Origin of the sequence: Texcoconibacillus texcoconensis, from assembly GCF_014202575.1 — a bacterium.
In the GTDB taxonomy this organism is placed as follows: Bacteria; Bacillota; Bacilli; order Bacillales; family Salisediminibacteriaceae; genus Texcoconibacillus; species Texcoconibacillus texcoconensis.
This window is the reverse complement of record NZ_JACHHB010000005.1, coordinates 173,015-230,685: the sequence shown is the minus strand read 5'-3', so window position 1 is coordinate 230,685 and position 57,671 is coordinate 173,015. Positions and strand designations below refer to the sequence as shown.

Genomic DNA, 57,671 nt, shown 5'->3' with positions numbered 1-57,671 from the left:
GTTGCTGATCCAACTGCAGCTACGGACATCACATTTGACTTTCATGACTTTACCGATATAGTAGCTGGTGAAGAGCATAATTTTGCAATTGAAGCGAAGACAGGCTTTGTACCAGACGACCTTAGTGTACGATACGAAGCAACGCTTGAAGGTCCAGATGGAGAACCTGTTGAAGGAAAAGAAATTAATTATGAAACCGATGAGGGATGGGAGACGTTTACAACTGGAACCGATGGTGTCGCGCTCTTTGGCCCTTCTGATGGCTTTAATCCTGCTGATATTGGCCTAGATGATGGGCAAACGACGAACTTTAACACAACGTTCACCACAGCAGGTGATTATAAACTAACGCTTTCATTAGTCGATGCGGATACTGGAGAAACTGTCGGCAACTCTGCTGACCACGAGTTTACAGTCTCAGAAGCGACTGCACCGACAGAAACAGTGACATTTGATTTTAATGATCTAGATGATGTTGTAGCAGGAGAGGAGCATACTTTCTCACTTGAAGCAAAAGCTGAAAATGTACCACAAGATATCAACGTAAGATATCAAGCGAACCTTGTCGGCCCAGATGGGGATCCAGTGTCAGGACAAGAAATTATCTATGGTGAGGGTACGTTTACAACAAATGAAGACGGAGTTGCTTTCTTCGGACCAATTGATGGCTTTAAAACAGAGGACATTGGACTTGATGAGGGGCTTACAACTGAATTTACAACAACGTTTACTGAAGCAGGCGAGTATACGCTTACGCTTTCATTAGTCGATGTGGATACTGAAGATACTGTCGGAGATCAAATAGAAGAAACATTTACAGTAGCGACAGGTTAGAATAGATACAGCACCTACAACCAAACGTTATCTTCATCATTCCTCAGCTTGTCAATATAAACGTATGTCATCACCGTCATCTAAATGAGGGTGATGGCATATATCAATGGAATTCCTTTGCACTGTACAGAAAATTGAGGTTCGGGACCTACCGATATTACTACATCCTGAAAGCATAATCACGATAGCGAAAGTAATAATAAGAAAGTTTAAACGAAAAGCGCATGTTATGATTGTGCTGACAGTTGCAGTGGCGACATTATTGTTTAACTTATGAGCAACATATTATTCCATTAGGAACAACGCTTCGGAAGAATGAGTGAATCAACAACCGTTTTGATAGTGTATTTCGAAATCTATTATACCGCGACAATATTGTTTTGGAGCAGTTCAAAGCGAATAATCCAAAAAAGAACGTCTTTCTTCGTGAAGATGTTCTTTTTTGGATATGTTTTAGATGTAAACGGTCAGTATGTTATATTAACGTCGTTGACAACTCCTATTTAATAATCATCACTGCGCATTCGACTCTTTTAGCGACCTTATGACTAACACTGCCGAGTACCAATTCTTGAAGTCTGTTTCGCCCCCTGCTACCTACAATAACCATGTCAAAATTATTCTCATTTGCGTGTTTTACAATTGATGGACCTGGTTCCCCTCGCAAAAATTCTACCTTATAGTCAATATGAGCTTCTTTGAATTTCTCTTCCGTCGGTTTTATTTTTTCTTTTCTCTTTTCTTGAGCGCCCATTGTATTCCAGTTGTTCAGTACCTCAGTTTTTGAGTTGTCAACGACATAGACAATATGAATAGTGACTTCGGGCATATTTTTAGCCATTTCAACAGTTTTCTCTGCAGCTCGCAGTGCGTATTCAGAACCGTCAGTTGCTAATAAAAGCTTTTTGAACATCCCATTCCCTCCTTAGTGACTGCTTAATTTGTTACGTAATTTATCGACTAAAAGTGTACTTGCTTCATTAAGACCAAATATCTTAACTTCCGTTCCGCTTTCTTCAAACTTAGAAATGATTTTTTCCATCGCTTCTACCGCGGAGTCATCCCATATGTGAGCATTCGTAAAATCAAGTTCAACTTCTTGTAGTTCCTCTTTATAATCAAATGCCTGAAGGGAATCTGTAACAGAGGCGAAAAATAACTGTCCATTGATGAAGTAAGTTCTTTTATTCAAGTGATCATCCAGTTTACTGTCGATATCAATTTTTGAAATTTTGGAGACAAAGAACATTGCACTTAAAAGGATCCCTGCAAAAACACCGATGGAAAGGTCGTGGGTAAGTACAACGGTAACAACGGTAACAACCATCACAGCTGTGTCGGTAGCTGGGACAATTAAGAATGTCCGCAATGAATTCCAGTCAAATGTACTAATTGAAACCATGACCATAACCCCGGCTAAGACAGCCATAGGTATTTGAATAACGATGTGGCCTAAAAGAATGATCAATAACATCAGCACACTACCAGCAACAAGTGTAGATAAACGGCCTCTAGCACCTGATTTGACATTGATGACGGATTGACCAATCATCGCACATCCTGCCATCCCTCCAAAAAGTCCTGTAACAATATTTGCAATCCCTTGGCCTCTACTTTCTTTATTTTTATTGCTATCTGTATCGGTCATATCATCGACAATCGCAGCTGTAAGGAGAGATTCAAGGGTACCTACGACAGTTAAGGATAGCGCGTATGGGAAGATGATGGTTAATGTTTCATATGTTAAAGGTATTTGCGGGAAAAGAAAAACAGGTAAAGTTTGAGTCAATGACCCCATATCTCCAACTGTAAAAACATTTAGATCAGAAAACATTACGATTGCCGTCATGACTACAATGGCAACGAGGGTAGAAGGGATTGCTTGCGATAAGTATGGAAAAAGGTAAATGATTGCAAGTGTTGCTCCTGCAATAGCTAAGATAACCCACCCTTGTCCAAATAAATAGGGAATTTGAGCCTCAAATATTAATATGGCTAGAGCATTTACGAATCCGACCATCACGGAGCGCGGGATGAACTTCATATAACGCGCTAGCTTGAATATACCGAATACAATTTGTAGAACACCTGTCAGTATTGTTGCTGCTAACAAATATTCGAGTCCGTGGTTAGCAACGAGGTCAATCATAAGTAAAGCCATAGCTCCTGTTGCAGCGGAAATCATACCAGGCCTACCACCGACAAAAGCGATAACAACAGGAATAATAAAAGATGAATATAAACCAACCATCGGGTCGACGCCTGCGATAATCGAGAAGGCGATCGCTTCGGGAATAAGTGCTAGTGCAACAACAATCCCAGCTAATATATCTGCTTTTACGTTTCCCAACCATTCTTGTCTGATTTCCTGCATCATAACCACCTTCTGTTTATCAGTCTCCGTTATAAGGTTTGAAAAAAATAGATGATTATTTAAGGAAAAATATGGTGTCACCTTAGTGTGAAGGGGATAAAACAATAAACGACATAAAAAAAAACGAACAGTCATAAGAAACTGTTCGCTATTGTTGATTAAGATTATTGTTTGTGAGAAATCCTTTGTTTTTAGCAATCACTCGCTTGGCTTCATTATAAGAAAGTCCCGATTGTGCATTTAGACGTTTCACTTCCTCAATATCTGTCCCAGCGGCTGTTTTTTTCTTGTTATTCATCTTTGATTCCTTCCTTTATAAAAATGATCCATTCTTATTTATTTTGTACAAAAAAGGAGAGGATTATCGTTTGCTATGATGATTGTTGTTTTTCCCGAACCCAATGGCGGTGCTTGGATAGAGCATTGACGAACGCATTTGTAAAGCTAGACATGTTTGCAGCGTTTCGTATTGATATCACACCTTTTGAGACAATCGGTGTTGGTGAATTGTCTGTTCCAGAAACAGCGATCCCATGTAGTTGTGCATTGGCTAACACATCAACACCTTCGTTTGATGCACCGATGGTTTTGGCGTGTTTAAATGCCTCATGGATAAAGTGAAGGGCATCATCTTCAAGCAATAATTGTTGAACGTGTTTTCCACCGGGAATAAAAACTGCGTCATACATGACAGATTCACTTGTTGTGAATGTTTCATCTATGTGAATTTCTTTTCCTTCTTCGCTCTTTACTGTGCCTAAAGTGTCACTGATGAGCTCAGCGTGAACCCCATAACCTTTAAATCCTTTTATTACTTGTTTTAACTCATGAAAGTGAAATTTATCTTTGACTATGATTGCAACTTTTCTTGTCGATGCAGTTTTGATTGTATTTTCTTGGCTAACAGCCGGAGAACTTGTTGTGACTGCGGTTCCACCAGGTTTGGAAGGAGGTTTTGCCCCAATTCCTTTAGCAATTTCCTTTGCGAGACCTTCATCGACATTATTGAACATATCAACAACTTGCTGACGTATTTCTGGACGATCTACTTTACCAATTTCAAAATGAAAAGCTTCGATGATGTGACGTTTTTCTGCTTCTGACATACTGTTCCAAAATAAAGTCGCTTGACTGTAATGATCTTTAAAACTTTCACTACGAGCGCGAATTTTTACCCCTTCGACTTTTTCTGCATAGTGTACGTATCCGCCTTCTGACTTTGAAACAGGGTGGGGGCTGTTTCCTTGAATAGCATTTACCGAATAGCTTGTAATACCACGGTTGATCGTCATACGGTGGAAGCCGTCTCTTTGGTTATTGACATTAGGAGTTATAGGGCGATTAATGGGGATTTCGTGAAAGTTTGGACCGCCTAAGCGGATCAGTTGTGTATCTAAGTAGGAAAACAGACGCCCTTGAAGGAGCGGGTCATTAGTAAAATCAACACCAGGAACGACATTGCCGGTGTGGAAGGCTGATTGTTCTGTTTCAGCAAAGAAATTATCTACATTTCGATTTAAAGTCAATTTCCCGATGGTTTGCACTGGTACTACTTCTTCAGGCCAAAATTTTGTCGGATCAAGGATGTCAAAATCAAATTTAAATTCATCATCTTCTTCAATGACTTGGACCCCTAGTTCATATTCAGGGTAATCCCCCATTTCAATGGCGTTCCAAAGGTCGTTTCTATGAAAGTCAGGGTCTTTACCAGCAAGCTTTTGTGCTTCATCCCACACTAATGAATGAACGCCAAGAAGCGGTTTCCAATGAAACTTTACAAAACGAGCTTTTCCTTGACCATTGACGAATCTAAATGTGTTAACCCCAAACCCTTCCATCATTCGGAAACTCCGAGGAATACCTCGGTCAGAAAGGAGCCACATGATCATATGAGCTGTTTCTGTATTATTGACGACAAAATCCCAAAATGTATCATGAGCTGAAGAAGCTTGAGGAATTTCATTATGTGGTTCTGGTTTAATCGCGTGGACAACATCAGGAAACTTCATGGCATCTTGAATGAAGAAGATCGGGATATTATTGCCAACAATATCAAAGTTTCCGTCTTCAGTGTAAAATTTCGTCGCGAATCCGCGTACATCACGAACGGTATCTGCGGAACCTCGTGAACCAACAACTGTAGAAAAGCGAACAAATACCGGTGTTTTTACAGATGGATCTTGCAAAAACTTGGCACTAGTTAGTTCTGTCATTGGTTTATACACTTGAAAATAACCGTGTGCCCCAAAACCTCGAGCATGAACGACACGTTCTGGGATCCGTTCATGGTCAAAATGCGTCATTTTCTCACGAAAGTGAAAGTCCTCCATGATCGTTGGCCCACGCTTTCCAGCCTTTAAAGAATCATCATCATTGGAAACAGGAACTCCTTGATTGGTTCGCATTTCTTTATCGGTATGGTCGACAGTGAAACTTTCAAGTTGGTTCTTTTTGTCATTTTCTTTTCTTTGATCCCCACGGGAATCATGGTGGTGTTTGCGGTCATCATTTGTCATGTTGTTCATACCCTCTCTTTCATTGGTGATCATTTAAATGAAAACAGACATTTACACACATAAAATGTTTATGTATCAGAATATCTTTTATGTTTTGACGTATAAGCAAGGTGAAAAAAGGGAATAATAATTATTAAGCTTTAAAAAGGCCTTTGTCGTTAACGTGTGAGCACTTGACAAAACAATTACCTGTCAGTAAAATACAAAGAAATAATCAAGTAGATAAACACATCGAGTTGTCTCGACGCATCCACATCAAAGAAACGCCAAGAAGAGGAAGAGACATGAAGAAGGCCATTATGCGTAAGGAAAACGAAATGTAATCGGAAAAAGAATGTGCGGGTGTAGTTTAGTGGTAAAACCTCAGCCTTCCAAGCTGATGTCGTGGGTTCGATTCCCATCACCCGCTCCACTAAAATATAAAAGTTAAAGTAGTGTTCCGGATGGAAGAGGAAACGCTGCTTTTTTTTTAGCGCTAAAAAAGAAGGATGAACAACATGATAGATGCCCAATTGAAAAAAGACTTAATTGCATATAGTAAAACTATAGGTATCGATAAAATTGGCTTTGCCGCTGCTGATCCGTTTGTTACACTAAAGGACCGTCTCATTAAACAACAAGAACTAGGTTATCAATCAGGCTTTGAAGAACCAGACATTGAAAAGCGGACGAATCCTCCTTTGTTGTTACCAGAAGCAAAATCGATTGTCTCGATTGCACTTGCCTATCCTTCAAAACTAAAAAATGCGCCTAAATCTAAACGTGGTGATAGAAGAGGTATTTTTTGTCGTGCATCTTGGGGAGAAGATTATCACCATATCTTACGTCGTAAATTACATTTATTAGAGGAATTTATCAAAGGAAAAGTACCAGATGCTCGATGTGCTTCTATGGTTGATACAGGTGAACTTTCGGACCGTGCTGTAGCAGAAAGAGCAGGTATAGGATGGTCAGGAAAAAATTGTGCAGTGATAACACCCGAATGGGGCTCATATGTATATCTTGGTGAAATGATAACGACTATACCATTGGAAGCGGATCAACCTTTAGAGGATCAATGTGGAACCTGTAATAAATGTGTTGACGCTTGTCCGACCGGGGCTCTTGTGCAAGGTGGACAATTGGATTCTAGTAAATGCATTGCTTATTTAACGCAAACGAAAGGTTTTTTACCTGATCGGTATCGAGATAAAATAGGTAACCGATTGTATGGATGTGATACATGTCAAACGGTTTGTCCAGAGAACAAAGGAATCAACGCTGATCACCATCCTGAAATGGAACCAGATCCAGAAGTGGTAAAACCTAAACTAGAACCATTGTTAACAATTAGCAATAAACAATTTAAAGCGAAGTTCGGTTCGATTGCTGGTTCATGGAGAGGGAAAAAACCGATTCAGCGTAATGCTATTATCGCTTTGGCTCACTTTCGGGAAACGGAAGCATTACCAACATTGTATCAACTACTTGAACAAGATCCGAGACCTGTTATTCGCGGTACGGCTGCCTGGGCGATAGGGAAAATAGGTACTGATGATGCAGCTGAAAAATTAAAAGAAGCACAAATAACTGAAGAAGATGCAGACGTTTTAAATGAAATGGAAAAAGGTCTGATGTTCCTTGAAAATCAATCGACTTAACGGTTGTAGTGAGAAACTTTGTCCAGTATCATGAATTAAATAAACTGGACTGATGAAATGAGGAGATGTTATGACGAAACGACAATTCATTTCCTATGCTGAAATGGACAGTCCACTAGGTCCGTTAACACTTGTCCAATCAGAAAAAGGTATGATTTTGATTGAATTTGGGGCAGCTAAAGACGTTTATTTAACGATAAAGTCTAAACTAAAGAAACATTTACTATGTACACCTTTAAAAGAAGATGCTGATTCATTAAAACCAGTACAAAAACAATTGGATGAATACTTTCAAGGACAAAGGTATGAATTTGACGTGCCGCTAGACCTTTTGGGGACGCGTTTTCAAACTTTAGTATGGAAAACGTTACAATCGATCCCGTATGGGGAAACAAAATCATACAAACAAATTGCGCTAGAAATCGGTGCTCCGAAAGCGGTACGTGCAATCGGTGGAGCAAACAATCAAAACCCTGTACCTATAATTATTCCGTGTCATCGCGTCATCGGAACGAATGGATCGATGGTCGGTTACGGTGGAGGAATAGAGAAAAAAGAAACCCTTTTACAACTTGAAAGCTTCAATGCTCGTATGTCATCGTAATAAATCATGAACGAAAGAAGTTAGTCGAGAGAAAGCACTCTTCGGCTAACTTCTTTTTTAATGTTCAAAGTAAATGTGGAAAAATATTTTTTCCATAATCATCATTAAATATTCTTTCATGAAAGAATTGTCCTATTGCATATAGTAAATAGGCGAAAAACGTGCAATAGGAGGTCAAGGGATGGGGCAATGGGTGAGGACATTAAAAAACTATTTAGAGGGATGTTTTCAAAGTTATATTAGGGATGACCAACAATCAACCTTTTTTCAAAGCGAAGAGCGTGAAGCTTTAGAGAGGAAAAAGTTGCAGTTAGCAGAAAGAGACGCGGAAATTGTTAAAAACATCATTGGGGGCCAAGTATTCGGTGTAAAAACACATTCATACGGACAGACGATTGATTATGGATTATCACTGCAACATTTGATCAAACAAGGTGATTTTTTTTATATCGAAGAACATTTTTATGATCGTCGTGCGTTTTTTTACAGGGGAAAACTAGTCGATGAGAGGTGTCTATCTAGTGATGGTAATTATCAACAAACAGTAAATCGTAAAAAGCAGAGGCGTATGGAGCGAAGTAGAAACCGCTATGAATATAATCGTTTAGAGGCGGTAAAATATGCTGAGCGTTGGTGGAATGATTATAATCCCCAGTATCAACGGTTTGAAGATAATTGCACCAACTTTATTTCGCAATGCTTATATGCTGGTGGTGCCCCTATGACTGGCTATCCAGATCGAGCGAAGGGTTGGTGGTATAAAGGAAATCAATGGAGTTTTAGCTGGGCTGTAACCCATTCGTTTCGTTGGTATTTGAGTGGCTCAGAAAGTGGTTTACAAGCACATGAGGTAGAATCGCCGAAACAGTTACAACGGGGAGATGTGATTTTGTATGACTTTGATGGTAATGGACGATGGCAACATGCAACGATCGTTGTAGCCTTTGACCAGCAAGGGATGCCTCTTGTAAATGCACACACTGTAAACAGCCGCATGAGGTATTGGAAGTACGAAGACTCGACAGCTTGGACGCCAAATATCCAATATAAATTTTTTCATATCATAAGTGGTTGATCTATTTCTTGAGATATTTTATTTGCTCGCAAAAAGGTGGTATAATGATGTTTGCATTTTAGCAGGATATAGAGGTGAGAAGGTTGGGGTTACACGTTGTACTTTATCAACCAGAAATACCCGCCAATACAGGGAATATTGCACGGACATGTGCTGCGACGAATACATCGTTGCATTTGATACGTCCGCTTGGTTTTTCAACTGAGGATCGAATGTTAAAGCGGGCGGGATGTGATTATTGGCCAAAAGTAAACATCCAGTATTACGATGATATTGAGGAGTTGTTGACGCAATTTTCGGAAGCGGCGTTCTATTTTGTTGAAACGTTTGGTAATTCGAGCTTCTATCATGAGCTAGATTATAGTCAGTTGGATAAAGATTATTTTTTCATATTTGGAAGAGAAACAACAGGACTTCCAGAATCGTTAATTGAAAAGTATCCAGATCGTTGTGTGAAGATTCCGCAGACAGATAACGTACGATCATTGAATTTATCGAATACGGCAGCGATTTTGGTATACGAAGCGTTACGTCAACAACAATTCATGCCGATGCAATAAAATGAAAAAAATCGTGTCAAAATGGAAGGTCTGCTTGGGCAAACTTTATATCAGTTTGTCCTAAGCAGACCTTTCGTTATCATTTTTTCAATTTTAACGACGATGCGGCTTATCTTCATAACCAGCAGTGAAAATCGCAACGAGAAATGCTAAACAAACGCCAAGAATTAAAAGCAAATCCATAACAACGCCTCCCCTTTCTATCGTTACTACGATCATTTTGTTGGAAACTTGATTAACTATATTTTACCTAAACAAGACCTACGGTGCAATCTTTCAATGTGACAATATTTCCCGTATAATAAATGCGAGTTTGACAAAGTAAAGGAAGCTATATATGCAAAATACATATTTAACAAGTTATTTTCCACTAATGTCTATATGTCTATTTAGCTTATCGTTAGCTAAATATACGGAAGGTATAATCGTTCTTTGGCTCGAACAAGTAGGAATGTTCGCTCAGCTCGGTGATTGGTTTTCCGAACACCAATTTTTACTGATGCTTTTATTTATTCTTACGCTCATTTATTTTATGATCTTTAGTGCTTTGAAATTGATAGCGAATACGATCAATGAGCTTACAATGTTGTTTTTTTCTAAAGATCGCGATGGGACAGGTTTGTCAACAGTACGTTCAGGAGCATGGATTTTTCTCATTGGCAGTCTTGCATCTATTTTTGTCATGTTTTCTTTCCCCTTACTCATGGCGACGCTTTTGTTAAGTAGTTTCATATACTTTGTATTTTTTGTTTATAAGGTGAGTGATTCACTTTCCAGTGCTGGTTTAGTCGGAATGATTTTCTTTCAATTATTTTTTTGGTTTTTGTTTATTACAAGTGTTTTTTATGCATTATTCACTCTTTATGAAGGATTTTTAGCTAGTTTACCACTCCCTCCCTCGTAAGGGGTTCAACGATTTGTCGCCATGTTTGGGTATGTAATTGTTGGTTACTCGCTACTCGAAGCGAAGTTGGACGATCGCTTCCGACCCATAGACCAACTGTGTAACGATCCGTTGATCCGACAAACCAAAGGTCATGATAATTGTTTGAAGTCCCTGTTTTCCCGCCAAGGTATTCATCTGTAGAAAAAGCTGCATGTCGACCTGTTCCATTTTGGATGACACGTTGCATCATGTAACGAATTTCTTGAGCTGTTGATTGTGACCAAACGGTTGTTGGTTGTAAAGGGTGTTCATATAGGACATTTCCATCATGGTCTGTAATTCGCTCGATTGCATGTGCGGGTGAATATTGGCCATCGTTTGCAAATGATGTAAACGCATCTGTCAATTCTAAAGGAGATACGCCATGTTGCATCCCGCCTAATGCAGCAGGTAAATGAGCATCTTCTTCATTTACTTTTGCAAATGAGAACGGGGCGATTTTTGAAAAAGCTTCTTGTACGCCAACTTGCGACAGCATGCGTACAGCTGCAGTGTTGATTGATTGTTGAAATGCTACTGCTAACGGAACATCTCCATAGATCGCACCACCGTAATTACTCGGTTGATATCCATTATGGTTAAATGGTCGAGCGCTAATGATAGAATGACGGTTTACATTAAATCTTTCTAAGTATGGCGCAAAAGAAAGAATAGGTTTTATTGCTGATCCAGGTTGTCTGTATGCTTGAGACCCACGGTGAAAGTTTCGTGTTTCATAACCAATCCCCCCAGAGATTCCGCGAAGCGCATGGTCACGGTGCTCGATGACTACGCTAGAGCTTTGTATGTTTCCTTCTCCAATATGCGCCATCTCTGTCTCTTTCAAATGGGTTTGAATATCAGGGTCCAATCCTGTTTCAATGACAACGCCATGTTGTAGTAAAAGTTTTACTCTGTCTTTTTCCCCCTCTTCTTCAATATTAAGTAAAGCGATTAAATCTTCTGCATGTTCATGATCACCTTGTGAAAGGAGCAAATCTAATTCTTCAAGGACATAATCTGTATAGTCAGGATACTCATTTTGTTTTTCACGAGGGTTTAGCTCGATCGGCTCGTCTATGGCTTCTTCATATGTAGGTTCATCTATATAGCCTTCTTTTTTCATTCGCTGGAGAACCCAATGTTGACGTTCAATTGTTCTTTCTTTATGAAGAAAAGGATTGTAATTGCTAGGATTATTAGGGATTGAAGCAAGGAAAGCAGCTTCAGCAATCGTTAATTGTTCGGCTGTCTTAGTGAAATATAATTGACTAGCGGCTTCAATCCCATAGGCACCATTGTGAAAGTAAACAGCATTGATATAAGCTTCTAAAATTTCCTCTTTCGTATATTCTTGTTCCCATATGTAAGCATAAAGAAGTTCTGTAAGTTTACGGTCGTACGTTTGCGTATGCCCTAAGTAAATGTTTCGTACGAGTTGCTGAGTAATTGTGCTTCCACCTTGTACAATGTCATTGGCTTGTATGTTGGTAAATAAAGCTCGTGTCATCCCGCTAACATCAAAGCCGCTGTGGTTGTAGAAAAGCTGATCTTCGGTAGCGATAAAAGCATCAATCACGCCATCTGGGATTTCCGACATTGATAAATTCAATCGGTTGTCAGGCGAATGAAATTCAGTGACCGTTGTCCCGTGTTTATCTTTAATCATACTTGTTTGAGGGAGTGACCAGTCATCAATCTCGACACGTTCTTGTAGATATGAATCGACAGATTGCGTGTTATCCCACTTATGTGACAGCTCTAGAAATAAAAGTGAAAAGCTTATTCCCATACATAAAATCAAGACGTAACCAATTGAAAGTTTCATGCCATTTCCTTCTCTCTATTCTAATCTGTAAACCTATTATCTTATTTCCTACCGCTTATTAGGGAAGTTCCTTGAAATTATTGTCTCTACAGTGTAGAAACTTGTGCATCATACTAGCGAAAGTCGCATAGGATGGAAACATGATTGCCTAGTTTGCATCATCGGTTTAGGAGGAGGCTTCTCATGGATATTTTACAGCAAATTGAACGCCACCGGGAAGAAGAAGAAAGTTTGAAGTGGGAAGGAACATTTGCCGAGTATTTAGAGATTGTTAAACAAAATCCAGAAGTTGCACAAACAGCGCATTCGCGGATTTATAACATGATTTATGATGCTGGAGTTGAAGAATTAGAAGACGGGAGAAAACACTATAAGTTTTTTGACGGTGAGATTTACGGATTAGAAGAGAGTATTGAACGTTTAGTCGAAGAGTATTTCCATCCAGCTGCCAAACGTCTTGATGTAAGAAAGCGGATTTTATTATTGATGGGGCCAGTAAGTGGTGGTAAATCTACAATTGTCACAATGTTAAAACGGGGGTTAGAGCAGTATTCGCGTACAGATCGTGGTGCGATTTATGCCATCAAAGGGTGCCCAATGCACGAAGACCCGTTGCATTTAATACCACAGCACATGCGTGATGATTTTTACAAAGAGTACGGGATTAAAATTGAAGGGAACCTTTCACCGTTAAACATGATGCGGCTTGAAAAAGAATACGGTGGAAGAATTGAAGATGTGAAAGTGGAGCGAATCTTTTTGTCTGAGGATCGTCGAACAGGTATTGGAACATTTAGCCCGTCTGATCCAAAGTCACAAGATATTGCTGACTTGACAGGAAGCATTGATTTTTCAACGATCGCAGAGTACGGTTCTGAGTCCGATCCAAGAGCGTATCGTTTTGATGGTGAACTAAATAAAGCGAACCGTGGTTTAATGGAATTTCAAGAAATGTTGAAATGCGATGAAAAGTTTTTATGGCACTTATTGTCGTTAACACAAGAAGGGAATTTCAAAGCGGGTAGGTTCGCCCTTATTAGTGCAGACGAAATGATTGTCGCGCACACGAACGAAGCAGAGTATCAAGCGTTTATTAATGATAAGAAAAACGAAGCCTTACAATCAAGAATGATCGTTATGCCTGTTCCGTACAATTTAAAAGTGTCAGAAGAGGAACGAATTTATGAAAAGATGATTAACGAAAGTGATATTTCCGATGTTCATATTGCTCCCCATGCACTAAAAGTTGCGGCTATTTTCACGATTCTAACAAGGTTAGAGGAATCGAAAAAACAAGGTGTCGATGTTTTGACAAAATTAAGATTGTACAATGAGGAAAATGTGGAAGGTTTTAACCAACAAGATGTTGATGAATTAAAGAAAGAATTTCCAGAAGAAGGAATGGACGGCATTGACCCACGTTACGTGATCAATCGTATTTCTTCAGCAATCATCCGCAAAGGTCTAAATTCGATCAATGCATTAGATGTGTTGCGTGCGATTAAAGAAGGGCTTGACCAACACGCTTCAATTAACGAAGAAGACCGCGAGCGGTATCTGAATTACATTTCTGTTGCACGTAAAGAATATGATGAAATCGCCAAAAAAGAAGTGCAAAAAGCATTTGTATATTCGTATGAAGAGTCTGCAAAAACACTCATGAATAATTATTTAGACAATGTTGAGGCATATTGTAATAAAAATAAAATACAGGACCCACTGACAGGAGAAGAAATGAATCCAGATGAAAAATTGATGCGTTCAATTGAAGAACAAATCGGTATTTCTGAAAATGCGAAAAAAGCTTTCCGAGAAGAGATTCTCATTCGAATTTCTGCTTACGCAAGAAAAGGTCAGAAATTCGATTATTCATCACATGAGCGGCTTCGTGAAGCGATTCAGAAAAAGCTGTTTGCAGATTTAAAAGATGTTGTGAAAATTACGACGTCAACGCAAACACCAGATGAAGATCAATTGAAAAAAATCAATGAAGTGATTGCACGATTAATCGATGACTATGGATACAACTCCGTGTCAGCAAATGAGTTATTACGTTATGTTGGAAGCTTATTAAATAGGTAACGAATGAGAGATGAGAGTCGAACTTAATCCGTGTCGTCCGGAAGTTCGGCTCTTTTCGTACCTATTTATAGATACGTCGTTTTACTTCGGTTTTGTTCTTGTGTTGCTATGAAATAAAAAATACAGCTTTTTAATGATTATGAATGAATGGTCTATAGAACAAAGGCATCCATGATTGAGTGGAGGAGGAAGGGCGATGGAGGGATCAGTTGTATTAGAAAGACATAAATGGCTTCGTAGTGCGTGGACTTTTTTGAAAATTGTTATTCTTGTTGTGATCGTCACATTCTTTGTCCATCATTTTTTCTTTACCAATTATGTTGTTAGTGGAAAATCGATGTTACCGACAATTCAGGATGGCGAACATGTCATTATTAATAAAATTGAGTATGACTGGAATGCCCCTCAACGTTTTGACTTGATTGTATTTCGAGCGACTCCGGAAACAGATTATATTAAGCGTGTCATAGGCGTTCCAAGTGATGAGATTCGTTATGAAAATGATCACCTTTATATAAATGATGAATTGTATGAAGAACCTTTCTTAGAACAAGAAAAAAGGGCTCTTTTAGATGAGACCTTTACTTATGATTTTACTCTAGAACAAGTAACAGGCGAAGGAAAAGTTCCAAACGACAAGTATTTTGTTCTAGGAGATAACCGTCCAAATAGTATGGATAGTCGACAACTAGGATTTATTTCAAAAGACCGTATTATTGGGAAAGTAGACATTACCTATTGGCCTTTGAAAAGGTTGCGCATGTTTTAACGAATACGACTTCCTATACCTTGTCCAAATCATTTATGAAAAATAAACTGAATCTTCCGTCAACTCGACACCTTTCGTGCATAGAATAAAGTAAGCTCATTGTTTAGAAAAACGGTGCCCCTTATTTTAACCACCGTTATTGTATGTAAAATGAAAAAAGATGTGCGTAGGTCATGATTTGGAAATCATTGAATTATAGGAGGGAGTCGAGAAATGAAAGAGCGAAACACAAAAAATTATGTGATTTCCCAAGAAAACTGGTCCCTCCATCGCAAAGGGTATCAAGACCAGCAGCGTCATCAAGAGAAAGTGCAAGATGCCATTCATAAAAACTTGCCAGACCTCGTTAGTGAAGAGAGTATTGTTATGAGTAATGGGCGAGATGTTATAAAAATTCCGATTCGTTCATTAGATGAATATAAAATCCGTTATAACGATGACAAAAATAAACACGTCGGTCAAGGGGATGGCGACAGTGATGTTGGTGACGTCGTCGCTCGCGATGGATCGGGACAAAAAGGCCGTGGTCAAGGTGGAGAAAAAGCAGGTGATCAGCCTGGAGAAGATTATTATGAGGCAGAAGTATCGATTTCTGAAATTGAGAAATGGCTATTTAGTGAGCTTGAACTCCCCAATCTAGAGAAGAAAGAAAAAGATCAGATCGTCGTTGAGGATATTGAATTCGATGATATTCGTAAAAAAGGATTAATGGGCAACATCGATAAGCGACAGACGATTCTCACAGCACTGAAAAGAAATGCATTGGAGGGGAAACCAGGGATTGCTCCTATTTATAATGACGATTTACGCTTTAAAACATGGAATGAAAAAACAAAGCCAGAATCCAAGGCCGTCATTATTGCGATGATGGATACGTCAGGGTCGATGGGAAATTGGGAAAAGTATATGGCGCGTAGCTTTTTCTTCTGGATGACCCGCTTTTTGCGTACCAAATATGAGACGGTTGACATCGAATTTGTCGCTCACCATACGGAGGCAAAAGTGGTTTCGGAAGATGACTTCTTCTATAAAGGAGAAAGTGGAGGAACGATTTGTTCATCAGCATACCGGAAAGCTTTAGAATTGATCGAAAATCATTATTCCCCACATCAATATAATATTTACCCTGTTCACTTTTCGGATGGTGATAACTTAACTTCTGATAACCAACGTTGTATGCAACTCGTTAAACAACTGATGGAGTATTCAAGAATGTTTGGCTATGGTGAAGTAAACCAATTTAACCGACCAAGTAGCCTAATGAGCGTGTATAAACACCTTGATGATCCGAAGTTTCGCCATTATATTTTAAAACAAAAGCAAGATGTGCACAGTGCATTAAAATGGTTCTTTCAAAAAGATCATGCATCTGTTGCTCAAAGGTAGAATACTTCTATTGTGAATCATAAGCCAGTTTCCTAAGTGTGTTGTTTCTTCATTTGACGTGAATGGAGAAATGGTGGACACTTTAATAGGAAACTGGCTTTTTTACTGGAAGAAAGAAGGGAGATATACTCATGCAACGGTTGTGTGTGTTTTGCGGTTCACGTGAAGGGAATAAGCAAGAATATCGTAATGGAGCAAAACAGTTAGGGGAATTGCTTGCAAAGCGAAATATTGAACTCGTATATGGAGGTGCAAGTGTCGGGATGATGGCTGAGGTAGCCAATGCCGTCATCGATCACGGTGGCAATGTTCGTGGGATTATGCCTGAGTTTTTGGCAACGAAAGAAAAGGCACACAAATATATTACTAAGATGGAAATTGTGGAAACGATGCATGATCGAAAACGTCGCATGACGGAGTTGGCAGATGCATTTATCGCCCTACCAGGAGGGATTGGGACGATGGAAGAGTATTTTGAAGTGATGACGCTTGCCCAATTAGGAAAACATCATAAACGATGTGGTCTTTTAAACATAGATGGATATTATGATCAATTACTGGAGTTTTTCTATCATATGAAAAATGAAGGTTTTATAGACGAAGATGGGTATCGTCTGATTGTTGAAGCGAACACGGTTGAAGATATATTGGATAAAGTCAAATAACTAAAAAACACGTCTAGTTGACGTGTATTATGAAACATCTTTTCTATTTTTGTTCAAAAATAGTGAATCTATCATCATATATATGGAAAATAAGATGAGGCAAGCCATTAATGATCCCACCATGTACCCAGCTGAGAAGCTCTGGTCAGAAAACAACTCCGTATTTGCAATCACAAGTCCAACAATAATTGAGGCTACAAATAAAGCGATCACAATGATTTGCTCATTTCGTTCGTGTATTGAGACATTTTTAAACGTAAACATATATAGGCCCCTCTCTAATGGTTGTAATCAATATTATACGTCATATTTTATCGGTATGCACTTTGTTTTGATTAATATCATTTCGATTTTGTATGCATTTAAAGGAATGAATGAGGACATTCAGATATGGCTTGTTCGTGCATTGACGCAGATAAAAATTGGAAGTACGATAGATGAAAACGCTAACACTGGAGGAGGCGCTAGCATGTATAACAACGAAAAGCCAAGTGTAGCGACGTTTTCAATCATTGGGGTGGATCCAAAGACAGGGGAAGTTGGGGTCGCTGTGCAATCAAAGTTTTTAAGCGTTGGATCTGTTGTTCCGTGGGCGAAAGCGGGTGTAGGTGCGGTTGCAACACAAGCATATGCGAACACTTCCTACGGCCCTACTGTACTGAACAGACTAGAGAAAGGCTTTTCACCAGAAGAGGTTGTTAGGTCACTAGTGAGTGAAGATGATCATCATTTTTTTAGGCAATTTGCCGTCATCGATTGTTTAGGTAATTCAGCAGCATATACTGGAGAAGGGTGTCATGGTTGGGCAGGACATCAAACAGGAATAAATTGTTCGGCCCAAGGTAATTTCCTAGTTAGCAAAGAGACTGTAGAAACGTTAGTTACAACATTTGAAAAGACTGAAGGAACGTTAGCAGAGAGGATAATTGAAGCGTTAGATCGTGGTCAAGAAGTTGGTGGAGATTCAAGAGGAAAGCAGTCTGCTGCTCTTTTTGTTGTACAGAATGGTGCAGGATATGGAGGGTACAATGACCGAAAATATGATTTACGAGTGGATGATCACCCAGAACCTATCAAAGAACTAAAACGCCTGTATGCTTTGCATCATTTAACATTTTATCGTCCTGAACCGAAGCGGTTTTTACCACTTATTGGTCGTACGCTCCATATCGTGCATTTATTTTTACGCAATGAAGAGTACTTGTTTGATTATGCGACAGCGGATGAGGTGAAGCGTGCTTTAAGGACGTTCCTACTGGAACAAGATTGGAATAATCGTATACTGGAAGATGGGCGTTTAGATCCGAATGTTTTGCGTTACATGTCAGCGCAAGTGGAAGCGATAGAAAATGAAAAGATGAAGAAAAGAACGGTTTAATTCAAGCTTAAGATCAAAGTAGGCGCAAATCCAAACGAGGAGATGAAGATCATGATCGTTGTAACAACAGAGACAATACCAGGGATGGAAATCGATCGCGCCCTAGGTGTAGTAACTGGAAATACCGTGCAAGCCAAACATATTGGTAAAGACATTGTTGGCGGTTTACGTGGAATTGTAGGAGGAAAAATGAAGGAATATGAAGAAATGTTTCAAGAGTCCCGAGATATAGCAGAAAAAGAGATGGTCGAAAAAGCAGATAAAATGGGGGCAGATGCGATCGTAAACATTCGGTATTCTTCATCATCAATTATGAATGGGTCCTCAGAAATCCTTGTTTATGGAACAGCTGTCAAATTGAAATCATAATACGTGAATGAAAGCCGGTATTTGCCGGCTTTATTCATATGTCGAGGTACTTTTGGTGAAAGTGAGCTTCCTATAAGCTGATGAGGTGAAAAGTTATGAATCTTAAAGTATGGATTGTTCCATTCATTTCATTGTTCATGTTGGGGTGTCAGCAACATGAGGAGGGAGAAGAATTACTCGAAGGATATGAATTAGTGGAAGAACGTCCAGTTGTAGCTGAAACTGAGTCCGGAGATTATTTGCTAAGAGTTGTGTCAGAAAAACCGATATACGATGAAGATGAGTCAGTTGAAGTAAAAGCAAAGTTAAAATATATTGGTAAAGGTGACAAACAAGAAATTGAATATGACCAATCTCCCTTCACGTTTTATGTACAAGAAGTTCAAAGAAATGAAAGTTTAGCTTATGAAGAGGAAAGCACAGATTCTGTTGGAACACTAAAGCATGACCGGTGGTTTGAAGAAGAGTATAACCTTGAAAATGTACATGTAGAAGAAAGCGATGATGAGTCATTTATCAATGCTTTTTCAAAAAAAGATCGTGTACCCGCAGGGGAATATGAGGTGGAAGTTCAAGCTGTTTTTTCTGATCGAGAAAAGGGTGAGGACCAACGTTTGTCAACAGGAATTATTTTTTCTGTACAATAATTGTCACTCAAATTTGTTGCTGGTATATAAGGTGGATCGATAAGCATGAGACCAATTGAAATCAAGTTTCCAAAGTTATACGAAGCAGTTTTCCTTACACGAAAAAATCGTTTTCTACTATCTTGTCAATTAAAACATACAGGTGAAATGGTTGATGTACATTTACCTGATTCAGGTCGTTTACCGACACTTCTCGTTAAAGGGAGACGGTGTTGGTTACGCCATGTTGAAGGGAAAAATCGAAAGACGAAATGGTCAGCTGTTCTTATTGAATCTGATGCTCACGCAGAACATTTCGTGTCGCTCAATTCTATGATTCCGAATCAACTCGTCGAAAAAACGTTGGAAAATCGGTTGATCGAACCGTTCCATGATTGGGAAAGTTTACAAAGAGAATGTAAAAGTGGAGGTTCGAGGTGGGATTTTTGCTTAAATCATAAGGGTGAGAGTACGTCCCTCGTTGAAGTGAAAGGGGTTACTCACGTTGAAGGACAAACAGGCTATTTTCCTGATTCACCGACAGCAAGAGGGACACGTCACGTACGTGAATTAACTGAAATCGCGTGTGAACCTGGCTGGCAAGGGGGCGTGATTTTTGTTGCACAGCGAAGCGACATTACAATATTAAAACCATCAAAACAAATAGACCCTAGGTTTGCGCAAGCTCTTTATCAAGCGCAAGAAAAAGGTGTACATATTCGAGCTTTTCGCTGTGATGTGAGTATTCAGTCTATAAAGTTACGTGATGAAATCCCGGTTGTTTTTGATGAGAATGATCATTCATAAGTAGAGCAAATAACTGACATGATATGTCAGCTTTTTTGTGTAGAAGAAGGTGAATGTTAGTGAATCTTTTTTCGCAATGGAGAAAGGAGATAGATGATGGATAATCACGGCGAGAACATTCAACCTACCAATGAAGAAAATCGTTTACACCATATTGACCAATTGAGAGGTTTTGCACTATTTGGTATTTTTCTCGTTAATATGATCTTGTTTCAATATGGGATGTTTGGCTCCGAAGTCGGATTGATTCCAATACCGTTTGGAAAAGTCGATCAGGCGACCCATTGGATGATTCAAGTATTTTTTGAAAACAACTTTTATCCGATTTTTTCTTTTTTATTCGGTTTTGGGGCAATTTTGTTGATGAACCGAAGTAAGGAAATTGATGGACATTTTCGTCTATTGTACATGAGACGAATGACCGTCCTTTTTTTTATTGGCGTGTCCCATCTCTTTTTTATTTGGGATGGTGATATCTTATTAACATATGCGATTACTGGTTTTTTATTTTTTTTGTTTTTGAAATGCAGACCGTTTGTCATATTGTTATGGGTCGTAGTTATTGCTGTATTTCTTAATGGAGCAGCGGTATTTTCTCAAGAAGCTCCCCCCGGGGGAGAGTCCATTGATTTTTCACCTTATGCCAAACAAGAGCAATCCGTGCTAAGTGAAGGAAGTTACTCTGATGTTCTTAATCATCGCTTAAAAGGTGATCCTTTGAAAGAAACTGAAATGAATGACGCCTATTCACTTCTTGTTTTTGTAACCGTCATTTTAAAGACGTTGATGTTGTTTTTATTAGGGGCTTTTTTTGCGAAAAAAGGTTGGTTACATACGGTTTCTAAATATAAGACTTTATGGAAGGCACTCATGATTTATACTGGCTTTTTTGGTTTAATCATGAAATTACTCATTGTTTCAGATACGGTATCTATTTTTGATAGCGTAAGTGATTCGTTGGCTGGTCCTTTACTTGGATTATCCTACATCTCCTTGTTTGTTCTTAACGGCCATCGTTTATCTCACACTAAAATGAAAAAATCGCTAGAGCGAGTTGGACGAATGGCGTTGACGAATTATTTAATCCAATCAGCTTTAATGACAACGGTTTTCTATGGATATGGCTTAGGATGGTTTGCGCAATTAGGTGTGATCGGTGGTGCAACCTTAGTTGTTGTCGTTTTTTCGCTACAGATGACCTATAGTTATTGGTGGTTAGAACGATTTTCACATGGTCCGGTTGAATGGTTGTGGCGTAAAGGCGCATACGTAACTCAACCATCAATCAAACGAGAAAGTGATAAGGATAAAAAAGTTTTTTAAAAAGCGATTGAAATTCCGTGTATAATGCGTTCTATTGTTTGAACTACTCGTCACATGCCCTACTTTATCTTGGTGTTTCGCAATTTTGGTCGTGTGGGAGCAAGTGGTGCTTGGATATTTTACGTAACAAATCCCGTCTTGTCAGAACTCTATATACAGAGTTTTCAAAGAACATGTACAAAAAATGGTACCTTGTAGGATACTTCATCTACAACCGACATGGTTTCGATACCTAAAGGTTGTAGATCGTATCCAAAGCCGATTTATTTCACGATGAAAATCACAAGTGTTATTGGGTAATCCATAAATGGGGATTGGTTTTCAGTGTTTTTAATGTGGTTGACTTGTTTTTTTCTAAATAAATGTGCGACTTGGAGTAGTCATTTTCTAATATATATTATAGAATAAAAAGTATATAAAGAAATTTTTGTCAATTGCAAAGGTTTTGCTCGTATAATGTCAATATATTATTAAAGAGCTAAGAAAATAAGATTTTGAGTCTAGAAAATGGAGCGGCTATCGATCTATTTATTTGAAAAGTCAGTTTTGTTCTATGATTGTATGACTCGATCGTCGTTCTATATCGTTTTAGGACGAGTTTTATTAGTTACTTTGTCAGAGGTCAAGAGGTAGTAATGTGGGCTCTCAGCGATTGATTTGTTGTTACTTACAAGAATTTTCGAACATAATGTTCATTGAAGTGATGTTTTTAATTTTGTTCATTGTGGTATTCGAATATGTTTTATTCTTCTGAAAATATAACACGATTGCTGAGTAAAGAAAGATACTAGTGTATAAGTCAAAATCAACTTATTAGTAAAGAATGAGTTTTAAGACATCCTCTCCATTACATAGTTTTGTTTGAGAAGTCTTTATAAATGGAGGGGAAGCAATTGTTCACAAGAACCGATAAATTGCTCATTGACTTACCGACCCCAAAAAATCCTGATGCAAATGGTGCTGCAGCAGTTCAGGAGTTGCTAGGTGGACGGTTTGGGGAAATGTCGACGCTCAACAACTATATGTTTCAATCGTTTGCTTTTCGTAATAAGAAGAAGTTGAAACCATTTTATGACTTAGTTGCAAGTATTACAGCTGAAGAGTTTGGCCATGTGGAGCTCGTTTCAAACACCATCAACTTAATGGTTCAAGGGACGACATTCCCTGGCGACCCTGACATTACACCTATGCAGAACGCAAAAGATAAACGCAATTCTTATCATTTTATTGACACTGCCCAAACGGCCAAACCATTCGATTCTATGGGGCAAGGTTGGAATGGTGCAGACAATGTGTTTAATAGTGGAAATTTAATTCTTGATTTATTGCACAATTTCTTTTTGGAATGTGGTGCACGTACGCACAAAATGCGCGTATATGAAATGACTGATAATCCAGTAGCACGAGAGATGATTGGTTATTTGCTTGTTCGTGGTGGCGTTCATGTTGTGGCTTATGCAAAAGCCTTAGAAATCGCGACAGGTGTCGATGTTACAAAGATGCTCCCAATCCCAAATCTTGATAATAAAAAGTTTGAAACGACAAGGAAGTATGAGGCTGAAGGGGTTCATCGGAAGTTATATACATTTAGTGAACACGATTATCAAGAAGTTTCGAAAATATGGAAAGGGAAACATCCTGAAGATGGAAGTCCACTTGAGGTGATTAAAGGTGCGCCAGAAGGAGGACCAGTACCGGATTTAGATGAATTGCCTGAAGAGTTTGCTCCAGGTATATCGCAAGAGGATTTTCTAGAAATTGCAAGACGCTTACAAAGATCCGCAGGTTTGTGAGATTTCATGAAGTTGTAATGTTTGGTCCTCCTTTGTATCAAATGTTTAGAAAATGAAGTGAAAAGGTATGTTTAACGAAGGAGGACCTGTCATCAATAATGTAAATTATCATAGTTTTCTTATGATTTTACACGAAATTAATTAAAAATTACGAAAACAACGTCAATTTCAATTGTTTTTTGATAAAATAAACAAAGCGTGGGTAGGAAACTCATGAAAGGTGAGGTGACCACGATTGCCAGATCAACTTAATAAGCGCACATTTAGCGGTTCTGAAAATATCGCTTCAGAAGATATAAAGAAAATTGGCGAAACAAGTCAAATTCACCATCCATTCGATTACCTATCGGATGTAGTGGTCACATTAGATCAAAATGGCCAATGTACTTACGTAAATGAAGCAGCGGTTAAGCTTTTTGACAACCCTAGACAGTTAATCATAGGACGCGATATAAGAGAACTATGTCAACAACTTGCATGTCCAAAGTTTAATGAAGCATATGAACGCGCGATGAAAAACAGAGAAAAATTAGAATTTGATGAATATATATCGTCAGATCAACGATGGTTAAAGGTATGTTTTCTTCCATCCGAAACGAATATTACATTAATTGTTCGTGATATAACGGATTTGCGCAAAGTAAATGATGTAATTGAGACAAATTACCGGTCCATGTTTGATCAACACCCAGATGGGGTTGTATCGTTAGACCAAAATGGGAGAATTTTGCGGGCTAATCATGTGTTCGAAGAGTTGTTATCCATTGACATACGAAAATACGTAGGAAAACACTATCATCGTATCGTTCGGAAGCGTTTTATTCATCGTATAGATGAAATGTTTTTAACAGCAGTGCAAGGTGAACCGAGAACGGAAGAATTTGATGTTCTTTTATCAAACGGTCAACGCCTTGATGTATCATTAATGATGTTACCGATCATTTCAGATGAAGAAACCATTGGTGTACACTGCATTGTTAGAGATATGTCAGAAAGAAACTTTGTAGCCGAAAAAGCACGTCGCCTTCATGATATGAATGATTTAATTCTTGACTCGGTTAATGATGCGATTCTTGGCATTGATGTAGATTTTAATGTGATTTTGTGGAACGATGAAGCTGAAAAATTAACGGGTTTTCGTCAAGAAGAATTAACCCACTCAAGAATCATGAATGTGTTTACAAGGCTAAAAAAAGAGTCGAGAAAACAAGTAGAAGAAGTATTATCTGGTGTGGTTGAACCTTCAGGACAACCAATTGTTAAGGATGAGCGTATCACATTATTAAGAAAAGAAGGTTGCGCTTTCTGCGCGGAAGTATCCGTAAATCCGATTATTACAGGTGAACAGTTTGTCGGACTCGTGTTTACATTTCGTGATATTACCGAAAAAAGAAAGTCAGAAGAAATGCTTCACCAATCTGATAAGTTATCAGCAGTTGGGCAACTAGCTGCAGGGATTGCTCATGAAATTCGTAACCCGCTTACTTCGCTAAAAGGTTTTTTACAGTTAATTGAGTCACAATCTAAAGGAAATAAAGAGTACTTCGATATCATGAAAGCGGAATTCGCACGAATTGAACAAATTTTAACTGAATTATTGATTTTGTCCAAACCACAGTCAATGATAAAAGAAACGAAATCTTTATCCAAATTATTAGAAGAGATAATCGCGCTTTTAGAAACGCAAGCGATTATGAAAAATATCGAAATTCAAAAGATGTTTGAAAGAGAAGATATTGATATTATTTGTACCGAGTATCAAATTAAGCAAGTATTTGTGAACTTTATAAAAAATGCCATCGAGGCAATGGATGAAGGCGGAATCATCACTGTTGAATTAATGGTAGAAGGTTCCTACGCGGTTGTGCGTGTACGTGATGAAGGAAATGGAATTCCAGCGAAAGTGTTAGAACGTTTAGGTGAGCCATTTTTTACGACGAAAGAAAATGGGACTGGTCTTGGTTTGATGGTTTCATATAAAATTATTGAAGAACATAACGGAGCAATTGATGTTAATAGTAGTGAAGGAATGGGAACAACGTTTATTGTACGCCTCCCTCTTGCTATGTAAATAGAATAAATCCGTTTAAATGTAGTAGCCGTCCATCAGAAACGACTGATCGACGGCTTTTTGTTTATTTTAGTATTTAGCTTCCACCGAAGCATGATGAGTTTTATTTTCAACCTCGGTTCGTCTGATTTGTTTGCCATGAATGGACGAGTTGATAGGCGGATTCTGCGTCCATCCCTTTCCCCATTAAGTAAGCTGTAGCAGCAATCTTGGTCATTACATGTTGTATAGGTGTATGTTGGGCTTCTTGAACTCCTTGTTGTACGAGTGGTGTTACGTTGTTTAAGGCCTCTTGCTTGATCATTTGTGCTTGCTGATTTGGTTGTTGTTGTCCTTGTTGGGGTGGCATTCTAAAAGGTTGCACTCCGCTTTGTGGAATACGGTAATCCTGCATCATCATTTCATCATAGAGGTGCATATCAGGATGTTGTTCAGGCATTGTCGGGCCATAAAGTGCACGTTGTTGCAGGTAAGGGTCCTGCTGATAGTATGGATACATAATCAAACTCCTTTCTTAGCTCATCGCTACAGTCTATGCGCTAGCCTGTAGGTATGTGTTAGAAATCATCATATCTTTTATTTAAATGGGGGAAATGATACTTGTGGATGAATGACAACTGAAACAACATTCATTGGTTTAACGTACTTCCTTAGCCCATTGTGTCCCTATCTTTCAGTTTTTTCGTGAACAAAGTTTACGAAAAGAGTCTTTAGGTTTTACAGTCTCTGTTCAAAATGAATGGGTTGTTGTGGTGATGGTTGGGATATTCACTTCAGGAGTTTCAGCTGTACTCTTTGCAATGATCATGATTCACTTTGAAGGTAAGAAAGGGGCTGAAATTAAGTAATCCCCCTCTTTAGCACAAGTAGGTTTGCTAACCTATTAGATGTGTAATGAGGGAGATTTTGAGCTAACAAATAATTTTGCGTAATGTTTTAGTAATTTCCTTTTATTGAATGGGTCCGTGTCCTTGCTTTTCCTAGAATTCCTCTAAACGCTCGTTGACAGAATCACCTCACCAACTTCAACAATCTTAATACTTGTATCCGCCTTTCAGTGTTTATCAAACGTCAAATTTTTTATCTTTATGTTTGATTCGTTTGTACCAATGGGTATGACGTTCTTTGACATAGTGTTTATCAACATAACCTGTAAACATCCCTGAGAGCAATTTGCGGTTTTCTTTTACAATGAAGGCCCCTAAGTGCATGATGACTCCAACAATAATCAGCACAGTTGCAAGATTGTGTAGTTGAGCAGCCCATAATAAGACCCCGTCACTGGCTTGTACTCCGATGACGTTTTTGATCACTTTAATTACTCCTGTGACGACAGCTAAACCTATAGCAACGAAAAAGTATGCATAAGTAAGGCGTTGTTCCGGCAAGTACTTATCACTTGGTGGTTCTTTTTTCCTTAAAATCATCGCTTTTAAAATCGCAATCGACCCTTTGACATCTCCTTTTCGTGGAAGAATGTCAAATTCTTTTCGTATTAAATGATAAATGAGGTGGTACGTAACGATAAATAGGAGTAGAATCGCAAAAATATAGTGAACCAAAAGAGTCGCCTCATAGTTTGTTAACCACTGTGTGCCAGGAGGTTGTACAAGTAAATAACGGCCATATAACGGTAATTGCCCTAGGCCAGTAATAATCAGCATAACGATGGAAAAAGCAGTGAGCCAGTGAACGACACGATTAGAAACAGGGTGACGTAGGATCCGGTTGGCCTTTGTTTTATTACTCATCGTACGATACATCCTTTCTGATTTTAGTGTCGTCATAAGATTTTAATTTTCTGTAAGCATTCACACCAGCAGCTGCGGCACCTGCAACAGGCGCAATTAGTGTTGCTAGCATGAATCCTTTAGCTGTATCAAGCATGTTTTCGATATCAGGTTCCATATGTGGGCGTCCTGGACGTTCGTCTTGATCTTGATGTTTACTAGCTGCAATCGCTTCATTTATCTGATCAAATGGGATGTCGGATATATAGAACGTTAACGTACCAGCATTTTCGGTGTCTCCGTATACATAGCCGTTTCTCTCGGAAGCTAGTTCATAAGCTTTTTTTCTCATCTCATCGAGTGGACCGAATTGAATGGCGTCTTTCGGACAAGCTGTTTCACAAGCTGGGGCTTTACCTTCTTTTAAATAGTCCGCACACATATCACATTTGTACATGACGCCCCCACCACCTAATTTAGGCATAAGATCCATGTAAACGCCGACGCCGGCTTGTCGTTGCGGAATATCCCATGGACATGAGTCACGGCATTTTGCACCACCCATACAAAAATATTCATCGATGTGAACGGCTCCTTCTTCTGTTTTTCCAATGACACCGAAAGGGCATAAATTTTGACAAGGTGCATCTAAACAATGCATACAACGGCGCGGGATTGAAATAGTCTTTTCTTGTCCGTTGTGATTCACGGTGACTTGCTCAACATAAGTCCAATTGTAAGGTGTGAGTCGGTCTGTACGATCTTGTTCCTTGGACCAATCTTCATGGTGTTGGCGTGGCCAATAATCCATAGGTTCTTCTTCAGGTTGTGGGAAACGATGCTTGTTCTTATCTTTACAAGCAGTTACACAAAGTGGGGTAGGTTCATTTTCGCATCCATCACAAGCGTTTAAATCAATAATGGAAGCGACAAGCTTCTCCTCTTCAGAAAAATCTTGTTGAGCAGATGCTGTTGATTTTGTTGCCCACGCTACACTAGCGGCTGCGCTAATGGCTGTCGCACCTTTCAAGAAACTTCTTCGTGTTACACTTTTCGCTGGCAACTTTTCTTGTACTTCGAATTCATTTTTATGAGTCATTGTTACTTCTCCTCCCCTTGATATCTCACATAATACATATACCCCTACACGCATTATACACCATGACAACTTATCGAAAACAATAGAATTGTAAAAAAACTTGTCATAGATTGATGTTAAAGTATAAAATTTTTTACTTTTCAGCGTTAAAATTCGATTTTAATATAAGCGCTAATAAACTTCTTGAGGAGAATTATACGCTGATATGACAGTGTTCTTTGTGATGGTTTTGTATTTTGGCACAGTAATTGCATTATATAAAAGTGACGGAAAAATTGTCTTGTAGAAAAATTGACGAATGATTCTATGAACTTTGTGAAGGAGGCGAGTCGATTGTGGAGTGTGTTCGAATATATGAGTCATAACTGGTCACAAATTGTCGATTTAACAATTGAACATTTTCAGCTTGTTGGTTCGGCTGTGGCAATTGCGATTTTAATTGGCGTACCGATTGGTATTTATTTAACGACAAATAAAGCATTAGCAGAATCAGTATTACAAATTTGCTCTATTATCATGACAATACCGAGCATTGCGTTGTTTGGGCTTATGATTCCTATTCTTTCTATCATTAATCAAGGGATTGGATTTGTCCCGGCTTTTATCGCTCTTGTCCTCTATTCTCAACTTCCAATAATCAGGAATACTTACGTTGCGATTAGTGATGTTGACCCAGCCATTCGTGATGCAGCTAAGGGTATTGGTATGACGACTTGGCAGAGACTTATGAAAGTCGAGATCCCTAATGCGTTCCCAGTTATTATGGCTGGTGTACGAACAGCTGTTGTCTTAAGTATCGGTATTGGAGCAATTGCTGCGTTTATTGGTGCAGGCGGTCTAGGGGTTCTTATAGACCAAGGTATTTCCCGTACGAATCGAGATATGGTCATCGCTGGAGCAATAGGTGTATCGATATTATCAATATTTGCTGATACATCACTAGGTTTTATACAAAAGCGTTTCACACCTAAAAGCGCCTAATTAAAGAAAACGCAACAGGATAGGAGGAAACTCGATGATTGAATTTGATAATGTGACGAAAATTTATAAAGGAAATATTAAAGCGGTTGATCAAGTGAGTCTGACCGTTCCCCAAGGAAGTGTGGCTGTTTTCTTAGGTCCATCAGGTTGTGGGAAAACGACATTACTCCGTATGGTGAATCGACTCGTCCCGATTACTGACGGGAACATTACCGTAAATGGAATGGACACGAAATCTTTAAATGAAATTGAATTACGCAGGAAAATAGGTTATGTCATTCAAAGTAATGGCTTGTTTCCGAATATGACAATTGAACAGAACGTAACAATTGTTCCGAATCTGCTCGGGTGGGATCGGGTCAAACAACGTGATCGCTTTAATTATTTAATGGATCTCGTTGGTATGGAACCTGATCAATTTCGAAATCGTTACCCGCATGAATTATCAGGGGGGCAACAACAACGTGTTGGTATTGCACGTGCCATGGCTGCTGATCCGCCTGTTATGTTAATGGATGAACCATTTGGCGCGTTAGATCCAATCATTCGGACACATATTCAAAAAGAATTTTTACAAATTCAACAAGAAGTGCAAAAGACGATTTTATTTGTGTCTCATGACATTGATGAAGCGATTAAGATGGGAGACCGTATTGCGATTTTTAAAGATGGAAGCTTGATGCAGTATGATGCGCCAACAGAACTACTAGCACAACCAAAGAATCAATTTGTGCAAGATTTCGTCGGTACCGATCGGTCAATTAAAAGTTTGAGCCTTTATACGGTAGCTGATCTACTAGAGTACAAAAAACCTAAACCTGTCAAAAAGTCTAGCTTCAACCTAAAGGTAGACCTCGATACGAGCTTGCGAGAAGCGATGGCGATGCTTTTTAATGAAACTGAACAAGAATTACTAGTTGTAGATAAAAACAATCAACCAATCTGTGAAGTAACAATTACAGATGTGCAACAGTACTTACAAGAAAACACACAGACTGCGTAATAGGAGGGGTAAATGATGGAAAAGACAAAGGTTTTTACGCTCGTATTTAAAACTCTCTTCTTCCTCCTGATAGCTTTGTTTTTTAGCTGGGGTATATGGAATGGATATTTTTCGATGATTTTTACAGAATCAGAGCGTTTTCTTTTACTATTGCAGCAACATTTACTTCTTGTTGTGACATCTTCTCTTATGGCGGTTGCAGTTGCGATTCCTTTAGGGATTTTCGTGACGAGACCGCGGTTTGCTAAAAGTGAATGGTTCGTATTAAATACGGCCAATTTAGGACAAACGATTCCTGTCATCGCAATTTTAGCGATTGTAATGACTTATCTAGGTATTGGGTTTAATACTGCAGTGTTTGCACTATTTGTCTTTTCCCTTCTTCCTATTTTACGAAACACGGTTGCGGGGTTAAATTCTGTTGACCCTGCAATGAAGGATGCTGCAAAAGGGATGGGCTTAACGCCAATGCAAACGTTATGGCGTATTGAAATGCCGAATGCGATGTTCACGATTATGGCAGGGGTGAGAACAGCAATTGTGATGAATATTGGAACAGCTGCTCTCGCATCGCTCGTTGGTGGCGGCGGGCTCGGTGATCTAATCTTTGCTGGAATCAACTTAAGAGATAATGCATACTTGTTTTCTGGAGCAGTGCCAGTTACGCTACTTGCACTAACTGTTGACGGCTTGTTGCGACTTAGTGAGCGTATTTTTATTCCAAAAGGATTACAAGAAGCTGCAAAATCCGCTTAAAGTGAAGATGCCCGTGAATGGTTCGAAGACAATGGTTTAATCCATTAATTTATGAAAATAAATGGAGGTAAAAACAATGAAAAAATTATTTACAACATCAGTCCTTGGAGCAAGTTTACTCGCTTTATCTGCTTGTGGGGAATCAGAAGCAGGTGAATTAACTGTAGGGGGTAAAAACTTTACGGAACAATTTGTATTATCAGAAATTACAGCAATCTATTTAGAAGAGAACGATTATGATGTTGAGCGTAGCGCTAATATGGGAAGTGAAGTTGTCCGCGAAGCATTAGAAAATGGACAAGTTGATTTATATTGGGAGTATACAGGAACAGCACTTGTTAATTACCTAGATCAGGAGCCACTTGCAGAAGGTGAAGAAGCATATGAAATTGTCAAAGAAATGGATAAAGAAGAGTTTGGTATCCAGTGGTTAGATATGGCAGAACTTAATAATGCCTATACACTCATGATGCGCTCTGAAGATGCAGAGGAAAAAGGTATTGAATCGATCTCAGACCTTGCTGATTACGTTAATGAGAACCCTGAAGACATTACCTTTGCAACGAATGCAGAATTTGCAGAGCGTGAAGATGGATTACCAGGTGTAGAGGACGAGTATGGTTTTGAGTTTGCTGATGTATCACAAATGGATTCTGGCCTAACTTATCAAGCTTTAAATGATGGACAAGTGGAAGTCGCGATGGGCTTTGAAACAGACCCACGTATTGTCGATTTTGACTTAGTGACATTGGAAGATGATTTAACTTTTTTACCTGCATATAATGGGGCAGTGACAGTTCATGAAGATGCACTTGAAACCAATCCTGATCTTGAAGAACTTCTCGCGCCTCTAGCTGAACTTTTAACTTCTGAAGAAGCATCTCAATTAAATTATGAAGTTGATGTTGCAGAGCGAAGTGAAACAGAAGTTGCTCGTGAATGGCTTGAAGAAAACGGCTTACTTGATTAATCAATAAGGCCGATTTCTTATAAATGTAATGACACCCGAACAAGCTGTACCGCCACGTACAGCTTGTTCAATAAAAACTATTTTTAGGAGGATCCAACCCATGTGTGGAATCATCGCTGTAACACAAGCGATCTCAAATGAAAAAATGGAAAAAATGATGGATGAAATCGAACATAGAGGACCTGATGAAGGAGATCAAGCTCACCTTAACCGTTTTCATTTTGCGCATCAGCGTCTTTCAATCGTAGGTGTAGAAGACGGAAAACAACCAATTTTTGATGAAAACGACACGAAAGCTCTCGTATGTAATGGTGAAATCTATAACTATGAAATGTTGAAAAAGGAATTAGAAAATAAAAATACAACATTTACAACAGCCTCTGATAGTGAGGTTGTACTACGAGGCTATGAAAAATGGGGGCTACAAGCGATACAAAAGCTCGATGGTATGTTCGCTTTTGTATTAGCAGATACCAAAAATAATACTTACGTTGCTGCGCGTGATACTTTAGGTATCAAGCCACTATACTATGGTGAACTGGAAGATGGCTCCTTGATATTTGCTTCAGAATTAAAGTCGATTTATGCATTAACAGATCAAGTCGATGAATTTCCACCTGGCTATTATTATACTCCTGACGATGGTTTTGTTTGTTACCGTATGATTGAACCAGTGAAAAAGCAAGATCAATTAAAAATGGATCGTAACGATTTACTAGCTGGTATTCGTCATCATTTACAAACAGCTGTGAAAAAGCGAATGATGGCAGATGTCCCGGTAGGTGTATTGTTGAGTGGCGGGCTTGATAGTAGTCTCATTTCTGCAATTGCCATGCAAGTAAAAGAACAACGTGAACCACTTCATTCTTTCTGTGTAGGTTTTGAAGGAAGTCCAGATCTTAAAGCAGCACGGGATGTTGCTGATGCGATTGGTACGATTCATCACGAATATGTATACACGAAAGAAGAGTTAATTGAAGCACTTCCGAAAGTCATTTATCACTTAGAGTCTTATGACCCATCACTTGTTCGAAGTGCAATCCCCTGTTATTTTGTGTCGCAATTAGCAAGTCGTTATGTGAAAGTTGTTCTATCTGGTGAAGGCGCAGATGAACTATTTTCTGGTTACGATTACTTGCAACAAATTAATGATACTGAAAAGCTATCAAAAGAGCTGGTAAGAATCATTAATACGCTTCATAACATTAATTTGCAACGTCTCGATCGTATGAGTATGGCTCATTCCTTAGAAGGTCGTGTTCCATTTCTAGATCTTGATTTTGTGAAATACGCACTAAAAATTCCAGCGCAATATAAACAATCTAATGACGATTTGATGGAAAAAGCGATTTTACGTGAATCCTTTACAGAAACACTTCCAGAACATATATTATGGCGTAAAAAAGCCGAATTTTCTGAAGGTAGTGGAGCTTTAGATATTCTAGAGGCATACGCTGAGGAAGAAATTGACGATGTACTCTTTAAACAAACAGTTGAAAAAGCACCTGTTCCGATTCGTTCAAAACAAGAATGTTTGTATTACTTATTGTTTAGACAAGATTACGGACATGATTCCGCACTTGATACGGTCGGACATTGGGCGACAAGTTAAACGATGAAAGGGTCAGACCCTCTTTAGTTCGCTAAAGGGGGTCTGACCCTTTCTTAAGTATGTTAAAATGAATTATGATGGAAAAAGCGTGTCGAATTTTGAAATGAGGAGAAGCGAAATGAACAAATGGTTGCCACAAGGGTTAACGCAACGATTTTTTTTACTAGGTTTAAGTTTTGTTGTTATACCACTTACAATCATCATCGTCATCACGATTATTTTTTCACAAAACACTTTACAAAATCAGGCTGATGAACAGACGATGCAAGGTGCAGAAACGATGTCTGACAAAGCGCAACAGTTATTCTACCGACATCGCGATCTACTCGAGATGATTGCGGGTGACTATATTGAACATGGGAATAGCGATCTACTCATAGACCGTTTAGAAAGCCAAATGCTATCTGATCCTTTCTTTGCGGGAATTGCGTATTATGATGAGGACGGAGAGTTATTACTTGAAGACCCGCATGTAGATGAAAACATTATTGAAGTCGGGGAGAGTATTTTAGAATCGATGCGCTGGCGTCGTTCTACATTTGTTGTAAGCGAACAAGTCGGTGAGGAAGTAGCTGTTTTTATGGCGATTCCTGTTCAACCGAAGGAACACGGTGAAATCGACGGCATGATACTGGCGCGAACGAACCCTGAGTATTTGAGCAATGCGTTTCAAGTCAATAAGATTGGCGAGGAAGGGCGAAGTTTTCTAGTTACAGATACTGGTGAAATATTTGTCGATACACATGATAATGAACTCGTTGGTGAGCGGCTGACAGACACCGATTATGAAGTGGACTTACGATTAGGGAGAATGGGTGTATATCGCGAAACGTTACAAGAAGAAGACGTATTAATTGGATTTTATCCTATTGACCGTTTGCCAATCTCTGCTGCAACGCTACAACCAGTAAGCCAAGCTAATGCGCCGATTACGACGATGACGGTCGTTTTAGCATTCGGTTGGTTCGTGATATTTTTATTTGGATTAATGCTTCTATCATATGGTGCTAGGTGGGTTATTGAACCTGTCAAAAGGATAACAGATCAAGCGGTTGATTATGCACGTGGTGAAAGTTGGCATATGAATATATTAAAAGAAGATGATGAGATTCGTACACTTGAAAAAACGATGAAGCATATGGCCGAAGGGTTACAAGAAAAACAGCGATTTTTGCAACTCATTCTTGAGTCGTTTCCTTATGGCGTGATTGCAACTTCTCCTAATGAAACCATTACGTCTCTCAACAGGTCAGGTGCCCGTGTATTAGGGATTAATCAAAATATTGTGTCTGGAAAATCTTTGGACATTCTTCCTTCAAGGGGATTGAAAAATCATATTCAGGGCTTAGATTTTCCGGAATTACAACAAAATCAAGTGACTAATGAATTTACGTATGTTAATCATGAAGGTCGCAAATTAATCGTTAAAACGTCAAGTTCACCGCTATTAGATGAAAATGGAAGGGTCATTGGGATCATTACAACGTTTTGGGATCACACCGAACGAGAACAGTTAGAACAACATTTACAACGGTCGGAACAATTAGCTGCTATTGGACAAATGACAGCGGGACTGGCTCATGAAGTGAAGAATCCATTATCAACAGTACAAATGGCTAGTGATGTCATTGATGCAGAATTCCAGCAATTGAAAACGCAGCACCAATTACAAGGGCCTGACGTTTCAATGGTTGATGAGGCTCTTTCGGATATCCAAGAAGAAACAAAGCGTTTGAGCGAACTCGTGAGCCGGTTTTTACGAATGAGTAAGAGTAGAAAAAATGAAGAAAAATTGATAAATATCAATCAGCTAGTCACAGAAGTCGTCAAACTCGTAAAACATCAATTAAATCAAAGCGGAATCGATCATGCGGTCATGGTAGCCGAGCAAGATGTTTGTGTGCTTGGAGATCGTAACCAATTAGTACAAGCGCTCTTAAATATTTTGTTGAATGCAAAAGAGGCATTAAAAGGGGAAAAACATCCTTATTTACAAGTTAAAGTTCAAAAACAGGAGAGCGAAATTCAAATCATAATAATAGATAATGGTTGTGGTATTTCGACAAAAAAACTCAACCGTATTTTCAATCCATTCTTTTCAACAAAACAAGAAGGTACCGGATTAGGACTATCAATTACGCATGATATCATTCGCGATCATCAAGGTCAGATTGAGGTTGATAGTGAAATCGGTCACGGTACAGAGTTTAAACTAACACTTCCGGTCAGTGAGTGTCATAAAGGGGAGAGGTAAAATGAGTGACACGGTGTTAATCGTAGAGGATAATCATAAATTACGCCGATTGATGGTGTTAACATTAGAAAAAGAAGGATATACCGTATTGCAAGCAGCTGATGGTGTGGAAGCGGAACACCAATTTCAAAATCATCACTTTGATGTTGCGTTAATGGATATTCTTCTACCTGATACAACAGGGATTAAATTGCTTGAAAATTGGGTGACGGAGCGGCCGAACGGTTGTTACATTTTATGTACCGCTTACGGAGATGTAGAAGACGCAGTTCAAGCTATGAAGATTGGTGCTTTTGATTATTTAACAAAACCTATCCAAGCAGAGGAATTAAAGATTGTTATAAAACAAGCACTTGAATGGCAACGGACGAGAGAAGATGAACAACTTTCTCATGAAAACGTAGCGCAACAAAATCACTTGCATGATATGGTCGGAAAAAGTGAGCAAATGCATGAAGTTTTTGGTCTTATTCAGCGAGTCGCAAATCAAAATGTCACAGTCTTGTTGCAAGGCGAAAGTGGAACGGGGAAAAGTAGGTGTGCTCAAGCGATTCATTTAGAAAGCGATCGAGCGGACGAGCCATTTGTAAAGGTGAACTGTGCAGCGATACCGAGTCAACTTTTAGAAAGTGAGTTATTCGGTTATCAAAAAGGCGCCTTTACTGGTGCAACACAAAACCAAAAAGGGAAATTTGAAGTTGCAGATGGTGGAACATTATTTTTAGATGAAATTGGCGATATAACGATGGAATTGCAAGCAAAGTTGTTGCAAGTAACACAAGAAAAGACTTTTTACCCTTTAGGTAGTAATGAGGAAAAGAAGGTTGATGTTCGAATCATTGCGGCAACGAACCGTGATTTATCGGAAATGGTCCAAAAGGGTGACTTTCGAGAAGATTTGTATTACCGATTGAATATTATTGGCATTCACCTTCCGCCGCTTCGGGAACGACCAGATGACATTCCTTTACTAGCTGAACAAGTAGCAAAGCAACTTGAGAGTGAACATGGCCGTTCATATACAATAGAACAGGGGTTAATGTCTGCGTTAACGAATTACTCATGGCCAGGGAACATTCGAGAATTACACAATGCGTTTTCTCGTGCTTGTGTATTGAGTGTAGATGGAAAGATCAAAATTGACGATTTTCCAAAGGAGATTCAAGACCGTGTGGACGGTGAAGAAATCAGCAATGTAGGGGAAGATGAAATGATCTTCAAAGATCCATCTTTACCATTACCTGACCAGTTGGAAAATTATGAGCAAAAAGCAATTGAAGATGCTTTAACAAAGGCGGAAGGCGTTCAATCAAAAGCTGCGGAAATTTTAGGGATTTCTAGACAAAGTTTGTTATATAAAATACGAAAATATGAACTTGATATTGAGGAAGAGTAGGAAAAGACAATTGCTCATTATTCAAAGATTAGAAGATTCATGTTGTAAATGGAATCAATATACGCGGGCCCTCTCATACTGGAGGGCTTTTTAATTTCATACCTAAAGTATGGGGGGGTTGAATAGTAGTCGAATAGTGTCTAAAAAGCGTGAAAACATAAAAAAGTTATGGTAAAATTGAACTATTAATGACAAATTATTATGAACATAAAAGCAAAATCGGTAATAGTAAAGACGAAAGGGATGTCATTTGTTGAATGCTAATCATGTAAATGCAGTTTGTAGAGCGACGGAATCAATTTTAACAAACCACTTCGGGGTTGATGTGACTCCGCTAGATCCACATTCAGGTAAGGACGTCATTCCTTCCAATGAAGTATCTGTCGTATTAGGTGTCAGTGGTGATGTGAATGGACAAATTATCTGCTCATTTACAAATGAAACCGCAAAAGGAATTGTTGGTACAATGATGGGTGGAATGGTTATTAACGAGTTGGATGAAATGGGCTGGAGTGCGATTCAAGAGTTCGGTAATTGGATTGCTGGAAATACAGCGACAGAGCTTTCAAATGAAGCGTGTAGTATTGATGTGACCCCGCCTGTCGTCAATGATGGCCATTCGAAGTTTCGTTCAAACCGCCTATTTGTCACGGTCCCTTTGCAAACATCAATTGGACTTTTAGATACGCATATTTCATTAAAAGAAGAGACAACTTCATAATGGATTTAACTGACTCAAGGTTACAGCCTATAGTGCTAGTGAGTCAGTTTTTTTGTGATCACAAATCAAAGTCTCATTTTAATGATGAAATATGTTTCGATATTGATTAAATTTAGTGACTCCTGACCAAAATGTTTGCAAGAGGAAAGGAGTCGATAAAATGAGTGAATTTAAACGTTCGAAACAAACGAAACCCCAGCTAACTATTCCCTTCATACTTTTTGGTCTTATAGGATTGTTTATGTTTATTGGAATCATGAACACGATGCTTTCTTCTGAATTAACCCCATCGCTAGAAAATGTCTCGGAAAATGCGGAAGTGTATACGAAAAAAGAACCTGTAAGAATCCATGAACGGACAACTTTACAAGCATATATTGGTGCTTTTAATGATCATGACGCCAAGAGAATTGATGTGACTGCCCGAGTCAACCTTCAGGGCGGAGAAGATAAGAAACTTCAATTGCGCCACGTTGAATCAGGATTGTTTGAAGCAGATGAGCGATTTGATGAACCAGGATTATGGCAGGGAGAATTATTTGTTTCCACGGATGTAGATGATGTGGAGATTCCGTTTACTTTATCGGTTCAACCATGATATCAATCCATATTATCAATGTTTAAGTAGAGTCTCTTCATTGATATGATTGACAGCGTTTTCAAATCTTCGTTATGCTTAATAGCAAGTTTAGCATAGGATAATAGAGCGTTATTGATCATTAAGATCATCGAGGGGAGGGACTTATAAAATGGAGAAAAAATATATTTTAGCTTTAGATCAAGGGACTACGAGTTCACGAGCGATTTTGTTTAATCGCAATGGGGAGATCGTTGATAGCGCGCAGCAAGAATTCGAACAATTTTTCCCACAGTCAGGGTGGGTTGAGCAAAATCCTAATGAAATTTTATCTTCCGTTCTGGCAGTGATTGCTGAAGTATTAAATAAGACAAATATTTCCCCGAAGGAAGTTGCATCTATTGGTATTACGAATCAGCGCGAAACGACAGTGATATGGGAAAAAGGTTCTGGAAAACCGATCTACAATGCTGTTGTATGGCAATCTCGGCAAACGATGGATATATGTGAAAATTTAAAGCAACAAGGTTATGAGCCAATGTTTAAAGAAAAAACTGGACTTCTTATGGATGCTTATTTTTCGGGGACAAAAGTTAAGTGGATTTTGGATCGTGTTGAAGGAGCGCGTACACGTGCTGAAAACGGTGAACTTCTCTTTGGGACGGTGGACACATGGTTGATTTGGAAATTGTCAGGTGGAGCTGTCCATGTTACTGATTATTCAAATGCATCACGTACATTAATGTTTAATATCCATGAATTAAAGTGGGATGATGAGTTATTGAACATCCTCGATATTCCGAAGCAAATGCTTCCGGAAGTGCGCCCGTCTTCAGAAATCTATGCTTATACAGTTGATTACCATTTCGGAGGGGAACAAGTTCCATTATCTGGAGTGGCAGGGGATCAGCAAGCCGCACTTTTCGGTCAAGCATGTTATGAAAAAGGAATGGCAAAAAATACGTATGGAACAGGCTGTTTTATGCTCATGAACACGGGAGAAGAGGCAGTGACTTCCAAACACGGATTATTGACGACGATTGCTTGGGGAATAGATGGTCAAGTTGAGTATGCACTGGAAGGGAGCATTTTTGTGGCAGGCTCTGCAATCCAATGGCTTCGCGATGGTTTACGTATGTTAAAGTCATCGCCTGATAGTGAGCGATATGCGAAAGCTGTTACCTCGAGTGAAGGAGTATATGTTGTTCCGTCCTTTGTAGGGTTAGGTACGCCATATTGGGATAGTGAAGTTCGCGGTGCAATATTCGGTCTAACCCGTGGAACGCAAAAAGAGCATTTTGTCCGTGCGACAGTTGAATCACTCGCTTATCAAACGAAAGACGTTTTGCATGCGATGGAAGCCGATGCAAAAACAAAAGTGAAAACGTTGCGAGTTGATGGAGGAGCGGTTTCGAACAACTTTTTAATGCAGTTTCAAAGTGATATGTTAGGGATCCCTGTGCAAAGACCGACCATTCAAGAAACAACTGCGTTAGGAGCAGCATATTTATCAGGATTAGCAGTCGGGTTTTGGAACGACCGTCACGAAATCTCGAAACAGTGGAAAGTTAACCAAACATTTGAATCACAAATTTCTGAGACAAAACGGGATGAACTTTACCGTGGATGGAAAAAGGCGATTGAAGCAACGAAAGTTTTTAAATAACCATCTTTTTAGATCGTTCACTTAAAATTAGAAGACCGCAACCCTTTTCGTTCATAGATACATATATTGATATGCATCTGTAAAAAGGGGGGTGGTCTTTTTGGTTGATATTCATGAAAGAAAGGCGGAAGACATTGTGTCAAAATCTTTTTCGTCATTTCAACGTCAAACGTATTTAGAACAACTACAGCTTGCTGAATTAGACTTGCTCGTCATTGGTGGTGGAATTACAGGAGCAGGGATCGCCTTAGATGCTACTGTCCGAGGACTAAGAGTTGGGGTTGTGGAAATGCAAGATTTTGCTGCCGGAACGTCTAGTCGTTCAACAAAACTAGTACATGGTGGGCTCCGTTACTTGAAACAACTCGATTTCAAACTCGTCTCTGAAGTCGGTAAGGAACGAGCGATCGTCTATGAAAATGCGCCCCATGTGACAAAACCAGAGTGGATGCTTCTCCCATTAACGAAAGAAGGGACATTTGGAAAGTTTTCAATGTCTATTGGTTTAAAATTATACGATATATTGGCTCGAGTGAGGAGAAGCGAGCAAAGAAAAATGTTAGGGCGCCATGAAACAATGAAAATGGAACCGCTTATGCGTTCAGATGGGTTAAAGGGTGGTGGACTTTACGTAGAATATAAGACAGATGATGCAAGACTCACTTTAGAGACAATTAAAGAAGCCGTTCATAGAGGAGCCATTGCTGTCAACTATAGCAAAGGCGAGCATTTTATTTATGAACATGGAAAAGTTGCAGGTGTTCATGTCACCGATCTAATAAACGAGAAGAGCTATACGATTCGAGCGAAAAACATCGTTAATGCGACAGGGCCATGGGTAGATACATTGAGAGAAAAGGACCGTTCCAAAAAAGAGAAATTTCTTTATCATACAAAAGGGGTCCATCTCGTCGTTGATCAATCGAAATTTCCTTTACAACAAGCTGTTTATTTTGATACGAAGTATGATGGACGGATGATGTTTTCCATTCCTCGAGGTGATAAAACATACATAGGGACAACGGATACGATATACAATGGTGAACTAGCGAAACCAAAGGTGACAAAATCAGATTGTATGTATATTTTAGAATCTGTAAATACGATGTTTCCAACCATTCATTTAACAGACCAGGATATAGAGTCGTGTTGGGCTGGGATCCGTCCACTTATTTATGAAGATGGAAAAACCACTTCGGATATATCAAGAAAAGATGAATTATTCACCTCCGAGTCAGGGTTAATCTCAATTGCTGGTGGGAAATTAACAGGCTACCGAAAGATGGCTGAACGAACGGTCGACATCGTTACAAAGAACCTTGGCATCGAGGAAAAATGTACAACAGAGGCAGTCCCACTTTCCGGTGGGGATTTAGGAGGTTCTGAACACTTTTCTTCATTTATCGAAGAGAAAGTTAGCGAGGGGAAGTCCATCGGTTTAACAGCCAAGGAAGCGAATGATTTGGCCAATCTATATGGAACAAATGTGACACGCGTATATGAAATCACGAAAACATCAGGAGCTAATGCTGAGCGTTTCCATTTACCTAAGTTTGTGTATGCGAGTCTCGTTTATAGCATTGAGGAAGAAATGGTCGTCCACCCACTCGATTTTTTCAATCGAAGAACGGGTGCTTTATATTTTGATATTGATTTTGTTTACAAATGGAAACAAGCAACGATTGATTACATGTCATCATACTTTCAATGGACAGAATCATTTGAGAAGAAAGTCACAAATGAATTAGATGAAGTGTTAGATAGTCTTGTCGAAATGGCATCTAGAAAAGATGTCGACAACACGCCACCTCTGTCATAAAAGGTAAATATAAGCCAACATCTTTAGGGTGTTGGTTTTTGGGTTTATCTTCTATAATAGGAATAGGATATGAAAACGTAAATCGTAGGAGGTTACTGATGGTTTGGAAACAAGAATACGAACGTTGGTTAGATAGTGATGTGTTGGAAGAAGAACAACGAGAAGAATTGGCCAATTTGCAAAGTGATGAAACAGAGCTAGAAGACCGTTTTTATAAGTCGTTAACGTTTGGTACAGGCGGGATGCGCGGTGAAATAGGTGTCGGTACCAACCGAATGAATGTATATACTGTTCGTAAAGCAGCACAAGGGTTAGCAGATTATCTTCAGTCGTTTGGAGAAGACGCCGTTCGAAAAGGTGTAGTGATTGCATATGACAATCGTTACCGTTCGCAAGAGTTTGCCCGGGAAGCCGCATTAACATTAGGGGCGAACGGTGTTCGTGCGTATGTATTATCATCGCTTAGAGCAACACCACTGCTTTCTTTTTCGGTACGCCATTTACAAACAAGTGCAGGAATCATGATCACTGCTAGTCATAATCCACCTGAATATAATGGCCTAAAGGTATACGGTGAAGATGGATGTCAACTTGTACCTAAAGATGCAGACGCTTTAATTTCTTACGTGAATCGTATAGAAGATGAACTAACAGTACGTACAGGTGATGAAAGAGAGCTTCAGCAACAAGGTTTACTCGCTTATGTAGATGAAGAAGTTGACGAGGCGTACTTAGAACATTTGAAAGGGATTACGTTAAATCAAAGCATTGTAGATGAGTCAGGAGATGACTTATCAGTCGTTTATACACCATTACATGGAGCCGCTTGCCAAGCCACCGTAGATGCATTGAAGCAAGCAGGTTTTTCAAATCTGACAGTCGTTGAAGAACAGGCGAAGCCAGACCCGTCATTTTCCGAAGTATCATCGCCGAACCCTGAAGAACATCGGGCATTTGATCGAGCGATAGAAATTGGAAAAGAGCATGATGCAGATATTTTAATGGCGACAGATCCTGATGGTGATCGAATTGGCTTAGCTGTCAAAGACGGAAGCGGAGATTATACGGTTTTAACAGGCAACCAAACAGGTGCGCTATTAATGGAATATATTTTACAAACGAGAAAAGAACAAGGAACGTTGCCTGATGATGGATTAGTGATTAAAACCATCGTGACATCCGAGCTCGGGCAGGCGATTGCCAATAAGTATGGGGTAACACTAGAAAATACTCTTACTGGTTTTAAGTTTATCGGTGAGCGCATCCTTCAGGCTCATGACGAAAAACAAGCAACATTCTTGTTTGGTTATGAAGAAAGCTACGGCTATTTAATCCAACCTTTCGTTCGAGATAAAGATGCCGTTCAAGTTGCTTTAATGGCAGCTGAAGTGGCTTTATATCATAAACGGAATGAAAAAACGTTATTACAGGCATTAGAAGAGATGTATGAAGAGTATGGATGGTATTTAGAAGAACTCGTTTCGTTTAAAGCAAAAGGAAAAACAGGCCAAGAGAAAATTGAAAATGTCCTTGACTCTTTCCGGAAAGGTCAAATCAACGACTTCGCTGGATTAATCGTGAAGTGTATTGAAGATTATCAACAAGGAAAGCGTTATGATATCCAAAAAAGTACAACAGAACCAATTGAACTTCCTGCATCAAATGTAATCAAAGTTCGATTTGAAGATGGATCGTGGTTCTGTTTACGCCCTTCAGGTACCGAGCCAAAGATGAAAGCCTATATCGGTGTACAAAGTGAATCCTTGTCTGCGTCAAGGTCACAACTGTTAAATATCAAACGGACTGTTGTTGAAAAAGTTGAAACAATTCTCGAAAAATAAAGAATTCATGTGAATTTGTCCGTACATCCTATAATTGTCATTTTCGCCTTGCATTTCACTCTTGTTTCTGTCATATTTTACATATAAACAACAGGGAGACAAATAGCGTAAAGTTATAGTTATAGTTATAGTTATGTTCGCAAATACACACAATTCACATTCGTCCCTTGTAAGTAGGTGAGGGTATGTCAGTACAAGAGTTATTGATTGGTTATATAGAAATCAAACGATGGCAGATGGTTCGATCTGCCCAAGAGAATGGTTTTACGTCAAGTGAAACCATTCAGTATAGCCAGGAGTTAGACGAACTTTTAAATGTTCACAGAGGATTAATCGAAACGCAGTCAGTAAAACATGCTTCCGAGTAAAATGGAATCGGTGTTTAAATTGAATATTCAATGCTTGGATTAGAGGGACATCTATTGTTCCTCTTTTTTATGTTTTAGGGGCAACTAGCGCCAACGGTTTAACGACAAGTTCGTCTATTCATCATTGCAAGCTTGAAAACATAGACTAACGTAAGTCACGTATTATAGGGAGGGGAAATAGCTTGACTCAGAACAATACGTTGGAACGGGCGATTGATGAGATTACTGAGATTGCCGAAGGGTTCGGATTAGATACGTATCCGATGCGCTATGAAATTTGTCCTGCTGACGTTATTTATACGTTTGGTGCTTACGGAATGCCGACACGTTTTTCTCATTGGAGTTTTGGTAAGCAATTCCATAAAATGAAAACGCAATATGATGTAGGTTTAAGTAAAATATATGAACTTGTGATTAATTCCAACCCTTGCTACGCCTTTTTACTAGACAGTAATTCACTTATCCAAAATAAGCTGATCGTTGCACACGTCTTAGCTCATTGTGACTTCTTTAAAAATAACGTTCGTTTTTCAAACACACGTCGCGATATGGTTGAAAGTATGACAGCGACTGCTGAGAGGGTTGCTCATTATGAAATGGTTCATGGCAGAGAAGAAGTAGAAAAATTTCTCGATGCAGTGTTAGCCATTCAAGAGCATATTGACCCGAGTTTACTTCGCCCGAAATTGAGCTGGTCTTGGGATGATGTTTGGGAAGAAGACGAGGATGATGTGGTTGATACGATCGCGACACCGTATGATGATTTGTGGTCACTCGACGACGATCAAGAAAAAGGAACGAGAAAAAGGAAAAAGAAGAAAAAGTTACCACCCCAACCGGAAAAAGATTTGCTTTTATTTATCGAAGAATATAGTAGTGAATTGGAAGAGTGGCAACGAGATATTCTGACAATGATGCGGGAAGAAATGCTGTATTTTTGGCCGCAATTAGAAACAAAGATTATGAACGAAGGCTGGGCTTCGTATTGGCACCAAAGAATTGTTAGAGAACTAGATTTAACGAGTGAAGAATCAATCGAATTTGCTAAACTGAATGCAAATGTTGTACAGCCGTCGCGCACATCAATTAATCCGTATTATTTAGGTGTGAAGATTTTTGAGGATATTGAGGAGCGCTACAATCATCCAAGTGATGAAATGAAAGAGATTTTTGGGGTGAAACCCGGTAGTGGTCGCGAGAAAATCTTTGAAGTTCGTGAAATCGAGTCAGACATTTCATTTATTAGAAACTATTTAACAAAAGATCTCGTGTTGAGAGAGGATATGTATCTATTTCAGAAAAAGGGAAAGGACTACAAAGTCGTAGATAAAGAATGGAAACAAGTTCGCGATCAATTAGTGAGTATGCGTGTAAATGGTGGCTTTCCTTACATTACAGTAACTGACGGTGATTATTTAAAAAGCGGAGAGTTATATTTAACTCATTGGTATGAGGGAATTGAGTTAGATCTTAACCATCTAGAGAAAACATTACCTTATATTTATCAGTTATGGGGGCGGATCGTTCATATGGAAACTGTTCTCAATGACCGACGTACGTTATTCACTTATGATGGTAAAAATGTTTCTAAAAAGTATCTCCCTTAATTTTTTCATAATCGCTTCTTAAACGGCGTTAACCCGTCGTTTAGGGAGCTTTTTTTAAGAAAACATGGAGGGAAAATTGAACGAGTTGTGATATGTATTGAGTTGTTGAATATGAATCTAATATATAGATGGACAAAGCAATGATTAAAAATTTCTATTAAAAAGGAAGAGGTGAGGAAAAACACGGATTCTCATGTGCCTAAAAAAACTGTTCCATAAATGGAGACAAAGGGAAAAACGTTGGACAATCTTATTAACTTCAGGAGCACAGTCGTCAATTCGTCAATATGATCTTTCCAAATCATTGTTTTACATTACATTTATGATGTTGGCGGTCAGCATCGTTGTAACGATTGTGGCTTCTTTTTGGGTACCTAAGTTAGTGGTTGAAAAAGAGTCATTAACAGGTTCCTTACGTGAACAAAAGCAGGAAGTTGAAGAGATTGAGGAAAGCTACCGAAAATTAGAACGAGAAGCTGCGTCTATGCAGGAGTCAGTGGAAAGGTTTAAAGCATTTGAGGAAGAGTTAGTCGAAATGGATATTGACGTTCCAATAGATATTGAAAATGGGGTGAGTGGGAGTGGAGGTCCACGAATTCCAGCCAATGTAGTGGATGCAAGCAGAGAAGAACTTCCAGAAAGAATGGACCAATTAAACGATGAATTACCGAAGTTAGTGGAAGATTTCAAAGAGACCATTGATCAGCTTATTCGCTATCAAGAGGAGTTACAAGAAACCCCGGTTCATCCTCCAACGAATGAAGGGCAACTTACATCTGAATACGGCAATCGTCGAGATCCGCTGACAGGTCAAACGTCGTTTCACTCAGGCATTGATATCGCCGCTTCAATGAACACACCGATTTATGCAGCAGCTGATGGAAAAGTAGTTGGAGCTGGAGTAGAAGGAGGATATGGGAAAACGGTCCGCATCAATCATAGTGAAACATACAAAACGTTATATGCTCATTTAAATCAAATTCATGTCACAGTTGGACAAGAAGTCGAACAAGGCGAGAAAATTGGAGGAATGGGGACAACGGGGCGGAGTACGGGTGTTCATTTACATTATGAAATCTTTCGCAATGGCGTAGAAGTAGACCCGTATATGTACATGACATTTTTTGATTAAGAAAGGGGTGAACGACCAGTTTACACTGGTCTAAAATGTTTTCAGAAAAAAAGAGTGACAAAAAGCGAACTGAAATGAAAACAGTGATTGGGAAAGGTACAACGATTGAAGGAACAGTTCACATTGACTCAAGTATTCGGATCGATGGAAATGTTTATGGGGAAGTAAAAAGTTCAGGAGACGTGACAGTAGGTTCTGAAGGATATGTTGAACATGATATTTTTGCACGAAATATTCATATCGCAGGAAAAGTAAAAGGGAATGTGGATGGCGAGGAGAAGGTTCATTTGTTAGACTCAGGTTATCTCGAAGGGTCTGCGACAATGGATAAACTCGTCATTGATGAGAACGCGCATTTCCATGGCCAAAGTTTCATGAAAAAGAATGAAAAACATTCTCCTCAAGTTATTGATGGAGATATGTTTACAGTCCATGAAGGTGAAAAAGAACAGGCACAATAATGGGTGTGAAAAGAGAACCAGCTTGGTTTTTAAGTGACTGATTGGTTCATATATTATGGTGCGATCAAAAAAACACCGTGAGCTTCGTCGTTTCTACTGAAGCTCACGGTGTTTTTTATGATTCCAGCATGCCCCATCCACTAGAAAGCTCAATTTCGGGGAATTTTTGTTGGAACATTGTTAATACAAACTCGTTTTCAAATAAAATAACTGGACGATCCTTATGGTCGTGGACGAGCATTCGGCGTTGATCAGTCATCTTATCGGTAATCGTTCCACCTGTTACCCAACGGGCAATTTCATGACTGTATGGTTGAAATTCGATGTCCACCTTGTATTCATTCTTCATTCGATATTCAAATACTTGGAATTGTAGTTCCCCAACGGCACCGACAATGTAATCATCAAAATAAGGTGTGCGGTATAGCTGGATTGTACCTTCCTGAACGAGTTGGTCCATCCCTTTATGGAATTGTTTATGCTTTAAAGCATGTTTTGCCGTGACTTTTGCAAACTGTTCTGGTGGGAATTGTGGCATTTCTTCATAATGAAATGAGTCATTTCCTGTCACGAGTGTGTCGCCGACTTGGAACGTGCCGGTATCGTATAAACCGATAATGTCGCCAGGGTATGCTTTTTCGACGGTATCGCGGTCAGAAGCGAAAAATTGTTGTGATTGGTTCAGTTTCATTCGTTTACCAGTTCGCGATAGTTCAATATCTATACCGCGTTCAAACGTGCCTGAGCAGACGCGGAGGAATGCGATTCGGTCACGGTGTGCCGGATTCATATTCGCTTGAATTTTAAAGATAAATCCAGAGAAACGGTCGTCATCGGGTGAAATTTCCCCCGATGTAGAACGGCGAGGTTGTGGTGAAAGAGCTAAATCGACAAAGTGATCAAGGAATGATTGAACGCCGAAATTGGCAAGGGCACTTCCGAAAAAGACAGGTGTCATTTTTCCTTTTTGAACTTTTTCACGGTCAAAATCGTTACCCGCTTCATCAATTAACATAATGTCTTCATCTAACGCTTCACGGTCTGCATCGGTAAGTGGCGCTTCAGGGTCATCGATCTGAAAAGTTTGTCGTTCGTCTCCTTCATCTCCCTCTTGAAATGATTCAATCGTTTCATCTGCACGACTGTATACACCACGTAATGTTTTCCCCATACCGACAGGCCAGTTCATCGGGTACGTTTCCATTTCAAGGGTTTCTTCAATTTCCGTTAATAAGTCGAGCGGTTCCCGTCCTTCACGATCTAACTTATTAATGAACGTTAAAATCGGAATTCCCCGCATACGGCAAACTTTAAATAATTTTAACGTTTGTGCTTCGATCCCTTTTACACTATCAATCACCATGACAGCTGTATCAACAGCAGTGAGGGTACGGTATGTATCTTCACTGAAGTCTTCGTGTCCAGGTGTGTCAAGGATATTAATGTGGACACCATTGTAATTTAACTGCATGACACTGGATGTGACAGAAATCCCGCGTTGCTTTTCGATTTCCATCCAGTCAGAGGTCGCGAATTTTCCTGACTTTTTCCCTTTCACTGTTCCAGCTGAACGAATACTTCCCCCTAACAAGAGTAGTTTTTCTGTTAAGGTTGTCTTACCTGCGTCAGGGTGGGAAATAATTGCAAAGGTACGCCGGTTTGCTGTTTTTTCCATTGTTGACCATCCTTTTATAATAAAATTTCCAATTACGATAATTGTTTAGGTGTTATTCTTCCTTTTTTCTAACCAATCATCAATAAATCCATACAAAAACCCTTGAAAAAGGGTGAAAACGAAGATCGTGCTTAACATACCTAAGTCAAATACGTAAACTTGCATAGCCATTTCCGATCTCATAAACATGAAAGATGATACCGAAGCAAATGAAAGTAACCAACCGATTAATAAACTGTATATGAGCTTAAAAATACGTCGTACGACGATCGTGTCGTTTTGTTTAGCTAGTAAAAAACTGATGATTGCTATGATTGCATGTAAGCTTGTTACAATCGTAATAACGCCAAATGATGTTGCTGTTGAGAACATAAACATTCCCCCAACTTTCTCGCTCACTCATATGTAAGCATAGTTTACCTGGAAAAGAAAGACGTCCGCTATTTCGAAACATGAAATGAACCATAATCTATTGTAACGGGAATTCGTGCAGAAGGAAATGGAAAATCAACGAGATGCTTATGAAGATTTTTGGATGAAGGATGGAAGCTGTTTGCTTTTCAGCATATTTACTTGTTAAAATATAAAGGTTATTTCCCCTCTTATTATCAATAACCCCCTCTCCTCAATGTTAACAAAGCAGCTGAATGAAATAAGATTACATAAATAACTTAAGGTGGTGTTATTGATGGAAGCACATGAACACCCAGACTTTGAACAAGAAAAAGAACGACTAGCGTATACGAAAGCCTATATACAAGCTGTATTAGAACAAGCTGAGAAAAACCGCAGTGACTTTCAAGGCAATATTAAAGAAGCATTAGTTGAACTTGATCACCTCGATAGTAGTTTAAGTTGGGTAAATATTTTAGCCAATGCGTCTATGCTAGAAATGACGCAACGAAATTTACGTCAACTTTCTTACGTGCAAGACCGCCCGTATTTTTCTCGCATTGATTTCACCCCTGATGGATCTGAAAAAGAAAAACTATATATTGGGAAGACGTCTTTGTATCGAAAAGATAATCAACAACCGATCATCGTTGATTGGCGTTCACCGATTGCGAACCTTTATTACGAAGGACAAATTGGTCGAGTGAGTTATGAAGCCAATGGTGAGACTTATACAGGTGATCTATCTGAAAAGCGGCAGTATGTGATTGATAAAGGGGAATTACAAGAAATCCGAGATATCGATATCACAGCGCGAGACGAAATGTTGCAAGAGTCGTTAACGACAAATGCCGATCATCGTCTAAAAGATATCGTATCAACAATTCAAGAGGAACAAAACCGCATTATTCGTGCCGATATGGACCGTCCGCTCATTGTACAAGGCGTAGCAGGAAGTGGGAAAACGACGATTGCTTTGCATCGGGTCGCATTTTTTATCTATACTCTTGCTGAATCTTTTAAACCTGAACAAATGATGATTATTGCACCTAACCGACTCTTTCTCGATTACATATCAGATGTCCTTCCTGAGCTTGGCGTTGACGAAGTTCAGCAAACGACGTTTCCAGATTTCGTTCAACAAACGATTGGTGCGAAGCTGCGTTTTGCGAATCGCGATGAAAAATTAACGCAATTATTGGCGCAACAAAATCAAGTATCAAGCCAGTGGACGGAGTGGGTTGCTTCTTACAAAGGTTCACTCACGTTTATGCAAGTGCTCGATCGTTATTTGCAAGATGTCATTGATGAGATGGTACCTAAAGGTGATCTTACGCTTGAGCGGTTTACGATATATTCAGAACAAGATATCAAACATTGGTTTTTCGACGAATACACGTATTTACCCCCTTACCGTCGAATTGAAAAAATGAAAAACGTCTTGAAAAAACAAGCAAAACGTAAGGCAGATGAAAAAATTGCGCAAGTCTCCGATGTTTACGACGAGAAGATTGAAAAAGTGATCTACGGGATTCGTGATGAAACCCAGCGCCGTCAAAAAGTTACGACCTTGTCTAATAAAAAAGATGAACATATTGAGCGTTTAAAAAACGAAGCCAAAAAAATGCTGACTACATACTTTAAACAAGTGAAAAAACATAAAGTTCTTGATATCTACTACGATCTTATGACCGACATTGAAAAATTGAAAACGTATGGCGCTGTCAATGACGAAGAGGCAAAGGCACTGGCAATGTCGGTGCAAGAAAAGAAAGCGAAAACGAGTGTCCAACTTGAAGACGCAGCCCCACTACTTTATATTCATCACCGTCTGTACGGTGTAGAAGAAGAAAAGGCGCCGAAATACTTGGTCATCGATGAAGCGCAAGACTATAACTCATTTGAATTCGCGGTTTTAAAAGGGATCTGTAATAGTGAGAAATGGACGATTCTCGGTGATTTAACGCAAGGGATTCATTCTTATCGAGGGACGAAAACGTGGCAACAATTGATGGATGATGTTTTTCCAAATGCAGAATATGCTACACTGACGCAAAGTTATCGTACAACGGTTGAAATTATGACGGAAGCGAATAATATGTTAGAGCGAAGTGAAGCAGAAGGTTATTTGTTAGCGCAGCCTGTTGTCCGTCATGATGAGCGTCCGAGTTATGAGATTGCAAATACGAATCAAGATTTTGCGGTAAAAGTTCGTGATATCCTAGCTCTTCAAGGGGATACCTATCAATCATTTGCGATCATTGGGAAAACCGATCAAGAATGCGATAAGATTGCAAAACGGTTAAAAGAAGATGATATAGAGATTCCTGTTCTTTCTGACCAGGATGAGGAATTTAATGAGCAATGCGTAATTGTCCCTTCTTATTTGGCGAAAGGATTAGAATTTGACGTCGTTGTTATTGCAACGGTTGATGAAAGTTATTCAGAGAACGAACTTGATACAAAACTACTTTACGTGGCGATGACAAGAGCGTTACACCGTTTGTTTTTCATAAGTTTCGGTGATATGTCAGGCATGCTAGGTCAACTTTTTAAACAGACTGGGCAATGAAGAGGAATAAACGAGTAGTTGGAGAATTTACGTATCATATATGGTAAAATATAACGATGTATATGGTTTTAGGAAAGGAGTATCTTCATTGATTACTTTGAAATCAGAACGTGAAATTGAACTTATGCACGAAGCAGGAAAACTTTTGGCTCGTTGTCATAAAGAAATTGCGAAAATGATTAAACCGGGTATTACGACACAAGAAATTAATGATTTTGTCGATGACTACATTACACGCCACGGGGCTACCGCAGAGCAAAAGGGATATCAAGGCTACGAATATGCGACGTGTGCTTCGGTTAACGATGAGATTTGTCATGGGTTTCCTCGTAATGAACCATTGAAAAATGGTGATATCGTTGCGATTGATTTCGTGTTAAATCTAAATGGTGGTTTGGCTGACTCTGCGTGGACCTACATCGTTGGAGACGCATCACCTGAAGCACAACATTTATGCCAAGTGACGAAGGAATCGTTATATCGGGCGATTGAGCAAGCGCAACCAGGGAAAAGAATCGGTGACATCGGGCACGCGATTCAAGAGTACGTCGAAGGGGAAGGTTTTTCCGTCGTACGTGAATTTGCAGGGCACGGAATCGGCCCGACGATCCATGAAGAACCAAATATCCCCCACTTTGGAGAGGCAGGAAAAGGAAAGCGTCTCAAACCAGGTATGGTGATTACGATTGAACCAATGATTAATACAGGAACATGGACCTCGGAAATGGATGATAATGGATGGACTGCGCGTACGAAAGATGGGGGCCTGTCTGCTCAGTATGAACATACAATCGCGATTACAAAAGAAGGTCCAGTTGTTTTGACAGAGCAAGAAAACGTATAAATCCCGTTTTAAGAGAACCAATCGTGATAACATTTACGATCGGTTCTCTTTTTCACGAAAAAGTGATTTATAATCCAGTGCAGACTGGTGAGGACATATATTCCGCTATTATTTAAAATCAGCCACTTTTTTTACGGGATACGGACACTGGTTCCGTTATTTGTTGAAAATTAGGCAAATTAACCCCATTTTGGGCTGAATAACGGAACATATGTCCATTTCCTCCTTGAAAAAAAGCAATATAACGCAAATAACGGATCTCATGTCCGCTAGACAACCTTATCGAGACAAGGAGGAGTTAAAATGGAAGGAAACCCACAACGTTTACGATATTTATGGACGATATTCATCGTGTCTTTCCGTCTTGGATGTACATCATTCGGGGGGCCGGTTGCTCATCTTGGTTATTTTCATGAAGAGTATGTTCGGCGTCGTAAATGGTTAGATGAAAAAAGTTATGCAGATTTAATCGCCTTAAGTCAATTTTTACCAGGTCCTGGGAGTAGCCAAGTCGGAATGGGAATTGGAATGATGCGTGGAGGATTGTTAGGTGGAATGGTTTCATTTTTAGGTTTTACACTTCCTTCGGTCATCATTTTAGTGTTATTTGCCCTCTTTATACAACAAGCAGGCGTAGATACTCAGACTTGGATTCAAGGATTGAAAATTGTAGCTGTAGCTGTTGTTGCACATGCTCTATTAGGAATGGGGAAAAAATTAGCACCTGACCGTGACCGAGCGACCTTAGCAGTTGCTGCATTTATTGTAATTACATTGATTCAGACGACTTGGAGTCAAGTCGCAGTCATCTTGTTGGCAGGCCTAATCGGTTACTTTTTATTTACTAGAACAGAAGAAAATGAAGAGGGTGCGATGACTCGGCTGCCTATTAGCCGAAAAACGGGTGCACTTAGCCTTACTTTATTTACTCTTTTACTAGTGGCACTTCCATTGCTCAATTATGTGACGACCTCACTTTTCGTTCAACTTATTGATTTATTTTATCGTGCTGGCTCTCTCGTTTTTGGTGGTGGACACGTTGTTTTACCATTATTAGAAAGAGAAGTCGTGCCTACTGGTTTGGTAGGGGAAGAAGCCTTTTTAGCCGGTTACGGTGTGGCCCAAGCTGTGCCAGGTCCATTGTTTACGTTCGCTTCATACTTAGGGGCAGTCATCGGAGGATGGCCGATGGCGATCTTAGCGACGGTGGCGATATTTCTACCAGCATTTCTTCTCATCATTGGTGTCCTACCATTTTGGGATGAACTGCGAACAAAAAAATGGGCTAAAGGAGCTTTGAAAGGGATTAATGCGAGTGTTGTAGGGATTTTAGCGGCCGCATTTTATGATCCGATTTGGACGAGTACAATTCATCACACATATGATATTGCAGGAGCAGCCTTCTTATTTGCTATGCTCGTCTATTGGAAGCTGCCTGCATGGTCGGTCGTATTCGTTGGCATTTGCTTTGGTAGTTTGTATACATTGTTCTTGTAGTGGGGGAGGGGTTTGTGAATCTATCTAAGTATCATCGACGACAATCGAAGGGATTGTTTATCTTAAGTGGTGTTTTCAGGGGAATTGGAAAAATTCATTTTAGCACCTGTTATGATCAAACTTCATTTTACATGATCCTTGTCGTTTGACGTTGTTGTTTATTGAATGAGATGATCGGGAAATCTTTGAATAGAAGGAAGAGCGAACGAATTAAAAGGAGCGTCAACATTGATTGAAACAACATTTGCACCAATGACTGAACACCAGTTAAATCAATTACAAAATCAAATCGTAAAAGAAGAGCATTTACCTTTTTATGATATGCTCATGGACAAACGGAAAACTTCGACATTTTTTGCCCAATGGAATGATGAAGATCTTGTCTCGGTTGTCGCATTTCATGATGAATATTCACTGCCAACTTTCGCTTATTATTTCCCAGGCAACTTAGAAGCTGTGGATGTTGAGAACTTGTTTCATGAAGCAGAGAAATCTGTGAAATTTTCACATGAGGGGATTGCGCTCTTAAAGGAAGAAGAATTACCGATGTTTTACCATCACGGGACAATGATTGCCCCACCAAGGAAAATGCAGCTCATGAGACATCAGGATGACACAAAATTAATGAGTGAAACAAATGTGCAGGAAATAAGACGAGAAAATCACGAAGAAGTTCAAGCCCTTGCGGAAGAACAAGAGCTTTTGACATTTTCCAAAGATGCATTCGAAAAGTTTCCCTTCTTTGGGGTGTGGGAAAAGGGGCGCTTAGCAGCAATGGGTGGATTTAGCGCTTTTAGTGAACATTATGTAGAAATCAATCATGTAGCTACTGCATCATTTGCCGATCGAAAAGGCTGTAGTCAAGCGGTTAACAGTACACTCACGGAAATTGGAAAGCAAACTTCAAGTGTTTATGTTTACGTTTATGCAGATGATATAGCTTCAGTTCGTTTATATGAATCACTTGGATTTGAGGCAGTGAACGAACGTTTTTTTGTTCCGTTTATGATCGGAGACTAAAAGGAGGGAGTGCATGAGAAAGTACCTTAGAAAAAGCGTGCAGGTTATCGTAGATAGGCCCCTTGGGACGGTTGACCCGAATACAAACCGTGAGCTTCCGATCAACATCGGTACTTTACCAGGAACTGTGACGATAGATAACAGCGAAGTGAACGCGTATATTCTCGGTGTATCAAAACCACTTACTTTTTTTAGTGGTACAGTTATTGCTCTTGTCCAGCGCAGTAACCATCCTTCAACAGAAATAGTCGTCGCTTCAGAACAAGCAGTATTTGAAAAAGAAAATATTCAAGAACAGCTCAACGCTTTATATCCCGACCAATACATATCAGTCGTGATGGCTTAAGTGAATCTCTCCCAACTTCTAAGATTAAGTTGGGAGATTTTTTTGTGTCGTGTGCCTATTTACAGAAAAAAGTAAAAACGATATACTACATTACATGACTAATGCACTGACTTAGTATGAGAGGAGGCGAGTTTCATTCTAAATCCTGACGATACAAAGCCAATCTATATTCAAATTGGAGAATGGTTGGAAACGGAAATCCTATCAGGTCATATCGAAGTCGATGAAAAAATGTATTCTCAATATCAATTGGCAGACATGTTTAATATTAATCCAGCGACAGCGGCAAAGGGATTAAATTTGTTAGCTGATGCCAACATCGTTTATAAAAAAAGAGGTTTAGGGATGTTTGTTTCTTCTGAAGCGAAAGCACTGATTATAGACAAAAGAAAAAGTCAAACATTAGGAAAACTCGTAAAAGAAATTGTAAAAGAGGCGAATTATTTAAATGTAAGCGAAGAGGAACTCGTGGAGATGGTTCGTGTCGAAATGAGAGAAAAGGGGGACTCACGATGACTGTTGTCAGGTGTGAAAATGTTAGCAAAGTGTATGGAAATAAGAATGGGACACAAGCTTTAACAGGCCTCTCGGTAAATATAAAAGAAAATGCGATCACAGGTGTGATTGGTCGCAATGGAGCAGGGAAAACAACGTTTTTAAAAACGGTTGCTGGTTTTCTTCGACCAACGCAAGGGACGGTGAAAGTGTTTGCTGAAAACCCATTTCACCATATAAAGGTAGCTGAGAATACAGTTTTCATTGACGGTACGATGATGTTTCCACCGACATTGACACTAAAAGATATTTTGCAGGAAGCGGGGCGTTTTTATAAGAACTGGGATGTTCAGCTTGCCGAGAAATTGTTTTCGTACTTTGCACTTCCTTGTGACAAATATCATCACCAACTATCAAAAGGGATGAAAAGTACGTTTCATATGATTATTGGAATCTGTGCAAGAAGTCCATTAACAATTTTTGATGAACCGACAGAAGGAATGGATTCGGCTGTACGTAAAGATTTTTACCGAACACTATTGAAAGATTATCTTGCACATCCGCGCACCATTCTTTTATCTAGCCATCACTTAAATGAAATAGAGGATTTACTTGAAGAGATATTCATCATTCACCAAGGAGAGAATCGACTTCATTTACCGGTTGATGAGGTCAAAAATTATGCCATTGGTTTGACAGGCGAGAAAAAGGTGATTGAACGTATCTGTAAAAATCGCGAGGTGCTTTATAAAAGAGAGATCAGCCATCAATATATTTATGTTGTTGTGAAAAATGACTTATCCAATGGTGAGAGAGTTCAGGTAGAAGGGGATGGCGTGAAAATATCAGCAGTAAGTACAGAAGATGTGTTTATTTATCTCACACAGCAAAAGGAAGGAGGGATTGATGATGTTTTGGAGAGAAGCTAGCGTGCTCGATGTTGCTCATAAACAATTTGTCTATAAATTGAAAGCATACATTAATGTGTTTAGTGCCTTGGTTGGGGTTCAATTATTAGGCCTTCTATTTTCTTTAAATCCTATTGGGGGAAGTGGAACAAGTTCTGGTGGGATGTCTTTTTCAGCACAGTACTATTCGGGGGATATCATCGTTTGGTTTACGTTGTTTTGGGGATTTGTTGTCGCTGTGACGCTTACGCAAAAAGGGTATAGAGATATCGATTTTACCTTTGTTTCGAATCGATTAAGTCA

Annotated in this window: 52 protein-coding genes and 1 tRNA gene (2 of these 53 running past the window's edge); 42 read left to right on the top strand and 11 right to left on the bottom strand. The window is 39.2% G+C overall.

Annotation, left to right across the window (positions count from 1 at the left end):
• A protein-coding gene (locus HNQ41_RS07465; RefSeq protein WP_184663794.1) for an S-layer homology domain-containing protein crosses the window boundary here: on the top strand, positions 1–834 show its final stretch. Its footprint begins 1,233 nt before the window's first position; only the last 834 of its 2,067 coding nucleotides appear in the window; the start codon falls outside the window, past its left edge; the stop codon is at positions 832–834.
• Between the two features lie 499 nt (positions 835–1,333).
• Here the strand turns inward: HNQ41_RS07465 and HNQ41_RS07460 are convergent, their stop codons facing one another.
• The 4 genes from HNQ41_RS07460 to HNQ41_RS07445 form a co-directional block, all read right to left on the bottom strand.
• Positions 1,334–1,747: a universal stress protein gene (locus HNQ41_RS07460; protein WP_184663793.1), complete on the bottom strand. Its 414-nt coding sequence runs from the start codon at positions 1,745–1,747 to the stop codon at positions 1,334–1,336.
• A gap of 12 nt (positions 1,748–1,759) precedes the next feature.
• Positions 1,760–3,208: a SulP family inorganic anion transporter gene (locus HNQ41_RS07455; protein ID WP_184663792.1), complete on the bottom strand. Its 1,449-nt coding sequence runs from the start codon at positions 3,206–3,208 to the stop codon at positions 1,760–1,762.
• Positions 3,209–3,356: 148 nt separating this feature from the next.
• Positions 3,357–3,506, bottom strand: a complete 150-nt coding sequence (locus HNQ41_RS07450; protein ID WP_184663791.1) for a hypothetical protein — start codon at positions 3,504–3,506, stop codon at positions 3,357–3,359.
• A 73-nt stretch (positions 3,507–3,579) separates the two neighbouring features.
• Complete coding sequence (locus HNQ41_RS07445) at positions 3,580–5,724, bottom strand: catalase (RefSeq protein ID WP_184663809.1); 2,145 nt, start codon at positions 5,722–5,724, stop codon at positions 3,580–3,582.
• A 338-nt stretch (positions 5,725–6,062) separates the two neighbouring features.
• Here HNQ41_RS07445 and HNQ41_RS07440 point away from each other — a divergent pair.
• From HNQ41_RS07440 to HNQ41_RS07415, 6 genes are all read left to right on the top strand, one after another.
• Positions 6,063–6,136, top strand: a tRNA-Gly gene (locus HNQ41_RS07440).
• Between the two features lie 85 nt (positions 6,137–6,221).
• Positions 6,222–7,364 carry a tRNA epoxyqueuosine(34) reductase QueG gene (gene queG / locus HNQ41_RS07435; protein WP_184663790.1) on the top strand — a complete coding sequence of 381 codons (1,143 nt, stop codon included), beginning with the start codon at positions 6,222–6,224 and terminating at the stop codon, positions 7,362–7,364.
• 70 nt (positions 7,365–7,434) lie between these two features.
• Complete coding sequence (locus tag HNQ41_RS07430) at positions 7,435–7,968, top strand: methylated-DNA--[protein]-cysteine S-methyltransferase (protein ID WP_184663789.1); 534 nt, start codon at positions 7,435–7,437, stop codon at positions 7,966–7,968.
• A gap of 181 nt (positions 7,969–8,149) precedes the next feature.
• Positions 8,150–9,043 carry an amidase domain-containing protein gene (locus HNQ41_RS07425; protein WP_184663788.1) on the top strand — a complete coding sequence of 298 codons (894 nt, stop codon included), beginning with the start codon at positions 8,150–8,152 and terminating at the stop codon, positions 9,041–9,043.
• Positions 9,044–9,126: 83 nt separating this feature from the next.
• Entirely contained in the window at positions 9,127–9,603 is a 477-nt protein-coding gene (trmL, locus tag HNQ41_RS07420; protein WP_184663787.1) for a tRNA (uridine(34)/cytosine(34)/5-carboxymethylaminomethyluridine(34)-2'-O)-methyltransferase TrmL, read from the top strand.
• Positions 9,604–9,940: 337 nt separating this feature from the next.
• Positions 9,941–10,507 (top strand): DUF5366 family protein, encoded by a 567-nt coding sequence (locus tag HNQ41_RS07415; RefSeq protein WP_184663786.1) that lies wholly within the window; start codon positions 9,941–9,943, stop codon positions 10,505–10,507.
• Here the strand turns inward: HNQ41_RS07415 and HNQ41_RS07410 are convergent.
• Positions 10,482–12,356 (bottom strand): transglycosylase domain-containing protein, encoded by a 1,875-nt coding sequence (locus tag HNQ41_RS07410; RefSeq protein WP_184663785.1) that lies wholly within the window; start codon positions 12,354–12,356, stop codon positions 10,482–10,484. The genes HNQ41_RS07415 and HNQ41_RS07410 overlap by 26 nt on opposite strands.
• A 183-nt stretch (positions 12,357–12,539) precedes the next feature.
• Here HNQ41_RS07410 and HNQ41_RS07405 point away from each other — a divergent pair, with 183 nt between their 5' ends.
• The 4 genes from HNQ41_RS07405 to HNQ41_RS07390 all read left to right on the top strand — a co-directional run bounded on the left by HNQ41_RS07405 (position 12,540) and on the right by HNQ41_RS07390 (position 17,258).
• The gene (locus HNQ41_RS07405) at positions 12,540–14,438 is read left to right on the top strand and encodes a PrkA family serine protein kinase (protein ID WP_184663784.1); all 1,899 of its coding nucleotides are present in this window, start codon (positions 12,540–12,542) and stop codon (positions 14,436–14,438) included.
• 196 nt (positions 14,439–14,634) lie between these two features.
• Positions 14,635–15,207, top strand: coding sequence for a signal peptidase I (gene lepB / locus HNQ41_RS07400; RefSeq protein ID WP_184663783.1), 573 nt, complete (start codon positions 14,635–14,637; stop codon positions 15,205–15,207).
• 213 nt (positions 15,208–15,420) lie between these two features.
• On the top strand, positions 15,421–16,593 hold the full coding sequence (gene yhbH / locus HNQ41_RS07395) for a sporulation protein YhbH (protein WP_184663782.1): 1,173 nt from the start codon (positions 15,421–15,423) through the stop codon (positions 16,591–16,593).
• Between the two features lie 131 nt (positions 16,594–16,724).
• Positions 16,725–17,258 (top strand): LOG family protein, encoded by a 534-nt coding sequence (locus HNQ41_RS07390; RefSeq protein ID WP_184663781.1) that lies wholly within the window; start codon positions 16,725–16,727, stop codon positions 17,256–17,258.
• Positions 17,259–17,285: 27 nt separating this feature from the next.
• On the opposite strand, the gene HNQ41_RS07385 is transcribed toward HNQ41_RS07390, so the two are convergent.
• Positions 17,286–17,522, bottom strand: a complete 237-nt coding sequence (locus tag HNQ41_RS07385) for a hypothetical protein (protein WP_184663780.1) — start codon at positions 17,520–17,522, stop codon at positions 17,286–17,288.
• Positions 17,523–17,727: 205 nt separating this feature from the next.
• Here HNQ41_RS07385 and HNQ41_RS07380 point away from each other — a divergent pair, with 205 nt between their 5' ends.
• From HNQ41_RS07380 to HNQ41_RS07350, 7 genes are all read left to right on the top strand, one after another.
• Positions 17,728–18,636, top strand: a complete 909-nt coding sequence (locus HNQ41_RS07380; protein ID WP_184663779.1) for a DUF1028 domain-containing protein — start codon at positions 17,728–17,730, stop codon at positions 18,634–18,636.
• A gap of 51 nt (positions 18,637–18,687) precedes the next feature.
• On the top strand, positions 18,688–19,005 hold the full coding sequence (locus HNQ41_RS07375; RefSeq protein ID WP_184663778.1) for a YbjQ family protein: 318 nt from the start codon (positions 18,688–18,690) through the stop codon (positions 19,003–19,005).
• Positions 19,006–19,100: 95 nt separating this feature from the next.
• Complete coding sequence (locus HNQ41_RS07370) at positions 19,101–19,652, top strand: hypothetical protein (protein WP_184663777.1); 552 nt, start codon at positions 19,101–19,103, stop codon at positions 19,650–19,652.
• A gap of 45 nt (positions 19,653–19,697) precedes the next feature.
• A complete protein-coding gene (sfsA, locus tag HNQ41_RS07365) occupies positions 19,698–20,438 on the top strand; it encodes a DNA/RNA nuclease SfsA (RefSeq protein ID WP_184663776.1) in 741 nt (246 codons plus the stop codon).
• A gap of 96 nt (positions 20,439–20,534) precedes the next feature.
• Positions 20,535–21,761: a DUF418 domain-containing protein gene (locus HNQ41_RS07360; protein ID WP_184663775.1), complete on the top strand. Its 1,227-nt coding sequence runs from the start codon at positions 20,535–20,537 to the stop codon at positions 21,759–21,761.
• 893 nt (positions 21,762–22,654) lie between these two features.
• On the top strand, positions 22,655–23,554 hold the full coding sequence (locus HNQ41_RS07355; protein ID WP_184663808.1) for a manganese catalase family protein: 900 nt from the start codon (positions 22,655–22,657) through the stop codon (positions 23,552–23,554).
• Positions 23,555–23,789: 235 nt separating this feature from the next.
• The gene (locus HNQ41_RS07350) at positions 23,790–25,625 is read left to right on the top strand and encodes a PAS domain S-box protein (protein WP_184663774.1); all 1,836 of its coding nucleotides are present in this window, start codon (positions 23,790–23,792) and stop codon (positions 25,623–25,625) included.
• A 109-nt stretch (positions 25,626–25,734) separates the two neighbouring features.
• Here the strand turns inward: HNQ41_RS07350 and HNQ41_RS16635 are convergent, their stop codons facing one another.
• The 3 genes from HNQ41_RS16635 to HNQ41_RS07335 form a co-directional block, all read right to left on the bottom strand.
• On the bottom strand, positions 25,735–26,124 hold the full coding sequence (locus tag HNQ41_RS16635; protein ID WP_246421533.1) for a hypothetical protein: 390 nt from the start codon (positions 26,122–26,124) through the stop codon (positions 25,735–25,737).
• Positions 26,125–26,689: 565 nt separating this feature from the next.
• Entirely contained in the window at positions 26,690–27,376 is a 687-nt protein-coding gene (locus tag HNQ41_RS07340; RefSeq protein ID WP_184663773.1) for a formate dehydrogenase subunit gamma, read from the bottom strand.
• The gene (locus HNQ41_RS07335; protein WP_184663772.1) at positions 27,369–28,454 is read right to left on the bottom strand and encodes a 4Fe-4S dicluster domain-containing protein; all 1,086 of its coding nucleotides are present in this window, start codon (positions 28,452–28,454) and stop codon (positions 27,369–27,371) included. Before HNQ41_RS07335 ends, HNQ41_RS07340 begins: the two co-directional genes overlap by 8 nt.
• 342 nt (positions 28,455–28,796) lie before the next feature.
• Between HNQ41_RS07335 and HNQ41_RS07330 the strand changes: the two genes are divergently transcribed.
• The 16 genes from HNQ41_RS07330 (at position 28,797) to HNQ41_RS07255 (ending at position 47,618) form a co-directional block, all read left to right on the top strand.
• On the top strand, positions 28,797–29,435 hold the full coding sequence (locus tag HNQ41_RS07330; protein ID WP_425506974.1) for an ABC transporter permease: 639 nt from the start codon (positions 28,797–28,799) through the stop codon (positions 29,433–29,435).
• Positions 29,436–29,469: 34 nt separating this feature from the next.
• Positions 29,470–30,438, top strand: coding sequence for an ABC transporter ATP-binding protein (locus HNQ41_RS07325; protein WP_184663771.1), 969 nt, complete (start codon positions 29,470–29,472; stop codon positions 30,436–30,438).
• 15 nt (positions 30,439–30,453) lie between these two features.
• Entirely contained in the window at positions 30,454–31,194 is a 741-nt protein-coding gene (locus HNQ41_RS07320) for an ABC transporter permease (RefSeq protein ID WP_184663770.1), read from the top strand.
• A gap of 76 nt (positions 31,195–31,270) precedes the next feature.
• Positions 31,271–32,164, top strand: coding sequence for an ABC transporter substrate-binding protein (locus tag HNQ41_RS07315; RefSeq protein ID WP_184663769.1), 894 nt, complete (start codon positions 31,271–31,273; stop codon positions 32,162–32,164).
• Positions 32,165–32,264: 100 nt separating this feature from the next.
• Positions 32,265–33,776, top strand: a complete 1,512-nt coding sequence (gene asnB / locus HNQ41_RS07310; protein ID WP_184663768.1) for an asparagine synthase B — start codon at positions 32,265–32,267, stop codon at positions 33,774–33,776.
• 118 nt (positions 33,777–33,894) lie between these two features.
• On the top strand, positions 33,895–36,030 hold the full coding sequence (locus HNQ41_RS07305; RefSeq protein WP_184663767.1) for a PAS domain-containing sensor histidine kinase: 2,136 nt from the start codon (positions 33,895–33,897) through the stop codon (positions 36,028–36,030).
• Between the two features lies 1 nt (position 36,031).
• Complete coding sequence (locus HNQ41_RS07300; RefSeq protein ID WP_184663766.1) at positions 36,032–37,426, top strand: sigma-54-dependent transcriptional regulator; 1,395 nt, start codon at positions 36,032–36,034, stop codon at positions 37,424–37,426.
• 253 nt (positions 37,427–37,679) lie between these two features.
• A complete protein-coding gene (locus tag HNQ41_RS07295) occupies positions 37,680–38,147 on the top strand; it encodes a chemotaxis protein CheX (RefSeq protein ID WP_184663765.1) in 468 nt (155 codons plus the stop codon).
• Between the two features lie 160 nt (positions 38,148–38,307).
• Positions 38,308–38,745, top strand: a complete 438-nt coding sequence (locus HNQ41_RS07290; protein WP_184663764.1) for a hypothetical protein — start codon at positions 38,308–38,310, stop codon at positions 38,743–38,745.
• Positions 38,746–38,896: 151 nt separating this feature from the next.
• The gene (glpK, locus tag HNQ41_RS07285; protein WP_184663763.1) at positions 38,897–40,390 is read left to right on the top strand and encodes a glycerol kinase GlpK; all 1,494 of its coding nucleotides are present in this window, start codon (positions 38,897–38,899) and stop codon (positions 40,388–40,390) included.
• A 100-nt stretch (positions 40,391–40,490) separates the two neighbouring features.
• Entirely contained in the window at positions 40,491–42,209 is a 1,719-nt protein-coding gene (locus HNQ41_RS07280; protein WP_221301880.1) for a glycerol-3-phosphate dehydrogenase/oxidase, read from the top strand.
• A gap of 98 nt (positions 42,210–42,307) precedes the next feature.
• Positions 42,308–44,050, top strand: a complete 1,743-nt coding sequence (locus tag HNQ41_RS07275) for a phospho-sugar mutase (protein ID WP_184663762.1) — start codon at positions 42,308–42,310, stop codon at positions 44,048–44,050.
• A gap of 185 nt (positions 44,051–44,235) precedes the next feature.
• A complete protein-coding gene (locus HNQ41_RS07270) occupies positions 44,236–44,418 on the top strand; it encodes an aspartyl-phosphate phosphatase Spo0E family protein (protein ID WP_184663761.1) in 183 nt (60 codons plus the stop codon).
• A 182-nt stretch (positions 44,419–44,600) separates the two neighbouring features.
• Complete coding sequence (locus tag HNQ41_RS07265) at positions 44,601–46,025, top strand: SpoVR family protein (RefSeq protein ID WP_184663760.1); 1,425 nt, start codon at positions 44,601–44,603, stop codon at positions 46,023–46,025.
• A gap of 193 nt (positions 46,026–46,218) precedes the next feature.
• A complete protein-coding gene (locus HNQ41_RS07260; RefSeq protein WP_184663759.1) occupies positions 46,219–47,157 on the top strand; it encodes a M23 family metallopeptidase in 939 nt (312 codons plus the stop codon).
• Positions 47,158–47,231: 74 nt separating this feature from the next.
• Positions 47,232–47,618: a bactofilin family protein gene (locus HNQ41_RS07255; protein WP_184663758.1), complete on the top strand. Its 387-nt coding sequence runs from the start codon at positions 47,232–47,234 to the stop codon at positions 47,616–47,618.
• A 115-nt stretch (positions 47,619–47,733) separates the two neighbouring features.
• On the opposite strand, the gene HNQ41_RS07250 is transcribed toward HNQ41_RS07255, so the two are convergent.
• Both HNQ41_RS07250 and HNQ41_RS07245 read right to left on the bottom strand, forming a co-directional pair.
• Positions 47,734–49,293, bottom strand: a complete 1,560-nt coding sequence (locus HNQ41_RS07250; protein ID WP_184663757.1) for a peptide chain release factor 3 — start codon at positions 49,291–49,293, stop codon at positions 47,734–47,736.
• Between the two features lie 45 nt (positions 49,294–49,338).
• Positions 49,339–49,665, bottom strand: a complete 327-nt coding sequence (locus HNQ41_RS07245) for a hypothetical protein (protein WP_184663756.1) — start codon at positions 49,663–49,665, stop codon at positions 49,339–49,341.
• 316 nt (positions 49,666–49,981) lie between these two features.
• Here HNQ41_RS07245 and helD point away from each other — a divergent pair, with 316 nt between their 5' ends.
• From helD to HNQ41_RS07205, 8 genes are all read left to right on the top strand, one after another.
• Positions 49,982–52,258 (top strand): RNA polymerase recycling motor HelD, encoded by a 2,277-nt coding sequence (gene helD / locus HNQ41_RS07240; RefSeq protein WP_184663755.1) that lies wholly within the window; start codon positions 49,982–49,984, stop codon positions 52,256–52,258.
• Between the two features lie 88 nt (positions 52,259–52,346).
• On the top strand, positions 52,347–53,102 hold the full coding sequence (map, locus tag HNQ41_RS07235) for a type I methionyl aminopeptidase (RefSeq protein ID WP_184663754.1): 756 nt from the start codon (positions 52,347–52,349) through the stop codon (positions 53,100–53,102).
• A 303-nt stretch (positions 53,103–53,405) separates the two neighbouring features.
• Complete coding sequence (gene chrA / locus HNQ41_RS07230) at positions 53,406–54,599, top strand: chromate efflux transporter (protein WP_184663753.1); 1,194 nt, start codon at positions 53,406–53,408, stop codon at positions 54,597–54,599.
• A gap of 228 nt (positions 54,600–54,827) precedes the next feature.
• Entirely contained in the window at positions 54,828–55,619 is a 792-nt protein-coding gene (locus tag HNQ41_RS07225; RefSeq protein WP_184663752.1) for a GNAT family N-acetyltransferase, read from the top strand.
• A gap of 13 nt (positions 55,620–55,632) precedes the next feature.
• A complete protein-coding gene (locus tag HNQ41_RS07220; protein WP_184663751.1) occupies positions 55,633–55,965 on the top strand; it encodes an inorganic pyrophosphatase in 333 nt (110 codons plus the stop codon).
• 135 nt (positions 55,966–56,100) lie between these two features.
• Positions 56,101–56,481 carry a GntR family transcriptional regulator gene (locus HNQ41_RS07215; RefSeq protein ID WP_184663804.1) on the top strand — a complete coding sequence of 127 codons (381 nt, stop codon included), beginning with the start codon at positions 56,101–56,103 and terminating at the stop codon, positions 56,479–56,481.
• Entirely contained in the window at positions 56,478–57,389 is a 912-nt protein-coding gene (locus HNQ41_RS07210; protein ID WP_184663750.1) for an ATP-binding cassette domain-containing protein, read from the top strand. The genes HNQ41_RS07215 and HNQ41_RS07210 overlap by 4 nt, the downstream gene beginning before the upstream one ends.
• Positions 57,370–57,671 carry the 5' portion of a hypothetical protein gene (locus tag HNQ41_RS07205; RefSeq protein WP_184663749.1) on the top strand. It continues 442 nt past the right edge of the window, so 302 of the gene's 744 nt are visible here — the first part of the coding sequence; the start codon lies at positions 57,370–57,372; its stop codon lies off the right edge, out of view. The genes HNQ41_RS07210 and HNQ41_RS07205 overlap by 20 nt, the downstream gene beginning before the upstream one ends.

Bases quoted from the DNA above. Each gene is read 5' to 3' on its own strand.
- HNQ41_RS07250 (WP_184663757.1), bottom strand. From the start codon at position 49,293: ATGGAAAAAACAGCAAACCGGCGTACCTTTGCAATTATTTCCCACCCT.
- chrA (WP_184663753.1), top strand. From the start codon at position 53,406: ATGGAAGGAAACCCACAACGTTTACGATATTTATGGACGATATTCATC.
- HNQ41_RS07255 (WP_184663758.1), top strand. From the start codon at position 47,232: ATGAAAACAGTGATTGGGAAAGGTACAACGATTGAAGGAACAGTTCAC.
- HNQ41_RS07245 (WP_184663756.1), bottom strand. From the start codon at position 49,665: ATGTTCTCAACAGCAACATCATTTGGCGTTATTACGATTGTAACAAGC.
- HNQ41_RS07375 (WP_184663778.1), top strand. From the start codon at position 18,688: ATGATCGTTGTAACAACAGAGACAATACCAGGGATGGAAATCGATCGC.
- HNQ41_RS07320 (WP_184663770.1), top strand. From the start codon at position 30,454: ATGGAAAAGACAAAGGTTTTTACGCTCGTATTTAAAACTCTCTTCTTC.
- HNQ41_RS07380 (WP_184663779.1), top strand. From the start codon at position 17,728: ATGTATAACAACGAAAAGCCAAGTGTAGCGACGTTTTCAATCATTGGG.
- HNQ41_RS07430 (WP_184663789.1), top strand. From the start codon at position 7,435: ATGACGAAACGACAATTCATTTCCTATGCTGAAATGGACAGTCCACTA.
- HNQ41_RS07385 (WP_184663780.1), bottom strand. From the start codon at position 17,522: ATGTTTACGTTTAAAAATGTCTCAATACACGAACGAAATGAGCAAATC.
- HNQ41_RS07360 (WP_184663775.1), top strand. From the start codon at position 20,535: ATGGATAATCACGGCGAGAACATTCAACCTACCAATGAAGAAAATCGT.
- HNQ41_RS16635 (WP_246421533.1), bottom strand. From the start codon at position 26,124: ATGTATCCATACTATCAGCAGGACCCTTACCTGCAACAACGTGCACTT.
- HNQ41_RS07305 (WP_184663767.1), top strand. From the start codon at position 33,895: ATGAACAAATGGTTGCCACAAGGGTTAACGCAACGATTTTTTTTACTA.
- asnB (WP_184663768.1), top strand. From the start codon at position 32,265: ATGTGTGGAATCATCGCTGTAACACAAGCGATCTCAAATGAAAAAATG.
- queG (WP_184663790.1), top strand. From the start codon at position 6,222: ATGATAGATGCCCAATTGAAAAAAGACTTAATTGCATATAGTAAAACT.
- HNQ41_RS07270 (WP_184663761.1), top strand. From the start codon at position 44,236: ATGTCAGTACAAGAGTTATTGATTGGTTATATAGAAATCAAACGATGG.
- HNQ41_RS07325 (WP_184663771.1), top strand. From the start codon at position 29,470: ATGATTGAATTTGATAATGTGACGAAAATTTATAAAGGAAATATTAAA.
- glpK (WP_184663763.1), top strand. From the start codon at position 38,897: ATGGAGAAAAAATATATTTTAGCTTTAGATCAAGGGACTACGAGTTCA.
- yhbH (WP_184663782.1), top strand. From the start codon at position 15,421: ATGAAAGAGCGAAACACAAAAAATTATGTGATTTCCCAAGAAAACTGG.
- HNQ41_RS07300 (WP_184663766.1), top strand. From the start codon at position 36,032: ATGAGTGACACGGTGTTAATCGTAGAGGATAATCATAAATTACGCCGA.
- HNQ41_RS07335 (WP_184663772.1), bottom strand. From the start codon at position 28,454: ATGACTCATAAAAATGAATTCGAAGTACAAGAAAAGTTGCCAGCGAAA.
- helD (WP_184663755.1), top strand. From the start codon at position 49,982: ATGGAAGCACATGAACACCCAGACTTTGAACAAGAAAAAGAACGACTA.
- sfsA (WP_184663776.1), top strand. From the start codon at position 19,698: ATGAGACCAATTGAAATCAAGTTTCCAAAGTTATACGAAGCAGTTTTC.
- HNQ41_RS07260 (WP_184663759.1), top strand. From the start codon at position 46,219: ATGTGCCTAAAAAAACTGTTCCATAAATGGAGACAAAGGGAAAAACGT.
- HNQ41_RS07450 (WP_184663791.1), bottom strand. From the start codon at position 3,506: ATGAATAACAAGAAAAAAACAGCCGCTGGGACAGATATTGAGGAAGTG.
- HNQ41_RS07460 (WP_184663793.1), bottom strand. From the start codon at position 1,747: ATGTTCAAAAAGCTTTTATTAGCAACTGACGGTTCTGAATACGCACTG.
- lepB (WP_184663783.1), top strand. From the start codon at position 14,635: ATGGAGGGATCAGTTGTATTAGAAAGACATAAATGGCTTCGTAGTGCG.
- HNQ41_RS07275 (WP_184663762.1), top strand. From the start codon at position 42,308: ATGGTTTGGAAACAAGAATACGAACGTTGGTTAGATAGTGATGTGTTG.
- HNQ41_RS07405 (WP_184663784.1), top strand. From the start codon at position 12,540: ATGGATATTTTACAGCAAATTGAACGCCACCGGGAAGAAGAAGAAAGT.
- HNQ41_RS07455 (WP_184663792.1), bottom strand. From the start codon at position 3,208: ATGCAGGAAATCAGACAAGAATGGTTGGGAAACGTAAAAGCAGATATA.
- HNQ41_RS07340 (WP_184663773.1), bottom strand. From the start codon at position 27,376: ATGAGTAATAAAACAAAGGCCAACCGGATCCTACGTCACCCTGTTTCT.
- HNQ41_RS07220 (WP_184663751.1), top strand. From the start codon at position 55,633: ATGAGAAAGTACCTTAGAAAAAGCGTGCAGGTTATCGTAGATAGGCCC.
- HNQ41_RS07290 (WP_184663764.1), top strand. From the start codon at position 38,308: ATGAGTGAATTTAAACGTTCGAAACAAACGAAACCCCAGCTAACTATT.
- HNQ41_RS07210 (WP_184663750.1), top strand. From the start codon at position 56,478: ATGACTGTTGTCAGGTGTGAAAATGTTAGCAAAGTGTATGGAAATAAG.
- HNQ41_RS07445 (WP_184663809.1), bottom strand. From the start codon at position 5,724: ATGACAAATGATGACCGCAAACACCACCATGATTCCCGTGGGGATCAA.
- HNQ41_RS07425 (WP_184663788.1), top strand. From the start codon at position 8,150: ATGGGGCAATGGGTGAGGACATTAAAAAACTATTTAGAGGGATGTTTT.
- HNQ41_RS07390 (WP_184663781.1), top strand. From the start codon at position 16,725: ATGCAACGGTTGTGTGTGTTTTGCGGTTCACGTGAAGGGAATAAGCAA.
- HNQ41_RS07315 (WP_184663769.1), top strand. From the start codon at position 31,271: ATGAAAAAATTATTTACAACATCAGTCCTTGGAGCAAGTTTACTCGCT.
- HNQ41_RS07415 (WP_184663786.1), top strand. From the start codon at position 9,941: ATGCAAAATACATATTTAACAAGTTATTTTCCACTAATGTCTATATGT.
- HNQ41_RS07370 (WP_184663777.1), top strand. From the start codon at position 19,101: ATGAATCTTAAAGTATGGATTGTTCCATTCATTTCATTGTTCATGTTG.
- HNQ41_RS07410 (WP_184663785.1), bottom strand. From the start codon at position 12,356: ATGAAACTTTCAATTGGTTACGTCTTGATTTTATGTATGGGAATAAGC.